This window comes from Pseudomonas sp. BS3782 TE3695 (assembly GCF_050435305.1).
GTDB lineage: Bacteria > Pseudomonadota > Gammaproteobacteria > Pseudomonadales > Pseudomonadaceae > Aquipseudomonas.
In genome coordinates, this window is the sequence record NZ_JBNDKB010000001.1 from 57084 (window position 1) to 114239 (window position 57156).

The 57156-nt window shown below is 59.7% G+C and carries 52 protein-coding genes and 1 pseudogene (2 of these 53 running past the window's edge); 31 read left to right on the forward strand and 22 right to left on the reverse strand.

What is annotated here, in order from left to right:
- The 3 genes in view from ABH909_RS00275 to ABH909_RS00285 are tightly spaced (at most 12 nt apart) and all read right to left on the reverse strand, a layout consistent with a single transcriptional unit that may run on beyond the window.
- Positions 1-167: the 5' portion of a DUF4136 domain-containing protein gene (locus ABH909_RS00275; protein ID WP_429429596.1), read on the reverse strand. 460 nt of this gene lie to the left of the window's left edge; only the first 167 of its 627 coding nucleotides appear in the window; it begins with the start codon at positions 165-167; the stop codon falls past the left edge of the window.
- 12 nt (positions 168-179) lie between these two features.
- A complete protein-coding gene (locus ABH909_RS00280) occupies positions 180-929 on the reverse strand; it encodes a methyltransferase domain-containing protein (RefSeq protein WP_429429598.1) in 750 nt (249 codons plus the stop codon).
- Entirely contained in the window at positions 929-1231 is a 303-nt protein-coding gene (locus ABH909_RS00285; RefSeq protein WP_429429600.1) for a MazG-like family protein, read from the reverse strand. The genes ABH909_RS00280 and ABH909_RS00285 overlap by 1 nt, the downstream gene beginning before the upstream one ends.
- Positions 1232-1413: 182 nt before the next feature.
- Here ABH909_RS00285 and ABH909_RS00290 point away from each other — a divergent pair, with 182 nt between their 5' ends.
- Entirely contained in the window at positions 1414-1707 is a 294-nt protein-coding gene (locus tag ABH909_RS00290) for a hypothetical protein (RefSeq protein ID WP_063341672.1), read from the forward strand.
- Between the two features lie 189 nt (positions 1708-1896).
- Positions 1897-3237 carry an MATE family efflux transporter gene (locus ABH909_RS00295; protein WP_429429602.1) on the forward strand — a complete coding sequence of 447 codons (1341 nt, stop codon included), beginning with the start codon at positions 1897-1899 and terminating at the stop codon, positions 3235-3237.
- A gap of 19 nt (positions 3238-3256) precedes the next feature.
- Here the strand turns inward: ABH909_RS00295 and ABH909_RS00300 are convergent, their stop codons facing one another.
- The 10 genes and pseudogenes from ABH909_RS00300 to ABH909_RS00345 form a co-directional block, all read right to left on the reverse strand.
- Positions 3257-4054 (reverse strand): DUF4123 domain-containing protein, encoded by a 798-nt coding sequence (locus ABH909_RS00300; protein WP_429429604.1) that lies wholly within the window; start codon positions 4052-4054, stop codon positions 3257-3259.
- Complete coding sequence (locus ABH909_RS00305) at positions 4051-5379, reverse strand: type VI secretion system Vgr family protein (protein WP_429429606.1); 1329 nt, start codon at positions 5377-5379, stop codon at positions 4051-4053. The genes ABH909_RS00300 and ABH909_RS00305 overlap by 4 nt, the downstream gene beginning before the upstream one ends.
- A 233-nt stretch (positions 5380-5612) precedes the next feature.
- Entirely contained in the window at positions 5613-7526 is a 1914-nt protein-coding gene (gene speA / locus ABH909_RS00310; RefSeq protein ID WP_008069058.1) for an arginine decarboxylase, read from the reverse strand.
- 223 nt (positions 7527-7749) lie between these two features.
- Complete coding sequence (locus tag ABH909_RS00315; RefSeq protein ID WP_145255445.1) at positions 7750-8121, reverse strand: translation initiation factor Sui1; 372 nt, start codon at positions 8119-8121, stop codon at positions 7750-7752.
- Between the two features lie 323 nt (positions 8122-8444).
- On the reverse strand, positions 8445-9014 hold the full coding sequence (locus ABH909_RS00320) for an NUDIX hydrolase (RefSeq protein ID WP_429429609.1): 570 nt from the start codon (positions 9012-9014) through the stop codon (positions 8445-8447).
- Between the two features lie 3 nt (positions 9015-9017).
- Positions 9018-10085, reverse strand: a complete 1068-nt coding sequence (locus tag ABH909_RS00325) for a DUF2333 family protein (RefSeq protein ID WP_429429611.1) — start codon at positions 10083-10085, stop codon at positions 9018-9020.
- 153 nt (positions 10086-10238) lie between these two features.
- Complete coding sequence (locus ABH909_RS00330; protein WP_429429613.1) at positions 10239-10715, reverse strand: hypothetical protein; 477 nt, start codon at positions 10713-10715, stop codon at positions 10239-10241.
- Complete coding sequence (locus ABH909_RS00335; RefSeq protein ID WP_429429615.1) at positions 10712-11218, reverse strand: Hcp family type VI secretion system effector; 507 nt, start codon at positions 11216-11218, stop codon at positions 10712-10714. The genes ABH909_RS00330 and ABH909_RS00335 overlap by 4 nt, the downstream gene beginning before the upstream one ends.
- Positions 11197-11915: pseudogene (locus ABH909_RS00340) on the reverse strand (hypothetical protein). The gene ABH909_RS00335 and the pseudogene ABH909_RS00340 overlap by 22 nt, the downstream one beginning before the upstream one ends.
- Positions 11912-13063: a DUF2515 family protein gene (locus ABH909_RS00345; RefSeq protein WP_429429616.1), complete on the reverse strand. Its 1152-nt coding sequence runs from the start codon at positions 13061-13063 to the stop codon at positions 11912-11914. Before ABH909_RS00345 ends, ABH909_RS00340 begins: the two are co-directional and overlap by 4 nt.
- A 326-nt stretch (positions 13064-13389) precedes the next feature.
- On the opposite strand from ABH909_RS00345, the gene gcbA reads away from it, so the two are divergent.
- The 13 genes from gcbA to ABH909_RS00410 all read left to right on the forward strand — a co-directional run bounded on the left by gcbA (position 13390) and on the right by ABH909_RS00410 (position 31333).
- Positions 13390-15060 carry a diguanylate cyclase GcbA gene (gcbA, locus tag ABH909_RS00350; protein WP_429429618.1) on the forward strand — a complete coding sequence of 557 codons (1671 nt, stop codon included), beginning with the start codon at positions 13390-13392 and terminating at the stop codon, positions 15058-15060.
- Between the two features lie 954 nt (positions 15061-16014).
- Positions 16015-17058, forward strand: coding sequence for a methyl-accepting chemotaxis protein (locus tag ABH909_RS00355; RefSeq protein WP_429439696.1), 1044 nt, complete (start codon positions 16015-16017; stop codon positions 17056-17058).
- A 148-nt stretch (positions 17059-17206) separates the two neighbouring features.
- Positions 17207-18946, forward strand: a complete 1740-nt coding sequence (locus ABH909_RS00360; protein ID WP_429429620.1) for a protein-disulfide reductase DsbD — start codon at positions 17207-17209, stop codon at positions 18944-18946.
- A 133-nt stretch (positions 18947-19079) separates the two neighbouring features.
- Entirely contained in the window at positions 19080-19532 is a 453-nt protein-coding gene (aroQ, locus tag ABH909_RS00365) for a type II 3-dehydroquinate dehydratase (RefSeq protein WP_123500889.1), read from the forward strand.
- A gap of 48 nt (positions 19533-19580) precedes the next feature.
- Positions 19581-20048 (forward strand): acetyl-CoA carboxylase biotin carboxyl carrier protein, encoded by a 468-nt coding sequence (gene accB, locus ABH909_RS00370; RefSeq protein WP_008069033.1) that lies wholly within the window; start codon positions 19581-19583, stop codon positions 20046-20048.
- A gap of 17 nt (positions 20049-20065) precedes the next feature.
- Positions 20066-21424 (forward strand): acetyl-CoA carboxylase biotin carboxylase subunit, encoded by a 1359-nt coding sequence (accC, locus tag ABH909_RS00375; protein ID WP_008069032.1) that lies wholly within the window; start codon positions 20066-20068, stop codon positions 21422-21424.
- A 238-nt stretch (positions 21425-21662) separates the two neighbouring features.
- Positions 21663-22541 carry a 50S ribosomal protein L11 methyltransferase gene (gene prmA / locus ABH909_RS00380; RefSeq protein ID WP_429429622.1) on the forward strand — a complete coding sequence of 293 codons (879 nt, stop codon included), beginning with the start codon at positions 21663-21665 and terminating at the stop codon, positions 22539-22541.
- 30 nt (positions 22542-22571) lie between these two features.
- Positions 22572-23789 (forward strand): DUF3426 domain-containing protein, encoded by a 1218-nt coding sequence (locus ABH909_RS00385; protein ID WP_429429624.1) that lies wholly within the window; start codon positions 22572-22574, stop codon positions 23787-23789.
- 184 nt (positions 23790-23973) lie between these two features.
- A complete protein-coding gene (gene dusB, locus ABH909_RS00390) occupies positions 23974-24984 on the forward strand; it encodes a tRNA dihydrouridine synthase DusB (RefSeq protein ID WP_007907421.1) in 1011 nt (336 codons plus the stop codon).
- Complete coding sequence (gene fis, locus ABH909_RS00395) at positions 24981-25301, forward strand: DNA-binding transcriptional regulator Fis (RefSeq protein WP_007907419.1); 321 nt, start codon at positions 24981-24983, stop codon at positions 25299-25301. The genes dusB and fis overlap by 4 nt, the downstream gene beginning before the upstream one ends.
- Positions 25302-25383: 82 nt before the next feature.
- The gene (gene purH, locus ABH909_RS00400; RefSeq protein WP_429429627.1) at positions 25384-26991 is read left to right on the forward strand and encodes a bifunctional phosphoribosylaminoimidazolecarboxamide formyltransferase/IMP cyclohydrolase; all 1608 of its coding nucleotides are present in this window, start codon (positions 25384-25386) and stop codon (positions 26989-26991) included.
- Between the two features lie 172 nt (positions 26992-27163).
- Entirely contained in the window at positions 27164-28459 is a 1296-nt protein-coding gene (gene purD, locus ABH909_RS00405) for a phosphoribosylamine--glycine ligase (protein WP_429429629.1), read from the forward strand.
- Positions 28460-28558: 99 nt separating this feature from the next.
- Positions 28559-31333, forward strand: a complete 2775-nt coding sequence (locus ABH909_RS00410; protein ID WP_429429631.1) for a response regulator — start codon at positions 28559-28561, stop codon at positions 31331-31333.
- Positions 31334-31364: 31 nt separating this feature from the next.
- Here the strand turns inward: ABH909_RS00410 and ABH909_RS00415 are convergent, their stop codons facing one another.
- From ABH909_RS00415 to ABH909_RS00425, 3 genes are all read right to left on the reverse strand, one after another.
- Positions 31365-32003, reverse strand: coding sequence for a hypothetical protein (locus ABH909_RS00415; protein ID WP_429429633.1), 639 nt, complete (start codon positions 32001-32003; stop codon positions 31365-31367).
- The gene (locus ABH909_RS00420) at positions 32000-32722 is read right to left on the reverse strand and encodes a hypothetical protein (protein ID WP_429429634.1); all 723 of its coding nucleotides are present in this window, start codon (positions 32720-32722) and stop codon (positions 32000-32002) included. Before ABH909_RS00420 ends, ABH909_RS00415 begins: the two co-directional genes overlap by 4 nt.
- A 66-nt stretch (positions 32723-32788) precedes the next feature.
- On the reverse strand, positions 32789-33580 hold the full coding sequence (locus tag ABH909_RS00425) for a hypothetical protein (RefSeq protein ID WP_429439699.1): 792 nt from the start codon (positions 33578-33580) through the stop codon (positions 32789-32791).
- A gap of 261 nt (positions 33581-33841) precedes the next feature.
- On the opposite strand from ABH909_RS00425, the gene ABH909_RS00430 reads away from it, so the two are divergent.
- The gene (locus tag ABH909_RS00430) at positions 33842-34438 is read left to right on the forward strand and encodes a MarC family protein (protein ID WP_429429636.1); all 597 of its coding nucleotides are present in this window, start codon (positions 33842-33844) and stop codon (positions 34436-34438) included.
- 85 nt (positions 34439-34523) lie between these two features.
- Here ABH909_RS00430 and ABH909_RS00435 read toward each other — a convergent pair whose 3' ends face one another.
- The 6 genes from ABH909_RS00435 to cobG all read right to left on the reverse strand — a co-directional run bounded on the left by ABH909_RS00435 (position 34524) and on the right by cobG (position 40184).
- A complete protein-coding gene (locus ABH909_RS00435; protein WP_429429638.1) occupies positions 34524-34685 on the reverse strand; it encodes a hypothetical protein in 162 nt (53 codons plus the stop codon).
- On the reverse strand, positions 34675-35319 hold the full coding sequence (locus ABH909_RS00440) for a TcdA/TcdB catalytic glycosyltransferase domain-containing protein (RefSeq protein ID WP_429429640.1): 645 nt from the start codon (positions 35317-35319) through the stop codon (positions 34675-34677). The genes ABH909_RS00435 and ABH909_RS00440 overlap by 11 nt, the downstream gene beginning before the upstream one ends.
- A 510-nt stretch (positions 35320-35829) precedes the next feature.
- The gene (gene cobJ, locus ABH909_RS00445) at positions 35830-37533 is read right to left on the reverse strand and encodes a precorrin-3B C(17)-methyltransferase (RefSeq protein WP_429429642.1); all 1704 of its coding nucleotides are present in this window, start codon (positions 37531-37533) and stop codon (positions 35830-35832) included.
- Positions 37533-38264, reverse strand: coding sequence for a precorrin-2 C(20)-methyltransferase (locus ABH909_RS00450; RefSeq protein ID WP_429439702.1), 732 nt, complete (start codon positions 38262-38264; stop codon positions 37533-37535). The genes cobJ and ABH909_RS00450 overlap by 1 nt, the downstream gene beginning before the upstream one ends.
- Positions 38264-38890: a precorrin-8X methylmutase gene (locus ABH909_RS00455; protein WP_217855697.1), complete on the reverse strand. Its 627-nt coding sequence runs from the start codon at positions 38888-38890 to the stop codon at positions 38264-38266. Before ABH909_RS00455 ends, ABH909_RS00450 begins: the two co-directional genes overlap by 1 nt.
- Positions 38883-40184, reverse strand: a complete 1302-nt coding sequence (gene cobG / locus ABH909_RS00460) for a precorrin-3B synthase (RefSeq protein ID WP_429429644.1) — start codon at positions 40182-40184, stop codon at positions 38883-38885. The genes ABH909_RS00455 and cobG overlap by 8 nt, the downstream gene beginning before the upstream one ends.
- 502 nt (positions 40185-40686) lie before the next feature.
- Here cobG and cbiE point away from each other — a divergent pair.
- From cbiE to urtC, 15 genes are all read left to right on the forward strand, one after another.
- Positions 40687-41898 carry a precorrin-6y C5,15-methyltransferase (decarboxylating) subunit CbiE gene (gene cbiE / locus ABH909_RS00465; RefSeq protein WP_429429646.1) on the forward strand — a complete coding sequence of 404 codons (1212 nt, stop codon included), beginning with the start codon at positions 40687-40689 and terminating at the stop codon, positions 41896-41898.
- Entirely contained in the window at positions 41891-42988 is a 1098-nt protein-coding gene (locus ABH909_RS00470; protein WP_429429648.1) for a cobalt-precorrin-5B (C(1))-methyltransferase, read from the forward strand. Before cbiE ends, ABH909_RS00470 begins: the two co-directional genes overlap by 8 nt.
- Positions 42985-43698 (forward strand): cobalt-precorrin-6A reductase, encoded by a 714-nt coding sequence (locus tag ABH909_RS00475; protein ID WP_429429650.1) that lies wholly within the window; start codon positions 42985-42987, stop codon positions 43696-43698. Before ABH909_RS00470 ends, ABH909_RS00475 begins: the two co-directional genes overlap by 4 nt.
- Before the next feature lie 292 nt (positions 43699-43990).
- A complete protein-coding gene (locus ABH909_RS00480) occupies positions 43991-44389 on the forward strand; it encodes a DUF2946 domain-containing protein (protein WP_429429651.1) in 399 nt (132 codons plus the stop codon).
- A 48-nt stretch (positions 44390-44437) separates the two neighbouring features.
- Positions 44438-44917, forward strand: a complete 480-nt coding sequence (locus ABH909_RS00485) for a copper chaperone PCu(A)C (protein WP_429429652.1) — start codon at positions 44438-44440, stop codon at positions 44915-44917.
- Positions 44918-44938: 21 nt separating this feature from the next.
- A complete protein-coding gene (locus ABH909_RS00490; protein WP_429429654.1) occupies positions 44939-45388 on the forward strand; it encodes a DUF2946 domain-containing protein in 450 nt (149 codons plus the stop codon).
- 225 nt (positions 45389-45613) lie between these two features.
- Entirely contained in the window at positions 45614-47731 is a 2118-nt protein-coding gene (locus ABH909_RS00495; protein ID WP_429429656.1) for a TonB-dependent copper receptor, read from the forward strand.
- Positions 47732-47927: 196 nt separating this feature from the next.
- A complete protein-coding gene (locus ABH909_RS00500; RefSeq protein WP_429429658.1) occupies positions 47928-49307 on the forward strand; it encodes a PepSY-associated TM helix domain-containing protein in 1380 nt (459 codons plus the stop codon).
- Between the two features lie 245 nt (positions 49308-49552).
- Positions 49553-50341, forward strand: a complete 789-nt coding sequence (locus ABH909_RS00505) for an ABC transporter ATP-binding protein (RefSeq protein ID WP_429429660.1) — start codon at positions 49553-49555, stop codon at positions 50339-50341.
- Positions 50338-51285 carry an ABC transporter substrate-binding protein gene (locus tag ABH909_RS00510; RefSeq protein WP_429429662.1) on the forward strand — a complete coding sequence of 316 codons (948 nt, stop codon included), beginning with the start codon at positions 50338-50340 and terminating at the stop codon, positions 51283-51285. Before ABH909_RS00505 ends, ABH909_RS00510 begins: the two co-directional genes overlap by 4 nt.
- Entirely contained in the window at positions 51282-52292 is a 1011-nt protein-coding gene (locus ABH909_RS00515) for a FecCD family ABC transporter permease (RefSeq protein WP_429429664.1), read from the forward strand. Before ABH909_RS00510 ends, ABH909_RS00515 begins: the two co-directional genes overlap by 4 nt.
- Before the next feature lie 492 nt (positions 52293-52784).
- On the forward strand, positions 52785-53156 hold the full coding sequence (locus ABH909_RS00520) for a DUF6124 family protein (RefSeq protein WP_429429666.1): 372 nt from the start codon (positions 52785-52787) through the stop codon (positions 53154-53156).
- A 314-nt stretch (positions 53157-53470) separates the two neighbouring features.
- Positions 53471-54736: an urea ABC transporter substrate-binding protein gene (gene urtA, locus ABH909_RS00525; RefSeq protein WP_305448013.1), complete on the forward strand. Its 1266-nt coding sequence runs from the start codon at positions 53471-53473 to the stop codon at positions 54734-54736.
- 198 nt (positions 54737-54934) lie between these two features.
- Positions 54935-56437: an urea ABC transporter permease subunit UrtB gene (gene urtB, locus ABH909_RS00530; RefSeq protein ID WP_429429668.1), complete on the forward strand. Its 1503-nt coding sequence runs from the start codon at positions 54935-54937 to the stop codon at positions 56435-56437.
- Positions 56437-57156: the 5' portion of an urea ABC transporter permease subunit UrtC gene (urtC, locus tag ABH909_RS00535; protein WP_429429670.1), read on the forward strand. It continues 360 nt past the right edge of the window; only the first 720 of its 1080 coding nucleotides appear in the window; the start codon lies at positions 56437-56439; its stop codon lies off the right edge, out of view. The genes urtB and urtC overlap by 1 nt, the downstream gene beginning before the upstream one ends.

Sequence of the window (57156 nt, forward strand, 5' to 3'; positions counted from 1 at the left end):
TAGCGTCCGTAATCGCGTGGCGGCGCCGGGTAGGCGCTGCGGTCGAAGGTGGTGGCGGCCTGGGGCGGTGCCGGTGGCAGGGGATTGGATGTCGCGACATAAGGGTTGCTGCCCTGACAGGCCGCCAACCCGAGACAGATCACCAGTAACCCTGAACGACTGTTCATTTCGCGCTCCGCTCAGATCGGCCGACAGATCCAGTGCAGGTAGCGCCCCAGCCCGGCGAAACCTGGATGACGGCGGTGGGCCAGCTCCATTTCCAGCAAGTCCGGCAGTTCGACGCGGGCCTGGAATTCCACTGGCATGTAGTCGTAAAAAACCCGCACCCCACTCTGGGTTTCGACCTGCCACATGCTCTCAAGTTGCGCCGCCAGTTCCCGTGGATCCAGTGGCTGCTGCGGCGTCAGGCTCTGCTTTTCGCCGGCCATGTCGTTCTTGCGCATCTTGCGGAAATGACCTTTGAGCAGGTTGCGGTAGATCAACGCATCGCGGTTGTAGAACGCCAGGGACAACCAGCCGTCCGGCTTCGTCAACTGATGCAGTACCGGTAAAATCGCATGGGGTTCGGCCAGCCATTCCAGCACGGCGTGGCACAGCACCAGGTCGTAGGGTTCGGTGAGCTGACCGAGCAGATCCTGCCACGGCGCCTGGATGAACGTCGCCGTCTGCCCGGCTTCGGCGAAGCGCTGGCGGGCGCCTTCAAGCATCGGTTCGGCGGGTTCGGCGAGGGTCACCTGATGGCCGCGCTCGGCCAGCCACAACGACATGTGGCCCAGGCCGGCGCCGATGTCCAGGACGCGCAACGGGCGGTCTGGCAGGGTTTCGGCCAGGTCGGCCTGCAGCACCGCGAGCCGGATCGCACCTTTGGCGCCACCGTAGATTTTTTCGGCGAAGCGAGTCGCCAGCTGATCGAAATGACGGTCGCTCATCAGCTGAACCGCCGTTCGCTGTCCGCGAGCTTGTTGCGCACCACTTCATTCATGTCCAACCCCAACTCGCTGCACAACAGCAATAGATACAACACGATGTCACCGACTTCCTGCCCGACATGGGCGAGCTTGTCCGCCGGCAACTGGCGTGACTGGTCTTCGGTCAGCCACTGGAAAATCTCCACCAGCTCGGACATTTCCACGCTTGCGGCCATGGCCAGGTTTTTCGGGCTGTGAAATTGCCGCCAGTCATTGCGGTCGCGAATGGCGTGCAGGCGTTCGGTCAGTTCAACAAGGTTCATCGGGTTCTCCTGAAGGCGTATAGCTTCAAGGGGATGGCGGGTGAAGGCAAGTGGCAGCGTTGTGCCTGCGTACTTGCGTCATACTCAAAAAGATCGCAGCCTTCGGCAGCTCCTACGCAGCACGATCAATAGCCCAACGCTCGGATCCGGCAACCACGCCACCACTCCATCAGGACGTACACATGCAGGTAGAAAGTTTTTTCGAATGGCTCGGCCAGATAATCGGTTCGGCCATCCGGTTCATCATCGACGCCCTCAGCGGTCTGTTCAACCTGTTGAGCAACGCCGGCAGCAATTTTGTCGAAGGGTTGGCCCAAGCGCTGGGCATGGACACTTCGATCATCAGCATCATCACGCTGATCATCGGGCTGATGCTGCTGTGGGCAGCGATCCGCGCCTTCATGAACGCGTCGATCATCATGGGGATTATCTGGTTGTTGCTGGGGTTGTGGTTGTTGAGCTGGATTGTTCATTAAGGCAACCCACCATCAATGTGGGAGCGGGCTTGCTCGCGAAAGCGGTGTGTCAGGCGGCTGATAGGTTGAATGTAAGAAAGCCTTCGCGAGCAAGCTCGCTCCCACATTGGATCTGTGATGTTTTGTAGATTGCGTTCATTTGGCTGAACATAATCTGCCCTACAATGCAGGCGCCCCCAAGGAGCCTGCATGTCCAATCTGATTGCCGACTGGCGCGACCGTCCGACCCATCGTCGAGTCTGGGCGCTCGCCGCGCCGATGATTCTCTCCAACATTTCCGTACCCTTGGTAGCGCTGGTCGACAGTGCCGTCGTCGGCCACCTGCCCCATGCTCATCAGCTCGGCGCTGTCGCAGTGGGCGCCAGCTTGTATACCTTTCTTGCCTGGGCCATGGGCTTTCTGCGCATGGGCTCCACCGGGTTCGCCGCCCAGGCTGCCGGACGCGGAGATGGCGCAGCGTTGCGGCAGATTTTGCTCCAGGGTCTGTTGTTGGCCATGGGCCTGGCGATCGTGTTGGGCACAGTGGGCGTGCCGTTGAGCGGGGTCGCGTTGCACTTCATGCAACCGTCGGCGGAGCTGGACCAGCTCACCCGCGAGTTTTTCCACACGCGACTGTTTGGCTTACCGGCAGCGCTGGCCAGCTACGCGCTGGTGGGCTGGTTTCTCGGTACTCAGAACGCTCGGGCTCCGCTGGCGATTCTGCTGAGCACCAACCTGGTCAACATCGCGCTGAATCTCTGGTTCGTCCTCGGCCTGGAGTGGGGCGTGGTCGGCGCGGCCCGGGCCTCGGTGATTGCCGAATGGACCGGCGCGCTGATCGGCCTCTTCATGACCCGCCAGGCGTTGCGCGCCTATCCCGGCCATATCGCTTGGGCCGCGCTGGCGCTGTGGCAGAGCTGGCGCCCATTGCTGGCGGTCAATCGCGACATTTTCATTCGCAGCCTGGCATTGCAGTCAGTGTTTTTCCTGATCACCGTGCAAGGCGCCCGGCTGGGCGATGCCACGGTTGCCGCCAATGCGTTGCTGCTCAATGGTCTGCTGCTGACCGCCCACGCACTGGACGGTCTGGCTCACGCCGTGGAAGCCCTGTGCGGACACGCCATCGGGGCTCGCGACCGAAAAGCCTTGCGTCGCTCATTGGTGGTAGCGTGCGGTTGGTCGCTGCTGGCGAGTGTGGGGTTTGCCTTGCTGTTTCTGTTCGCCGGGCACCTGTTCATCCAGATGCAGACGGACATCCAGAGCGTGCGCGAGACCGCCTTCCTTTACCTGCCTTACCTCGCGGTGCTGCCGCTGATTGCCGTCTGGAGCTACCTGCTCGACGGTCTGTTCATCGGCGCCACCCGCGCCCGGGAAATGCGCAACGGCATGCTGCTGACGGTGATCCTGCTGCTGCCCTTCGCCTGGGCGCTGCAAGGCCTGGGCAACCATGGGTTGTGGATAACCTTCCTGTTGTTCATGTTGCTGCGCAGCCTGACCCTTGGCGCATTCGCCTGGTACTTGCGCAAACACGATGGCTGGTTCAAAGGATGACGAGGGCCGGCCTTCACGTTCAGGGCTGATCGTTTTGCCACAGGTTGCGCAGGCTATCGAGACGCTCCTGCTGGCTGGCTCCCGACAATGGCTGCCCGGCCACTGCGTCGGGATGCTGCAAGCGCAGCCATAACCAGTCATCGAGCACCGCACGATCGCTGAAATCCAGCGCCAGCCCTTCCTGCAAGTAAGCCCATATGCTGTTGTAACCGGTGCCGGTTGATTCACTCCAGCGCCAGACGTGTTGTTCCAGCAGGCAGGTTTGCAAGGTGTCTCGCTGACGCAGGCTGAGGTTTTCCTCGACGGCCAGCGGCCGGACGGCCAGCCGCGGATTGAACAACTGCTGCCAGCCCTGACAGCCAATCGCCCGGTCGGCCCAAGTGCCACCGAACCAGCGCAATTGATCGATCGGACCGAGCCAGCGACTTAACTCCTGCGCATCGCAGGCATCGAAAAAATAACTCGCCGTGTGTGGGTTGTAGTAACTCAACAAGGCCCGGTGATGCAGACCCATCGTGACCGTGAGCATGCGTCGCAAATGCTCCAGCAACTGCGATGGCGTTGCTTCACTGGCTAGCAGCAATCCGCTCCATATGTGTGGCGCACTTTGGCATAACTCGGTCAGTGCCGGGCATTCGCGAAGGTCGACCAATACCGGGCCGTACTCACGCAACGGGTGAAACTCAGTGCCTTCGAACAGGCGAAACCATCGGGCATGGGCAAACTGTTGCCGCACATTCGCACCGGCCTGAGGCTCGCCCGGAACATCGAGCAACAACCATTGCGCAGTCGAGTCGGGCGCCAGAGCGGCGATCATGCCGCACCGCTCTGGCCGAACTGCGTCGCCGCCCGACAGGTGCAGAAGGACTGCGTGCAATGACTGAAACTGCCACCGCCAGGCAGCAGGCACAGGAGCACCAGGGGTTCGCTGGATTGCAACATACCCAACAAGCCGACAGGCGCCGGATTCGCATCGATCATCAAGGAAGGTGCCAGGTCGGGTATGACTGGCTCTGTGTTCGACGCTGCGCCAGGAAGAAATCCGCTGATCAACGGCTGATCCGGATCGCCTTCGATAAAGCTCACCAGCACCTGCGCCCCTTCACTCAACGGCCAATCGTTCGCGTCTCCCAACTCGGGAGCCAGCGGCAACCAGCAGTGGCTGGGCGCCGCGCCTTCCCCCTGATAAAGCCAGTCAAACTGCACGGCTACCGGTCTGGACAGATCCGGTTGAGACTCATCGACCTCGACCACCCACGCCCGCTGCAAGCTATGCATTCTGGGTTGTTTCATCACCGAATGATCTGTCACGAAAGGCACTTCCTGCACAACGGCGCGCAGCTGATTGCTATAGGGAAGCCCTGGCTCCTGTCCCCCTCGATGCTCGACATGGGTCAGTAGCCAGAGACGATTGCAGTCCATACACGGGTGGCCGGACAGTGGCATCCGTTGACCGCTGCGCAGCGTCGCCAGATTCGTCTGGCCTTCAGCGATCTGCCCGCAGCCGTGAAGCTTGAACTGGTGCACACCTGGCCGTTCTTTTTCATCCTCAAAGACGCTCTCTTCGCCACGGCTGAACTGCCCCAGGCCATCACCGAAAACCACACAGTGTCCTGCGCGTGCACAGTGTTCGAAATAGTAATGAAGCCGTTCCTGGGCACATAGACGCTGGAGAAACTGCAGGTCTGACTCCCGGTACTGCGTGCAGAAATCGCGGGGCGAGTAATCGCCGCTCAGGTCGAAGCGACACCCCTTACCGGCAATGCCGTGCTCCTTGAGTACTTGGGCGAGAATCTGCGGCACCGAGCGCTGGCTGAAAATCCGCTGATTGAAGCGCTGGCCCAGACACGCCAGCCTGGGACCAAGACGCACACGACATAGCCGGGGCTCAGCGCCATGGCCAAGCTGAACGAGGCCAAGCAACTGCCCGTGAATACCCTGCCCCTGAGGCCCGAAGTGCAAAAAGGCCGAGCGGTACAGCAGGCTCGCAAGGTCCAGCGTCGGGTCATCGTTCAGCAAATCCACGTCGAACACAAAGGGCTCGCTGATGGCTTCGCTACCGGTAAAGGCCAAGACCTCAAAGGAGTCGGGAAGACCCGCTATATCCAGACGAAATGACGGCTCGTTGACTGGATCGAACATCGGCGATTCTCTACAGGAGGGGCGGCCGGGGATTCTCGCTGAGAGACATGGCCGAGTAGAGTGCCGAAATACAACTTAGGAAATGACCTACGTGAAAAGAAGACCATATCCCTTGGATAGCCCGGTCTGTGGGTAACTTCGCTTGAAAAAAGAGAAGCTCCGCACCAGATCATCTGAAATTTCCCCAACGTATGGAGAATTTTCAGACAACCCGATGGGAACGGAGCCTTACCTCAAGAAGACAGGTAAGACGAACGGGTCAGGCCCAGACGCAAGGCGTCGAGGAACTGGGTGCGCTCGGCGGCGCTGATGCGGGCACTGGCGCATTTGTCGCGGTAGTGGGTCATCAATTCTTCCGGCGACAAGTGCACGTAACGCAGCATGTCTTCGATGGTGTCATGGGTTTCGATACCGGCGTGATACACGCTGCCGTCGGCGTTCTGGTAGATGTTCACCGAGTCGGTGTCACCGAACAGGTTATGCATGTCGCCGAGAATTTCCTGGTAGGCACCCACCAGGAAGATTCCCAGCAGATAGTCTTCGCCTTCGTTCAGACCGTGTACCGGCAAGCTGGTCTCGATGCTCTGCTCATCGACGTATTGCTTGATCTTGCCGTCGGAGTCGCAGGTCAGGTCTTGCAGCACCGCACGGCGCAGTGGCTCTTCATCGAGACGATGCAACGGCAAAATCGGCAGGACCTGGCCGATGGCCCAGGTATCCGGCAGGCTCTGGAATACCGAGAAGTTGCAGATGTACTTGTCGGCCAGCTTGTCGTTGAGTTCGTCGAGCACCTGACGATGGGAACGCTGGCGGGCCTTCAACGAGTTGTGCAGGCGGCGGCAAACGGCGAAGTAGCATTGCTCGGCCAGGGCTTTTTGCGCCAGGGTCAGCTTGCCATCGGCGTATTGCGTGGCGACGTCGCTCATGTAGTGCGTGGCGCGCCAGTAGGTCTCGGTGACCATTTCGATGTCGGTCGGGCCGAGCAGGTCAACCAGCCACTGCACGGTTTCCGGCAGCTCTTCCTTGTTATCGATCTTCGGCACGTCGTCGTTGTGTTTCTCGACGTCGGTCACCTGAACCACCAGCATGGCGTGGTGAGCGGTCAGGGAGCGGCCGCTTTCAGAGAAGATGTTCGGGTGCGGCAGGCTCTGCGCATCGCAGAACTCCTTGAGCATCCCGACCACGACACCGGCGTAATCGTCCATGTCGTAGTTGATCGAACTGGCGTTACGCGAGTGCGTACCGTCGTAGTCCACGCCCAAACCGCCGCCGACGTCGATGTGGTCCACCGGCAGGCCGAGGTTGCGCAGTTCGCCGTAGTAACGGATCGCTTCCTTGAAGCCGTGCTGGTAGTCCGCCAGGTTGGCGATCTGCGAACCCATGTGGAAGTGCAGCAGGCGAATGCCCTGGTCCAGGCCGGCGGCGCGGAAACGCTCGACCACCGACAGCAGTTGCGCCGCCGACAGGCCGAACTTGGATTTTTCACCACCGGTGTCTGCCCACTTGCTCGACGCCAGGGACGACAGACGCACGCGCAGGCCGACCTGCGGCTTGACCTTGAGCGATGCGGCTTCTTCGATCACCAGACCGACTTCGGATTCTTTCTCGATCACGATGAACACGTTGTGACCGAGCTTCTGGCCCATCAGCGCCAGACGGATGAACTCGCGGTCCTTGTAACCATTGCAGACGATGGTGCCGCCCTTCGGCGCCAACGCCAGAACGGCGAGCAACTCAGGCTTGGAGCCGGCTTCCAGACCGATGGAAACGTTCTGGGTGGCGATGATGTTTTCGATCACCGCTTCTTGCTGGTTGACCTTGATCGGGTACAGCGCGGTGTACTTGCTCTGGTATTCCAGACGCTCGATGTTGGCGTCGAACGCACCGGTCAGCTGACGCACGCGGTCTTGCAGGATGTCAGGGAAACGCACCAGCAACGGCAACGACAAACCGCTTTTGCGCAGCTGGTCGACTTGCTCGAAGAGGTCGATAGGCGAACTGGTCGGACCGTTCGGACGAACTTCGACGCGACCGGCGTCATTGATCGCGAAATACCCGGCCCCCCAATGGCGAATCCCGTAAACACTGCGGCTGTCCGCAACTGTCCATTGGCTGCCATCGTCTTTGCGTGTGCGTCGTACGGACATTGAAGTCCCCTATAAAGAAGTCATAGAGCGTCGCCTGGGTTCAGGCCGGCGCAGTCTAAAGAATGAAAATGGCGATTAGCCTGCATGCAAGGGGCATAGACCTCGCATTCAGCACTGAGTTTAGAAACCGGTCAGAACAGGCTCTGTGAAAACCATGTAGACGACGCCGGACCAGAATTGAATCGGGGCCGGATCAAGCCGAGGGTGGTTTTCACAGAGGCTGCTAGCCGCCGGATTTCTTCGCTTTGAAACCGTGTTTGATCAGCTCGGCCAGGAGCAGCTCGACATGATCGCCCTGGATTTCGATGATTCCGTCTTTCAACGCTCCACCGGTCCCGCAACGTTTTTTCAACGTCGTGGCCAGCTCCTTGAGCGCCTCTTCGGCCAACGGCACGCCGGTGATAGTGGTCACCGTCTTGCCGCCACGGCCCTTGCTTTCGCGACGCACGCGAGCAATGCCGTCGCCGGCCGGGATAACGGTCTGTTTGCAGATGCAGGCATCCACCGGTTTACTGCAATCCGGGCAATGACGACCTGCGTCGGTGGAAAATACCAGGCCACCAAGGGCGGCGAAGGATGCGGCTTTTTTGGCCACCGGCAATCCTCTTGGGAGGACAAAGACTGGTCGCGGCAATCCGGGAGGGAGCCATCGACCGCGAAGCCCCACTCAGGCAGGGGCAGCGCTACTGGACCGTAATACATCGGTGTATGAGCGTAGGAGCGTAGGAGCTGTCGAGTGTAACGAGGCTGCGATCTTTTGATCTTGATTCAAAAGAAAAATCAAAAGATCGCAGCCTCGTTGCACTCGACAGCTCCTACATTCCTACATTTCTACAACAAGCATTACCGGTTCAGCTTGAAAAGGTCGCGCAGTGTAACGGCAAAAAGCCGACTTGCTAAGAGCCAATCGGCGCCAATTTATACCTTCTTTGCGACGTCGGTTTGCCGGGCCTTCAGATAACGCTGCAAAGCTGCCAGAGAGTCCGGGCAATAAGGCTTCTGCGTGATTTCCAGCATGACCTGATCGATCGGGATGAAGCGCGCTTCCAGCACTTCTTCCGGTTGCAGGATCAAGGGGCCGTCCCACACCGCCGAAAACGCCGAGCACCAGAGTCGGTTGCCGGTGTCTTCGAAGAAAAAGTGATCATGAGCCGTCAGTTCCACCCCGCTCACGCCCAGCTCTTCTTCCAGCTCACGGGCCGCCGATTCGGCGTAAGTTTCGGTGGCCAATACCATGCCACCGGCCGCCACGTCCCAGTAACCGGGGTAGATCGCTTTACTCAATGTGCGCCGGTGTACGCACAACTCACCGGCGGAATTGAACAGCATGATGTAAGTGCCACGCCCGATCAGCTCGCGTTCGCGCAGCTCGGAGCGCACCAGGGCACCGAGCAGATTGTCGTGCTCGTCGACCCAGGCGATCTGTTCGGCATCGGAGGCCGCGCGATGGGCGGCCTCCCGCATGCCATCGATGGAGTTATCAACCATGACTCAGCCCTGATTGAGCAGTTGACGCAAATCGATCACCGCGGCGTTGGCCCGGGAGATGTAGTTGGCCATGACCAGCGAGTGGTTGGCCAATACACCGAAGCCGCTGCCGTTGAGGATCATCGGGCTCCAGACCGGTTCTTGCGAGGCTTCCAGCTCACGAATGATCTGGCGCACGCTGACCGTGGCGTTCTTCTTCGCCAGCACATCGGCAAAATCGACTTCAATGGCACGCAGCAGGTGGGACAACGCCCAGGCCTGACCGCGGGCTTCGTAGAACACGTTATCGATCTGTAGCCATGGGGTCTCGACGACTTCTTCGTCCACCTGCGGCACCTGACCGAGCGCCGGCACTTCGGTTTTCAGCGCGGTATTGAGCTTGACCCGGCCAACGCTGGCCGACAGCCGTTGCGACAGCGAACCCAGACGGGTTCCGACATCACCCAGCCAGTTGTTCAGGTTGTCGGCGCGGGCATAGAACAACGCACTTTTCTGGTCAGGCCCCGACAGACGTGCCTGATAACGGCTCAGGGAGTTAATGCCTTCCAGGTACTCCGATTCGCTGGACGGCAGCACCCAGCTCCTGTTGTCGAAGTTGAAACGCGGCTCGGCCTTGGCCAGGTCGGCATCTTCGGCGGACTGCGACTGGGAACGGGCGAAATCTTTACGCAGCGCACGGCTCAGGTCGCGGACCTGGACCAGCACGCCATATTCCCAGCTCGGCATGTTGTCCATCCACAGGCCCGGCGGGAAACGGTCGTTGGAAATATAGCCACCCGGCTTGGTCAGCAAAGTACCGGCAACGGTCTTGAGGGTTTCCACCGTGGTGTAGCCGACCACCATTTGCTTGCCTTCTTTCTCGGCCGCCACCTGGGCATTCTGCTGAACCGGGAACAGCGCCGGCTCCTGGCTCCAGTACCAGCCCAGCGCGATCGCCACCAACAGGTAAAGAACAATCAGAGTGGCCAGCGCCCGGCTGAACAACAGGCCGCCAAAATAACTGCGGGTGGCCGATTTCGGTTCAGCGGCACGCTCAGGCGCGCTGCCTGTGCGGTTCTTCCAGTCCAGCATGGCGGTATCCTTTCAATCACTTGAGTTCATCGGTTCGACCACAACCATACAACAACGTGCCTTTTACCGGCACCTGCCGTTACGTCTATCCGCAAAATTATTGCCCGAATCTGCGACAGCCCTTGCCAATAAGCTCAAGTATCCATGCCAGCGCTAAACGCCGATAACCTTCATTGAGATCTGCTGCACCCCGGCCGGCGCAAAAAGATGGGCGATACCTTCGCCATCGGTTCGGCGCTGCACGGACTGCCCATCCACCGTTGCGAGGTACGACAACTGCGCCAGCGGCTCGGCCGTTACGCTGTCGACGAGGCGAAAGATCCTTGGCGATCGCAAGGGTTGAACCGGTGGATTTTTCATCAATTCGATCATTGACTGATCGAATGCAGGCGTAGGCACTACCCAGTCACCCAAGTCTGCCTCCATGCGGATCAGCCACCACCCGCCACGCTCGATCTGCTCCAGCACCTCACTGTCGATATTGATCAGCAGAGCCGCACGCAATTCGTCGAGGCCGTCAATGGATTGCCGATCGAGCAACGCCTGGCGCACGTGGTCCAGTGCTTGCTCGCGGGGATACGCATGTTGGCGTTCCCACGCGGACAGATGAATTTCATTGACCAGCCTCATTCCTGCACCTCGGCACGCCATTCGTCGGAGCCCATGGTCCGGCTGACCTCATGCCGCCAATAGATCCGCCGATAGCTGAAGTGGACCTTTTCCAGTTGAGTCAGGTGAGCGGTGCCGGGGTCCTGACAATGCGGCATCAACACTTCGGCACCAACGATTACCGCGTCTTCAAGCTCCATGGTGTAGAAATGCTCCTGCGTTCCTTGAGCCGAGGTGCGATACCACTCGACGCGGCACTGGCTGAGCAACTCCCCGGAACACAGAGCGATGTTAATCAACGGCGAAGCTTTGTCGATTGCCTTGGTGATGATCAAGGGTTTATGCATCCGCCGCCCCGCTCCCGCCCCTTTTGGCACGAAAATGCCATGGCTCAGGGCTTGAATCATGATCTGGTCTTCGCGGCCCAACTGATAGACGTTGCCCACTGACGCCTCGGTGAAGGCGCCTGCGCTGATCAGGCCTTGTCTTTCACCCTTGAGGGTCATGAAGGCGGGAGTTGGCATGGTGGGGCTCCGTTTTGTTTGGGTTGCGGGGCGGGGAAGTGACTGGGTTCGTCATATCGGTCTTCGATTTCGGCGAAGGGGATCCAGGGTTTGGCGAGTGCGAGAGTGATGAGGTAGCGCTCTTCACTCGGATTTCGGTAATCCTCGAAGCGAGCCAGTACCAGCATGACCTGATACTTATCGTCAGCTTGCCAGTAGGTTATCCCTGCGAGAATTCCTTTGCGCAGGTAGGCCCGCCACTCAGGTGTATCGACGATCGTGGGATTGTTTCGCAGCCCCTTCGCCACCCAACCTTAGCGCGCCATTGGTCTTGCAGGTCGAGAACAACTTTAAGCGCGTCATCAATCAGGAGCGGTTCGATCTGGGGGGACATGCGGAGGCTGTAAATGACATTGTCGTTGAATCCGACGGCAAAATAGCGCGCCGCAGGTGTGCTGAACCCGAACTGCGGGTCGACGAATCGCAATCTTGCGTCGACCTTGGGTATGCCGAACCAGAAATGCCCGCGTATCCGTGGACTGAAAGGTGCTGAAGAGTTACTACGCAAATCTTCATACGCCCCACCTATTTCCAAGACGATTTCGGGTTCATCCCACAAAGGTTGCGTCAACTGATGTAGGGCGGCCCACGTCAAGCCCCCCAGAAGCAGTAGGTATGCACCGCAACGCCAGCCGAACAGCCTGGGTTGCAGATTCATAGCCTGCTACCACCCGATGCGATCTCGTTGATCGACTGCTCTAATGCGCTACGGTTGTGATCGTTGAGCATTTGATCAAAGCCTGTCGCTGCCTGGAGCACGAATGGCATTCGCTGCTTGATATCCGATAAGTCCGCCAGCGGGTTATTACCAAAACCGATGGTGCGACCGTCCTCGACTCGCTGGCATTGGCTGGTAAGGGTCAATTCAATGGCCTGGGCAACGCCTGAAGGAAACCCAGTGACATAGGAGGCATGGTTGCCACGCAGCAAATTCGCTAATTGCCGGTCTTGGTAAATTGTCGGCTGTAGGATATTTTCCTGTTCATGAGATGCCAAATGCACCACGCTCTCAGTTATGTTCCCAGCCTCTATAGCCTCAAAAGCTAGCAAAATTTCCGGGTAGGCCAGCCCGAACTGTAGTTTCTTATACCCCACCGGCCAAAGCACCGGAAATTGCGAACGCCCATAAATGCTCGCCCGCGCCTTCAGACACTGCTTCAACTCCCCCAACCCACGCTTCGCATAAAACTCATGCAGCGGATAAACATCCAGAAACAGCGTGGTATTGCCCAGCGCCATCATGTCGTGCACATGCCGGAATTGCTGTTGCACGAACGACAAGTCTTCCCCCTGTGGACGGAAATCCATAGAGGGAACCGGATTAAGCGAGTCAGCTTCTTTATAGTCACGCAATTCATCTGCCTGTCCGGACATCCTGTCCCGAGTCAACAACCCTGACTCACGACGGTTTTCCCGCAAACGTTGCCGCGCCTCACGCTCCTCGCGAATAAGTTCGATACTGTCCGCCGCATGCAACAATCCGCAACCGACCTGCTTGGAAGCAAACGCCGCCAACCCGGCCCACTGAAACCGCGAGTCGTGCAGCCACAGTCGAGCATATGCAGCATTGATAGCGCGGTTGCGCTCAACGGGGTCCGCAATCAATACGCCTTTAGGCGCGACGACTTCTTCCGCCTCGCGCTGGAAGGTACGCCAGAGGCAGGAGCACGTAAGAATCGGCACGTCCGTAACGAGGGTCTTGCTGCCATAAAGCCGCACTTCTTTGCATTCACAGTCAGCAACGGGCGTGCTGTTGTGGTTCAGGCGCTGATCATCAATGGGGTGTTCCTTGAAACACTGGGTCATGGTTTGCGGAGAAGCGACTAAGGGAATCCCTGAACCCTAACAGCTGCCATTCCCGAGCGGATCGTTTGGCCGAAAAATCAGAAATACCTGACAGACGAGGCTCGCCGAGACATGGGAAGTTGCCTTGAAATGACCAGGAGATGTCCTGAAACACCTGATTCATCAGGCTCTGTCAGCCAGTGACGCCCTGGCCGAGACTCATGGGTCAGTAACTGAATAAGGTCGCTTTGCAGTTAATTGACCTACGACACTCATGCAATCGAAAAGAGGTGCTAGCATAGAGCCACCAGTCGATCTCAGCATGCACCCTAACTAGTAGTCAGGATATGACCGAGCCAGAAGACCCCAGCCGTGAGCGCCTCAAGCACCATTTTGCCCAGCGGGTCATTCATCAGGCGCGCCAGATTCTTGAGATATGGCAACGCCTGCAGCGCAACGAATGGTCCACCACCGACTTGTCGGAGTTGAGTGAAGCCAATCTGCGCCTGCTGCGGTTTGCCGAACGTTTCGAACAACCGGAACATACCCAGCTGGCGCGCCACATCGGCCAGTCGCTGGAAGCGGTCGATGCCAATCGCGGACGCCTGAGCAGCGGACTGATCACTGACCTCAATCGTCTGATGCAGCGCCTGTCCCGCACCGGCCTGCGTCATGGCGATCAGTTCGAACAAACCTTTCTGCCGCCGCTGCGCAAGCCGATCTACGTGATGTTGCAAGATCACGACCGGGCCGAACGGCTGGCCAAACAACTTGAATTCTTCGGGCTGAGTGCTCAATCCCTCGACAGTGTCGCCGCGTTCCGCTCCTCGATGGTCGAACGCTTGCCGGCGGCGATTGTCATGGACGTCGATTTCAGTGGCGCCGGCATCGGCCTGAAACTGGCGGCCGAAGCCCAGGAAGGTCTCGATCAGCCCTTGCCACTGTTGTTTTTCAGCCTGCACGAAACCGATACCCCAACCCGTCTCGCCGCCGTGCGTGCCGGCGGCCAGGAATTTCTCACCGGCACCCTCGAAGCCTCTAGCCTGCTGGAAAAGATCGAAGTCCTGACCTGCGTCGCCCAGTACGAACCGTATAAAGTGCTGATCATCGACGACTCCCGCGCCCAGGCCTTGCACACCGAGCGCCTGCTCAACAGCGCCGGGATCGTTACGCGGACCTTGATCGAACCGATCCAGGCCATGGCCGAACTGGCGGATTTCCAGCCGGACCTGATCATCCTCGACATGTACATGCCGGCCTGCACCGGTACTGAACTGGCCAAGGTGATCCGGCATAACGACCGCTATGTCAGCGTGCCGATCATTTACCTGTCAGCCGAAGACGATCTGGACAAACAGCTCGACGCCATGAGCGAGGGCGGCGACGACTTCCTGACCAAACCGATCAAGCCACGGCACCTGATCACCACAGTGCGCAACCGCGCGGCGCGGGCGCGCAATCTGAAAGCGCGGATGGTGCGCGACAGCCTGACCGGTTTGTACAACCACACTCATATTCTGCAATTGCTCGAAGACTGCTCATTCCGCGCCCGCCGCGAAAGCAAGCCGCTGAGCTTTGCGATGCTCGACATCGACCACTTCAAACGGGTCAACGACAGCCACGGCCATCCCATGGGTGACCGGGTGATCAAGAGTCTGGCGCTGTTCCTCAAGCAGCGGTTGCGCAAGACCGACTTCATCGGCCGTTATGGCGGCGAAGAGTTCGCCATCGTCATGCCGGACACTGATATCGAATCGGCCTGTAAGGTGCTCGATGAGATCCGTCAGCGCTTTGCCGAAATTCACTACCCGGCTCAGCCCCAGGACCTCTGGTGCACGTTCAGCGCCGGCGTCGTCGAATTGCGCGAAGACTCTGACAGCCTGCTGATGGCCAGCCAGGCGGACGAGGCGCTGTACCGTGCGAAGCACGCCGGACGTAACCGCGTACAAGCCGCGAGAGAATCAAAGCAAAGTGCCACTTTTTCATCGGAATCGACCCATTCGGTCATAACTCTGTAATAGAAACGCAATAACTTCAGGCACTTACCATTCTGCCGTTGGTAGACCATGATGCGCCTGAAGCTGTTGACCAATCTCAATACCCTCCTTTTGGTCGCCGTGTGCGTGGCCCTTGGCGCCACGCTCTGGTGGTCGCAAAAAGCCCTGGGGCGCCCCTATCTGTTGATGGAGCGTTATCTGGGACTGTCTCAGCAGTTTCAAAATGAAGTGGCGCGCAATATCGAGGATTACCTGGCCAGCGGCGACGCCCTGCGCCTGAGCAGCGCCAGCCAGGCCATCGACGCCTTGCAAAAAGAACTCGGTGAGTTGCCACCGGCCTTGGCTGATACCTTGCGTCCGAGCCTGTCGAACCTGACTGAATTCAGCAAAACCGACCTGCTGGCTGCCGGCAAACTCGCAGGCGATCCGCAAGCATTGCTGCTGCAAGCCGAACGCGAACTCGGGGCCAGCCTCGATCAACTCAACCAATACGCCAACGGCAACGCGGCCTATCTGACACCTTTGCTCGTCGCTTCCCAGCACTTGGGCAAACTGTCACTGGCCCGGAACAAACTGGTTAGCAGTGGTCGTAGCGAACTGGCCGCCGATGTTGAACGCGAAGTCGCCAACATCCGCACTCAAGCCGAGCAACTGGACGCTTTACCGCTACTTGGCGTGACTGCCAGCACCGAATCGAACACCGATGATTTCGCCGCGATGATGGGGTTGGATAACACCGAGAAAACCGTCGCCGAAGATGTCGGCGTCGGCCTCAAGCGGGAGCTCAACAGCCTGCTCACCCGCTACCCTTCGGAACTGGCGCGCACTCGCGAACAAATCCAGAAACGCGCCGACCTCAGCGCTGCGACGCACGTGAAAATCACCGCCGTGCAGCAGTCCATCGCCGGGCTGGAACCGGTGGTGCGTGCCCAACACGGGCAGATCCAGAGCGAAGTGCGGTTGATGCAAGGGGTGATGATCGGACTGATTCTGCTGATCGCATTGCTCATCGACACCTTGCAGCGACGCCTCGCCCGAACCCTGACCAACCTCGCTCCGGCGCTGTCAACCTGGGCCGAAGGGGACTTCAGCCGCGACATTCAATTGGGCGCGACCAACCGCGAGCTGCATGACATTCAAGCCTCGCTCAATCGCTTGCGCGCCTATCTGGTCGACCTGGTCGGTACCATTCGCCTCAATGCCGAGCAAGTCGCCGGCAGCAGCCGAACGTTGGCCGAATTGAGCAATGACCTGCACAGTGGCGCCGAGCATCAGGCCGGCGACACCGCGTTGATCCGCGACTCCCTGGGTGAACTCGAGGCGACGATTCAACAAGTCGCCGGTGAGGCCAGCCAGGCCGCCGATGCCAGTCGTCATGCAGGACTTGCGGTGGAGCACGGGCAGAAAGTGATCGGCCTGAGCCTCACCGGCCTGCATGCGTTGGTGGGTGAAGTGCAAGGCAACGCGCAGATGATCGAACATCTGGCCGAGGAGTCAGCGACCATCGGCGGTGTGCTGACGGTGATTCGCTCGATTGCCGATCAGACCAACCTGCTGGCCCTGAACGCCGCCATCGAAGCGGCCCGCGCCGGAGAAATGGGCCGAGGGTTTGCGGTGGTGGCCGAGGAGGTTCGCTCACTGGCGCAACGCACCGCCGGGGCGACGGCCGAGATCCAGACGCTGATCGCCGGCCTGCAAACCGCCGCGCGGCAATCGGTCGAAGGCATGCGTGCCCAGGTCGAACACGCCGAAGCCACCGCCAATCAGGCTCAGGCGGCTGACGGGGCGCTGGATAAAATCGTCGGGGCGATCCAGACCATTGCCGACACCGCCGTGCGCATCGCCGATGTCACCGCCCAGCAGAGCGGCGCGGTCAGCGAAATCCGCGATCACAGTGAGCGGATTCACCAGTTGGGTGGGGATAACTTGCTGCGCATCGGCGAGGGGCGTGAGCAAGGGGAGAATTTGTTGGTGCTGGGTGGACGGTTGCATACAGCCGTTCAGGCCTTCCGGGTCTGACAAACCGCTATCACGAGCAGGGTATGCACTGTCCTTGTGGGAGCGGGCTTGCCCGCGATGACGTCAGAACAACAACCCAAGATGCCCCGCCCTGCACATCCCGCCACTGTCCGCTATCATGCCCACACTTTCGATACGCGAGATTGTCATGCGCCGTTTGCTTTGCCTGCTGTTTTTAGTCCTCGCCCTGCCGGTCTCCGCCGCCGGGTTGCTGGACAGTCGGCCCGGTTCCACCTTGGGTTCGGTCAACAACAGCGCCGACTTCCTGCCGGTGCGCGAAGCGTTCAAGTTGAGCCTGGTAGAAAGTACGCCGCAATCGATCAAGCTGCGTTTCGTCGCTACCGAGGGTTACTACCTCTACCGCCATCGCTTCCAGTTTCGCGCCGAACCGGCCGACATTGGCCTCGGCGCGGCGCAATTGCCCAAGGGCGAACAAAAGCGAGATGAGTTCTTCGGCGATGTCGAGGTTTACCACGGCATTCTCGATGTAGAACTGCCACGCACCGACTCACGCGCTTTTACGCTGGTCGTGACCTATCAGGGCTGCGCCGACAAAGGCCTGTGTTATCCGCCCGAGACCGAACGCCTGAATATTGATGGCACCGGCGCCGCGCCCCCCTCCTGGAGCTGGCGCGAATTGGCGCTGTTTTTTCTTGCAGGAGTGGGCCTGACCTTCACCCCCTGCGTGCTGCCGATGCTGCCGATCCTCTCCGGAGTGGTCCTGCGCGGACAGGTTGGCGGGTTACGCGGCTTCAACCTGTCGCTGGCTTACGTACTGCCGATGGCCCTCTGTTTCGCCCTGCTCGGGGCCTTGATGGGAATGTTCGGGGCACAGCTCAATCTTCAGGCGCGCTTGCAGTCGGCTTGGGTGCTGGTGCCATTCGCGATGTTTTTCGTTGTATTTGCCCTGGCCATGTTTGGCGTATTCGAATTGAAACTCCCCCATGCCATCAGCAGCCGCCTGGACCGAATCGCCGGGCGTACCGAAGGCGGCTCATTGTGGGGCGCAGCCGTGCTGGGCGTGGTGTCGAGCCTGCTGGTTTCGCCGTGTGTATCGGCACCACTGGCCGGCGCGCTGCTGTACATCAGCGCCAGTGGCGATGCGCTGGGCGGCGGCTTGAAACTGTTCATGCTCGGCCTGGGCATGGGCGCACCGCTGTTGCTGGTAGCGACCGGCGGCGCGGCCTGGCTGCCGAAAAGCGGCCCATGGCTGATCTACGTGAAAAACGCGATTGGGGTGCTGTTGCTCGGGCTGGCGATCGCTTTGCTCAGCCGGGTATTGCCGGGCCAGATCACCTTGCTGTTGATCGGCTTGCTCGCCGGTGGCGTCGGGTTGTTTATGGGCGCACTGGAATTCGTCTATAAACCGCCAAGAAAACGCCTGGGGCAATTGCTCGGGATGTTCTTGCTGTTTTATGCCCTGGCCTGTTGGTACGGCGCCTTCAGTGGCCAGACCGATCCGTTCAACCCCATTGGCCAACCGCGCAACGTCGCCAGCAACGGTCAACCGCCAATCGCCGGCAACTGGCAAACCATCACCACGCCAGCCGAACTGGACCGCGTCCTCGCCGAAGCCAAGTCCTCTGGCACACCGCTGCTGCTCGATTGGTACGCCGACTGGTGCATCAGTTGCAAAGTCATCGAACACGAAGTGCTCACCGATGCCAATGTCGTCGAACGCCTCAAAGGTTATCGATTGGTCCGTTTCGATATGACCGCCAGCAACGCCGAACAACGCGCCTTGCTCGACCGCTACAAGCTGTTCGGTCCTCCGGCGCTGATGTTTTTCGGCAAGGATGGCGTCGAACGTGTCGATGTGCGGGTGATCGGCGAGATCAGCGCAAAAAATTTCGCCGAACGTGTTGCGAAAGCAAATGACCGGATTTAATTGCCCGGTCATATATTTCGCGTAAACATCGGCCATCGTGCTGGCTATTGCATAGAACTGGACAGTCACAAAGGCTTTGCGGCATAGTCGCCGGGTTCTGACAATTTGCACACAGATGACAAAGGAGCAGCAGATGGCGACCCTATTGGTTTTACACGGCCCCAACCTGAACCTGCTCGGCACTCGGGAACCGGGCGTCTACGGTGCAACGACGCTGGCGCAGATCAATCAGGATCTGGAACAGCGGGCACGCAATGCCGGCCACCATTTGCTCTATCTGCAAAGCAACGCCGAGTACGAATTGATCGACCGCATCCACGCTGCTCGCGGTGAAGGTGTGGACTTCATTCTGATCAATCCAGCAGCTTTTACGCATACAAGTGTCGCATTACGTGACGCGCTGCTGGCAGTGAGCATCCCATTCATCGAAGTGCATTTGTCTAACGTGCACAAACGCGAACCTTTCCGCCATCACTCTTACTTCTCCGACGTTGCGGAGGGAGTGATCTGCGGCCTTGGCGCCAGCGGTTATCGACTGGCCCTGGAGGCCGCACTAGAGCAGCTTGAAAGACAGGCAACGGCTTGAACAACAAGCGTTAAACGCCCCTGACCGACCCTTGGGAGTTGATGATTCATGGATATCCGTAAAGTTAAGAAACTGATCGAATTGCTGGAAGAGTCCGGTATCGACGAGCTCGAGATCAAGGAAGGCGAAGAGTCCGTACGCATCAGCCGTCACAGCAAGACGCCGGCTCAGCAGTACTACGCTCCCGCTCCTATGCATGCTCCGGCGCCGGCGCCTGCGCCTGTCGCTGCTGCTCCGGTTGCCGCCGCTGCTCCTGCAGCCCCGGCTGCACCTGCGCTGAACGGCAACGTTGCCCGTTCGCCGATGGTCGGTACTTTCTATCGCAAATCCTCGCCGTCCTCGCCGTCCTTCGTTGAAGTCGGCCAGACCGTGAAGAAAGGCGACACCCTGTGCATCGTCGAAGCCATGAAGATGATGAACCACATCGAAGCTGAAGCCAGCGGTGTGATCGAATCCATCCTCGTCGAAGACGGCCAGCCGGTTGAGTACGACCAACCGCTGTTCACCATCGTTTGAACCGCGGAGAAACTTTGATGACTGCGAAGTTGGAAAAAGTTCTGATCGCCAACCGCGGTGAGATCGCCCTGCGGATTCTGCGTGCCTGCAAAGAGATGGGCATCAAGACTGTCGCCGTTTACTCCAAGGCCGACAAAGAGCTGATGCACCTGGGTCTGGCAGACGAATCCGTCTGCATCGGCCCGGCCTCGGCCGCGCACTCTTACCTGCACATTCCGGCCATCATCGCCGCCGCTGAAGTGACTGGCGCTACCGCCATCCACCCAGGCTACGGCTTCCTTGCGGAAAATGCCGACTTTGCCGAACAGGTCGAGAACTCCGGCTTCGCGTTCATTGGCCCGAAAGCCGAGACCATTCGCCTGATGGGCGACAAGGTATCGGCCAAGCACGCCATGATCGCCGCTGGCGTTCCAACCGTTCCGGGTTCCGACGGCCCGTTGCCGGAAGACGAAGAAACCGCCCTGGGCATCGGCCGCGAAGTTGGCTATCCAGTGATCATCAAAGCCGCTGGTGGCGGCGGTGGTCGTGGCATGCGCGTGGTACACAAAGAGGAAGACCTGATCTCCTCGGCGAAACTGACCCGCTCCGAAGCGGGCGCAGCGTTCGGCAACCCGATGGTCTACCTGGAAAAATTCCTGACCAACCCACGTCACGTGGAAGTTCAGGTACTTTCCGACGGCCAGGGCCACGCTATCCATCTGGGTGACCGCGATTGCTCGCTGCAACGTCGCCACCAGAAGGTTCTCGAAGAAGCGCCGGCACCGGGCATCGACGAGAAAGCGCGTGCTGAAGTCCTCGCTCGCTGCGTCAAGGCTTGCATCGACATCGGCTACCGTGGCGCCGGCACGTTCGAGTTCCTGTACGAGAACGGCCATTTCTACTTCATCGAGATGAACACTCGTGTCCAGGTAGAGCACCCGGTATCGGAAATGGTCACAGGCATCGATATCGTCAAGGAGATGCTCAGCATCGCCGCTGGCAACAAGCTGTCGTACACCCAGGATGACGTCGTTATCCGCGGTCACGCGCTGGAATGCCGGATCAACGCCGAAGACCCGAAAACCTTCATGCCTAGCCCAGGCACGGTCAAGCATTTCCACGCACCAGGCGGCAACGGCGTTCGCGTCGATTCGCACCTGTACAGTGGCTATGCCGTTCCGCCGAACTACGATTCGTTGATCGGCAAGCTGATCACCTACGGCGCCACCCGTGACGAAGCCATGGCGCGCATGCGCAATGCGCTGGACGAAATCGTGGTCGACGGGATCAAGACCAACATCCCGCTGCACCGCGACCTGGTACGCGATGCTGGCTTCTGCGAAGGGGGCGTGAACATTCACTACCTCGAGCACAAACTGGCTGGCGAGAAGCATTAAGCTGTGATCCGCACCAACAAAGCCGCTTTCGAGCGGCTTTGTTGTTTCTGAAGCAAAGTCAAAAGATCGCAGCCTTCGGCAGCTCCTACATTTGGAATGCGTTCCCCTTGTAGGAGCTGCCGAAGGCTGCGATCTTTTGATCTTCGACCATGGTCGTCTTCTTAGCCACGCTCGCGTAAACTTGCGCGCTTCTCGCAGCCCGCCAGGCTGCAATCCATATTTTTCAAAGGTGCCCGCCATGCCTTGGCTGCAAGTCCGTCTCGCCATCAGCCCAGAACAAGCCGAAACCTACGAAGACGCTTTCCTTGAAGTGGGCGCCGTGTCGGTGACCTTCATGGACGCCGAAGATCAGCCGATTTTCGAGCCGGAACTCAATACCACCCCGCTGTGGTCGCACACTCACTTGCTGGCCTTGTTCGAAGGTGGCACCGAGCCCGGTCCGGTGCTGGCCCATCTTGAGTTGCTGACCGGCAGCCCGCTGCCCGAGCATCACAGTGAAGTGATCGAAGACCAGGATTGGGAACGCAGCTGGATGGATGGTTTCCAGCCGATGCGCTTCGGTCAGCGCCTGTGGATCGTCCCGAGCTGGCACGCCGCGCCGGAACCCGACGCCGTGAACTTGCTGCTGGACCCGGGCCTGGCGTTCGGCACCGGCACTCACCCGACCACCGCGCTTTGCCTGGAATGGCTCGACGGTCAGGACCTGAAAGGTTGCAACGTGCTCGACTTCGGTTGCGGTTCGGGGATTCTGGCGATTGCAGCCTTGTTGCTGGGCGCCAAAGAAGCCGTCGGCACCGACATCGACGTGCAGGCGCTGGAAGCCTCACGCGACAATGCCGGTCGCAACAACATTGCTGACGAACTCTTCCCGCTGTATTTGCCACAAGACCTGCCGCAGGTTAAGGCCGACGTGCTGGTCGCCAACATTCTTGCCGGCCCGCTGGTTTCGCTGGCGCCGCAACTGTCCAGGCTGGTCAAGCCGGGCGGTCGTTTGGCACTGTCGGGCATTCTCGCCGAACAAGGTGAAGAAGTTGCCGCCGCCTACGCTCAGGACTTCGATCTGGATCCGATTGCCAATCGCGACGGCTGGGTACGCATTACTGGCCGTCGGCGCTAGAATGAGCGCCTGCATAAACCGGATTGCCGCATGACCGACAGCTTCGTCACCCAGTGCCCGCATTGCCAAACCAGCTTCCGCGTCAGCCATGCTCAGTTGAGCGTGGCCCGTGGAGTGGTTCGTTGCGGCTCGTGTTTGCAGGTGTTCAACGCCGCCAAGCAGTTACTCGAGCAGCGGGCTGGCAAGGAAACGGTCAAACCGGTTGCACCGGCGCCCGTCGAACCGCCCGTGCAGCGCGCCATCAGCCAAAAGCAATGGACCGCTGCAGAAATGGATCTGGACAGCCTGGATCTGGATGAAGAACTCGCCCGGCTCGAACAGCGGGAAATCCAGCCAACCACGGAATTCACTCGGCCCCGCGAGGACAGCCTCAGCGCTCGTCGCGATACCACCGAGCACGATCAGGAGCCCTGGTCCGACAGCCTCTTCAGTGAATCAGCCGCCGATCGTGCAAAAACCGCCGACGCGCCCACGCCAGAGCCGGCGGTCGAACCAAGCAAACATTCGCGCACCGAGCCTTCACTGTCGCTGGAGCCCACGTATCCGGACGATGAACCCGAGATCCAACAGCTGCGCCTGCACGACCCGCTCGACGCCCCGATCCCCTTTGCCAGCTTGTCGGCGACTGCCGATGTCGACAATGACCGGCCCTCGGCCGAACCGCTGCGCAAGCGACGTGAACGCAGCGAACCGGCACTGCGCGCGGAAATATTGGAGGATCTGACCGACGACCCGTTGCAGCTGGATTGGCAAAAACGTCGCTCCCCCTGGGGCCGGCGCTTTTTCTGGCTGGTGCTGATTCTGCTCGGCGCCGCCGGCCTCGCCGGTCAATACGTTGCCTACCACTTCGACGAACTGGCGCGCCAGGACCAGTACCGTCCGTGGTTCCAGCAACTGTGCCCGCACATCGGCTGCACCGTGCCGTCCAAGGTCGACATCGCGAAAGTCAAAAGCAGCAACCTGGTGGTCCGCAGCCACCCGGACTTCAATGGCGCATTGGTGGTCGACGCGATCATCTACAATCGCGCGCCCTTCTCCCAGCCCTTCCCGCTGCTGGAGCTGCGCTTTGCAGATCTCAACGGCCATCTGATCGCCAGCCGTCGCTTCAAGCCCGGCGAGTACCTCAACGGCGATCTCGAAGGGATGGCGGAAATGCCGCCGCAGACGCCAATCCACATTGCGCTGGACATTCTCGATCCTGGCCCCAAAGCGGTGAACTACAGCCTGAGCTTCCATTCCCCCGAGTGAAACGCTCAAGCGTTACAGCCTGACGGCATATTTCTGACTTTGATTGCTAGTACCAAACCGCTGGCGATAACAAAATCACTGTTCAGATTTTGTTCAATTCAGCCTTTATCCAGTCATCGAGAGCGGGTATCATGCCAACCCTTTTTCGAACTCTCATGATCCGGCCCCACAACAGGGAAGTCCTATGTCGGCGGTACGCATCGGTCCATATACATTGCACAACGGCTTGATTCTCGCCCCCATGGCGGGTGTCACCGATCAGCCCTTTCGTCAGCTGTGCAAACGACTGGGCGCGGGCCTTGTAGTGTCGGAAATGGTCACCAGCGACATGAGCTTGTGGAACACCCGCAAATCGCGGATGCGCATGATCCACGAAGGCGATCCCGAGCCCCGCTCGGTACAGATCGCCGGTGGCGATGCGCAGATGCTGGCGGATGCGGCCCGGGCCAACGTCGAACTGGGCGCGCAGATTATTGATATCAACATGGGCTGTCCGGCGAAGAAGGTCTGCAACAAGGCCGCCGGTTCCGCCCTGTTGAAAGATGAAGCATTGGTAACCGAGATCCTGCAGGCCGTAGTGGCCGCGGTCGATGTGCCGGTTACCCTGAAGATCCGCACCGGCTGGGACCGGGCGAACAAGAATGGCCTGACCGTGGCGAAGATCGCCGAACAGGCCGGCATTACGGCATTGGCGGTACATGGCCGCACCCGTGCCGATCTGTATACCGGGGAAGCCGAGTACGACACCATTGCCGCGATCAAGCAGGCGGTGTCGATTCCGGTCTTCGCCAATGGCGATATCGATTCGCCCGAGAAGGCCCGGTACGTGCTCGATGCGACCGGTGCCGATGGCCTGTTGGTAGGTCGGGCTGCCCAGGGGCAGCCATGGATTTTTCGTGAAATCGACCATTATCTGCGTACCGGCGAAAAACTCCCGGCACCGGAACTGATCGAGGTGGAACGTATTCTGCTTGAGCATCTGGCCGCGCTGCATGCCTTCTATGGCGACGTCATGGGCGTGCGCATAGCTCGCAAGCATGTGGGCTGGTATCTCGCAACCTTGCCGGGCGCCAGGGAGTTCCGCGCCCACTTCAATCGTTTGGAAGATACGGAAGCACAATGCGCCTACGTTCGGGCCTTCTTCGCCGAACGTTACAAGAGCCTGACAGGGGACGGAGAAGGGGTGGCCGCATGACGATGATGACCGAGACTTTAGTGAGTGGAACAACACCCGTGAGCGACAACGTGAATTTGAAACAGCACCTCAATACGCCGAGCGAAGAAGGTCAGACCCTTCGCGGGAGTGTCGAGAAGGCGCTGCACAATTATTTCGCCCACCTTGAGGGCGCTGCCGTCACGGATGTGTACAACCTGGTGCTTTCCGAAGTCGAGGCTCCCCTGCTCGAATGCGTGATGAACTACGTCAAGGGAAACCAGACCAAGGCCAGTGAGCTGCTCGGGCTGAACCGGGGCACCCTGCGCAAGAAACTCAAGCAGTACGATTTGCTGTAAGCATTCAATCAAACCAGAAAGGCGCCCGCATAAAACCGGTCGCCTTTTTTGCTGACTTCCCTTGCTTTTGATGGAAATTGAAATGACCGACCAGACTACCCGCCTGCCGATCCGCCGCGCCTTGATCAGCGTTTCCGACAAGACCGGGATCCTTGAATTCGCCAAGGAGCTCGAAGCCCTGGGCGTCGAGATCCTCTCCACCGGCGGAACGTTCAAGCTGCTGCGCGACAACGGTGTTGCCGCAGTGGAAGTCGCGGACTACACCGGTTTCGCAGAAATGATGGACGGTCGGGTTAAAACCCTGCACCCGAAAATCCACGGCGGGATCCTCGGTCGTCGCGGTATCGACGACGCCATCATGAATGAGCACGGCATCAAGCCGATCAACCTGGTTGCGGTCAACCTGTACCCGTTCGAAGCCACCATCAACAAGCCAGGCTGCGACCTGCCAACTGCCATCGAAAACATCGACATCGGCGGCCCGACCATGGTCCGTTCGGCAGCCAAGAACCACAAAGACGTGGCCATCGTGGTAAATGCCAGCGATTACGCCGGCGTCCTGGAAAGCCTCAAGGCCGGCGGCCTGACCTACGCTCAGCGTTTCGACCTGATGCTCAAGGCCTTCGAACACACCGCCGCCTACGACGGCATGATCGCCAACTACATGGGCACCGTGAACCAGGCGGCTGACACCCTCAGCACCGAAGGTCGCAGCGAGTTCCCGCGCACTTTCAACAGCCAGTTCATCAAGGCCCAGGAAATGCGCTACGGCGAGAACCCGCATCAGAGCGCGGCGTTCTACGTTGAAGCCAAGCCAGCCGAAGTGGGCATTGCTACCGCAACCCAATTGCAAGGCAAAGAGCTGTCCTTCAACAACGTGGCCGACACCGATGCCGCGCTGGAATGCGTGAAGAGCTTCGTCAAACCGGCTTGCGTGATCGTCAAGCACGCCAACCCGTGCGGCGTGGCCGTGAGCCCGGACGCTGAAGGCGGCATCCGTCAGGCCTACGAACTGGCCTACGCCACCGATACCGAATCGGCGTTCGGCGGCATCATCGCGTTCAACCGCGAACTGGATGCAGAAACGGCCAAAGCCATCGTCGAGCGTCAGTTCGTCGAAGTGATCATCGCCCCGTCCGTCAGTGACGAAGCTCGCGCCATCGTCGCGGCAAAAGCCAACGTACGCCTGCTGGCCTGCGGCGAGTGGTCGGCTGATCGCGCTCCGGCCTGGGACTACAAACGCGTCAACGGCGGTTTACTGGTGCAGAGCCGCGACATTGGCATGATCAGCAGCGAAGACCTGAAAGTGGTGACTAAACGCGCACCGACCGAACAGGAAATCAATGACCTGATCTTCGCCTGGAAAGTCGCCAAGTACGTTAAATCCAACGCCATCGTCTACGCCAAGAACCGTCAGACCATCGGTGTCGGCGCTGGCCAGATGAGCCGCGTGAACTCTGCTCGTATTGCGGCGATCAAGGCTGAGCACGCCGGATTGCAGGTAGCAGGCTCGGTGATGGCCTCCGACGCCTTTTTCCCGTTCCGCGATGGTCTGGACAATGCGGCCAAGGTCGGCATCACGGCGGTGATCCAGCCGGGCGGTTCGATGCGTGATAACGAAGTGATCGCTGCTGCCGACGAAGCCGGTATTGCCATGGTGTTCACCGGCATGCGCCACTTCCGTCATTGATACGACGCGAGCCCTGTAGGAACTTGTAGGAGCTGTCGAGCGAAGCGAGGCTGCGATCTTTTGATCTGGCTTTTAAAGCAAAATCAAAAGATCGCAGCCTCGCTTCGCTCGACAGCTCCTACAGTCCTACAAGGATTTGCAGCGTCTTCCCAGATTTTTGAGGTTTTTTGAAATGAACGTTTTGATCATTGGCAGCGGTGGCCGTGAACACGCCCTGGCCTGGAAAGTAGCTCAGGATCCGCGCGTGCAGAAAGTTTTCGTTGCCCCGGGCAACGCTGGCACCGCCATTGAAGCCAAGTGCGAGAACGTCGCCATCGACGTGCTGGCCCTTGAGCAACTGGCTGACTTTGCCCAGAAGAATGTTTCCCTGACCATCGTCGGCCCGGAAGTGCCGCTGGTCGCCGGTGTCGTCGATCTGTTCCGCTCCCGTGGCCTGGATTGCTTCGGCCCGACCGCGGGCGCTGCTCAGTTGGAAGGTTCGAAAGCCTTTACCAAAGACTTCCTGGCGCGCCACAAGATCCCGACCGCCGACTACCAGAACTTCACCGAGATCGAGCCTGCCCTGGCTTACCTGCGTGAAAAAGGCGCACCGATCGTGATCAAGGCCGATGGCCTGGCTGCCGGTAAAGGCGTGATCGTGGCCATGACCCTGGGCGAAGCCGAAGACGCGGTGCGCGACATGCTCGCCGGCAACGCGTTTGGCGACGCCGGTTCACGCGTTGTGATCGAAGAGTTCCTGGACGGCGAAGAAGCCAGCTTCATCGTCATGGTCGACGGCAAGAATGTATTGCCTATGGCCACCAGCCAGGACCACAAACGCGTCGGCGACGGCGATACCGGCCCGAACACCGGCGGCATGGGTGCTTACTCTCCAGCACCGGTCGTCACGGCCGAAGTCCATCAGCGGGTCATGGACCTGGTGATCTGGCCGACTGTGCGTGGCATGGCCGAAGAAGGGAACGTCTACACTGGCTTCCTCTATGCCGGCCTGATGATCGACAAGGCTGGTAACCCAAAAGTTATCGAGTTCAACTGCCGTTTCGGCGATCCTGAGACCCAACCGGTGATGCTGCGTTTGCAGTCGAGCCTGGTGTTGCTGGTCGAAGCGGCCCTGGCGCAAGCGCTGGACAAGGTCGAAGCACAATGGGATCCACGTCCGAGCGTCGGTGTTGTATTGGCCGCTGGCGGGTACCCGGGTGACTACGCCAAAGGCGTTGCCATCAACGGCCTGGATGCAGCCGCGACACTGGAAGGCAAAGTCTTCCATGCCGGTACTGTGCTCAAGGACGGTCAAGTGGTGACCGCCGGTGGTCGGGTGCTATGCGCAACCGCCATGGGCACCAGCGTCGATGCAGCCCAGCAGCAGGCTTACAAACTGGCGGCTAAAATCGACTGGGAAGGCTGCTTCTACCGTAAGGACATTGGCTATCGCGCCATTGCCCGCGAGCGTGGCGAGAATCAGGAATAAGCGATCCATACGGCCGGGCAAGGGCTTGCGGCCCTTGCCTGACTATTCCGGCGCCGCGCATAGTTATACTTTGGCATTAATCTACGAAGGGATTTCGCCGTGCGCTGGCTCAGGATTGCCATAGGCTTCACCGTCACTCTGCTGACCTTGCTCTGCATGCTCCCGGCCCAGGCCACGCAAGGCAGTGGATGGGCGGTATTGCTCGATGAACAGGGCGATCTGCAGCTGAGCGACATCCGCTCCAGCCGCTACACCAATCAATTCAGCCCTACCGAACTCGATCGCCTCACCGCGGCCGCGCCCGATGGCGCCCTATGGCTGCGTTTCAAACTCGCACCCGGCAAGCATGAACAGTTGCTGCGAGTATTCGCACCGGACCTGGCGCACCTCAATTTGTATGTGCTCGACGGCGACCAGTTGATCGATCAATTGAATACCGGTACTGCGCAGCTCCAGGCTAAGCCGCCCCTTCCCAGCAGCGACTTCATGTTGCCGCTGCCACAAAGTGACAAAACCCTCGACGTCTACCTGCGGCTGGTCTCCGAACACCAGTTCCGGCCTTACATCACCCTGCAATCGGCGGTCATGACCGCAGCCACTCAGTACCAGACGCTGATCTACGGCTTGCTCTTTGGCTGCCTGGGGATGCTGATCCTGCACAATCTGACCCGTTACCTCTACACCCGCTCGCGCAGCAGCCTCTGGCTGGCAGCGTGCGAAGGGCTGCTGATGCTCAGCCTGGTGTTGCTGCTAAACCTGGCCCGGCCATGGTTACCGAACTGGTCCGTCGTACAAACACCCGGCGCTTACCTTGCCTTGCTGATGACCGCGCCTTGCGGCCTGATGTTTGCCTACCGCTTCTTCGCCCCGCTCGACCCTCACCCATTGAACAAGCTGCTGCTGGGGAACATTCTGTTCATCATGGCCTGCGGCCTGCTGTTGCTGTTCGTCAACACACTGCCGCTGAATCTGATTACGTATGGGCTGGTTGCTCTGGCCGGTCTGAGCATGTTGTTCGTCAGCGCCCATCACTGGCAAAAAGGTTATCGCCCGGCGCGTCTGTTCGTGGCAGCCATGGTGGTGTTCAACCTCGGCACATTGATTATTCTGCCGGCATTGCAGGGGCTGACCCTGGTCGCGCCACAAAACCTGATCATTATTCTGCTGGTGTTTATCTGTATCAGTGGCCTGTTGATGAGCATTGCCTTGGGCGAGCGACAGCGCAGCATCACCGAAGACCGTTTCAGCGTCAGTCGCGACCTGGCCGCCAGCAACGCCGAAATCAATGCCAAGGCCGAATTTCTGGCGAAGATCAGCCACGAAATCCGCACCCCGATGAATGGTGTGTTGGGCATGACCGAATTGCTGCTGGGCACGCCGCTGTCGGTCAAGCAACGTGACTATGTGCAGACCATCCATAGCGCCGGCAACGAGCTGCTGACACTGATCAACGAAATTCTCGACATCTCCAAACTCGAGTCCGGGCAGATCGAACTGGACGACGTGCAGTTCGACCTCAACGCACTGATCGAAGACTGCCTGAGCATCTTCCGCGCCAAGGCCGAACAGCAGAACGTCGAGCTGATCAGCTTTATCCAGCCGCAGGTACCACGTGTCATCAGCGGAGATCCGACGCGCCTGCGCCAGACCCTGCTGAGTCTGCTGGAAAACGCCCTGAAGAAAACCGATGAAGGCGAGATCCTGATCGTCGTCGCCCTGGATGAACGTAGCGCCAAACCGCGGCTGCGTATCGCTGTGCAAGACAGCGGCCAGCCCATGGAAGCGGAAGAACGCGACGCGTTGATGCATGCCGAACTGCATAGCAAACACTTCCTCTCGGCCACCAGCCTGGGGGGCAATCTTGGGCTGGTCATCGCCCGTCAGCTGATCCGTTTGATGCAAGGCGAGTTCGGCATCAAGAGCGGCGCCAATCAGGGCAGCACTTTGTGGCTGACCCTGCCGCTGGACCCGGACCGTCTCGAACATCCGACCTCGGACCTGGACGGTCCGCTACAAGGCGCACGCGTATTGATCGTGGACGACAACGACACCTGTCGCAAGGTGCTGGTGCAGCAGTGCAGCGCCTGGGGCCTGAATGTCAGTGCCGTGCCGTCCGGCAAAGAGGCCTTGGCGCTGCTGCGCACCAAGGCTCATCTGCGCGATTACTTCGACGTGGTCCTGCTGGATCAGAACATGCCCGGCATGACCGGCATGCAGCTCGCGGCCAAGATCAAGGAAGACCCGAGCCTGAACCATGACATTCTGCTGATCATGCTCACCGGCATCAGCAACGCCCCGAGCAAAATCATCGCGCGCAACTGCGGAATAAAGCGAATTCTCGCCAAACCGGTGGCCGGCTATACCCTCAAGACCACGCTGGCGGACGAGCTGAACCAACGCAACAAAGGTGTCTCCGTCTCGCAGCAGTTGCCCACCGGTCCGACCCCTCCGGTCAAAGTGCCCAGCGATTTCCGCATTCTGGTGGCCGAAGACAACAGCATCTCGACCAAGGTCATACGCGGCATGCTGGGCAAGCTCAACCTGCAACCGGACACCGCCAGCAATGGCGAAGAAGCCCTGGTGGCGATGAAAGCCCAGCGCTACGACCTGGTGCTGATGGACTGTGAAATGCCGATCCTCGACGGTTTCTCCGCCACCCAGCAACTGCGTGCCTGGGAGGTCGGCAACCAGCGGATTCGCACCCCCGTGGTGGCATTGACCGCACACATCCTCGCTGAACACAAAGAACGCGCGCGCCAGGCAGGCATGGACGGGCATATGGCCAAACCGGTCGAACTGTCGCAACTGCGCGACCTGATCGAGCATTGGGTTGCCCAGCGTGATCAGCAGAATCGTACAGCTTCGACGTTCTGAGTCGTTTTTTTAACCCCCTGGATCACAGCCTTCAGATTTCCAACGAACTCAGATACTTGAACGTCTGGGACAACACCGATTTTTTCACCTTTTCCCGGAATTGCGCGTAGTAGAGCGTATTGAATGTAATGACAGATAGTTGCTCTGTACTGTTCTGCACCAAGTCATCCTGATCGATGAAAAAAAATCGTGACGTCTCTCGGCGAAACTGGAACTGACGGTGGTAAATCCCCATTTCAACCCGGTGGGCGTCCTTCTGTACGCAAGGAATCATCTGAAAGAAACCCGCATTCTGAGAAAGACTCGTCGATTCGAACAGATCCAGTGCTAATGCATTCCTTTCCAGCGCCACCAGCGCCCGATTGGTCGGCTCGGAAAAACCCTCGCCGAGGCGTATTGCAATATGCTGCGATGCCGCCGCCCCCATTGATCCACCCTGGATAGGCGACAGCCCTTCCGGATGCGGCACGTCCCAGCCGATGAACCTGAGCTGATTGCAATAGTAGTCGAACCAGCTGCCCGACAATCCGTCGTTGCAGGCTGCCCGGGTAGCCCTTTGTGCGAACATCGTGCTCAAGTAAATGTCTTCCCGGTGCGACTCGGGCAGACCGGCGGCAAACGCGACGACACTGCCGCCTACTACCGCAGCCTGCGGAAAAATAAACGTCATGATCCGCCCTCCTCAATGGGCAGAACGGCTGAAGTGCTGATTGCCTCGGTGATATCCGCAATGGTGTCGCTCAGTTTCCCCTCAACCTTGCCGGCAATGGCTGCGCGGACGGGCGCATACAATGTCTCGGACAAATGCGCATGGAAAAAATGCGCCGAAACGTAGCCTTCCATATCCTCGGCATGGAAGCGCTGCCCCCAGGGATTGATTTCAAGCATTTGCCGTGTTTTGAATTGAAGGCAGACGCTGCTCATCGAACCGTTATCTTGCTCCACGATCACCAACAAGCGGACAGGCCTGGGTTGCGAGGGAATATCTGCCAGCTCACTATCGGATTCTTTTAGCACATGCTTGCGCAACAAACTCATGCCGGGCAAAGAGTCCGGTAGTCGGGCGACGACCTCCAACAACCTCATGACTTGCTGCGCCTCGATGTCACTTGCCAGTACGGCGACGACCCACTCAAGTGGCGAAGCGATATCGTTTTTTTTCAGATGGATATCCTGTCTGCTTCTGACACTCGTCAACCAGAAATCACCCAGCACTCCCACATAGGTATCATACCAATCGATGGTGCGGGTGGCCTCGGTACGTTTATTAGCGACGAGTTGGGCAAGCAGGACCGAGTTCATCAGGTCATTAGTTGTCGAGTCCACCGGTTTACCCGGCAATAAAACGACAGCAGCGGCATTAACAAATACCGAATAATCCTTGGCCATATACAACTCCTGCAACAATAGAAAGAAGGGCAGCCGACACACGACCGCCCTATTAAAAACAGGAGATTAGATCTCGTAGCTTTCGATTTTATTAACTGCATTCAAGCCAAGCTTTGTCCGAATAATATCGCGAACCTGGTCGGCAATATAGGGAATCTTCCTGAAAACAGATTCGCCTTTATACAGTTTTACCTCACGACTATCCCAATCCAGAAACAGGACTTGGGTCGATGTGTTTTTCCGAATGAAACGGACTGTTCCAAGCACCATCGTTACCTCACCATCAACTTCGGTGCAGGTACCGGCAGCCATACCGCCTACGCCATGCTCCAGCATATTTCGTTCAAACAGCGTCAGCGCTGTTTGTTTCTTTTTCAAGGCGGTGATGGCGTCGCCGGCGACCTTCAGCATCAATGCAGAAGTACTGCCTGGTATCGCGAGACCTGCGACTACCGAGCCGAGGATTTCCAGCACCAACTGATCCATCCGGACAGTATTGCCGCCAATGTTCAGATCATTATAATATTTTTGCGTTGTTAGCCAGCCGGCAGAGGTCATGACTTCGACAAACGTGTAATACCACTCCTTGCCCTGATATTCGTGAGGATATTGCTTATTCGCCACAAGACTGGCGAAAAGAAAAGCGTGCAGGGCATCTTCCTGATTTTGCGCGGACAGGTTACCTGTGAAGGACAAAATGCCCTCGCCAACAACAGCCCCCCTGGAAGGCTCTTCAATAACAATTTCATTCGACATAAAAGCACGAGAACGCACAACAGGCATCTCATCAATCTCGCAACTTTCCAGACGTTTCATACAAGCAGCCACAGTAGCACTGTCGATCATATTTACACCCATCATCATCTCCATTATCAATAAAGCAAGCATTCCATAACTTGCGAAAACAACATTAACCAAACAAGCCAGGCATCACAATATCTGACTTGTAACTCCAAATATTTACATCAGCAACAGCAACCCATACCCGAAAAAACAACTAACCCATTTCAAATCGAAAAGTCACGCACACAAAAAACGGCACTGACCAATCAAATGCCGACAGGTAATAGGAGGGCTGATAGACTCCGGTTCGACCTTCTCCTGCGGTGAGCCGAAATCATGCTCCACGTATTATTCAGCGTTTATTTGAAGATGCTGGTGCTCTACAGCCCGTTCTTCGTGTTGTCCTGCTTCATCAGCCTGACCCGCGGCTACTCGCGCAAGGAACAGCGACGCCTGGCGTGGAAAGTGGCGATTGCCACTCTCGTCTCCAGCGTGTTGTTGTACCTGTTCGGACGAGTGATTTTCGATGTATTCGGGATCACGGTGGATGCGTTTCGCATCGGTGCCGGCAGTGTGTTATTCATCTCGGCGCTGGGCATGGCCCAGGGTAAATCTGTGGTGCAGACCGACAATGTGCAGCAGGATGTGACCATCGTCCCGCTGACCATTCCGTTGACGGTCGGCCCCGGTACCATCGGTGCTCTGCTGGTGATGGGTGTGAGCCAGCCGCACTGGGATGACAAGCTCAGCGCCATCATGAGTATCGCCTTGGCCAGTTTCACAGTTGGCGTGGTGCTTTATCTGTCCAGCCGGATAGAACGGATTCTTGGTGATCAGGGCTTGCAGATTGTCAGCCGGTTGATGGGGTTGTTTGTCTGCGCATTGGCGGCGCAGATCATATTTACAGGGGTGAAGGGCTATCTTGCTCCTTGAGCTGACATACAAAAGGGCTGCCGGGGGTATTCAACCGGCAGCTCTTTTGTTGGCCTGGACGTAAAGGCAGGCAACCTGCCCGTGATTAATCCTCCAAGCTGGCCTCCAACTCAACAGTCGAAGCGCTCAGCAATTCTTTCAGCGTTGCGCTGTTCTGGCTTTTTTGCCGGCCAACCAACTGCCGCACCAGTGTCGAAACCGCATAAGGTCGATGCCCTTCGAATCCGAGCAAGGCTTCACCGCGCAAGTTGACATCCGTTGCGTACACGCTCTTCATAGCGGTCGCCCAGTTCAATCGCATTCGCACTGGTTTGCCTGCCATTTAGCATGGCATCGGCCTTGGCAGCTTCAACAATGATCCGGTTGGTTTCATAGGCCAGCAGCGCGTCGCTGTCATACCAGAGATAAAGGTGATACCCCTCTGCAGCCATCACCCGCTTCCAAATGTTGATGTAGTCGCGCTGAATCGCCCCGACGCCGCCCCCAAGCCAGACGAAATGCAGATTCTTCGGCACTTCGGTGGCAGGTGTCTTCAGTTGCTCAAGGCTGTTGTGCAGACGCGTTTCAAACCCCTCTACTTTGTTGTAGATTTGCGCCAAATCAGCAGCCTCGGCACCGCCATTCAAAGGTGGCTCCGACTCTGCCGCACGGCGCCGGCGGCTACCTCCCTCCAAAGACCCCAATGCTTGCTTCAGCAGCCCCAACGGCTCCACCAGTTGTGGAGAATCCAGCAAGTCAAGGCAACCCAAGTAATAGCGAAACACCGCATCATATTGATCGGTGCCCTTGTGCGACATTAATGCCTGTTCAAGATCCATCCGCTTGAACAAATCCATAAAATTGACGTAGTTACCCGCAAACGAGAACTTAGACACACTCATAAACAACACTTCCATTTATCGTATATAAATAGCCGAAATCGACTCCAGACAATCAGGAGACCTTTTGCTTACCCAGACGCTCGGGCATCTAATCTGACTCAAACAAACAGACAAAACTCTCCCCAGAAGCAACTAACACCAAAAAATCACAATTAAAATTAACCCGCCGCTCTATGCGACTCAACTCACAAGGAATTCAATTAATTACAAAACAAGCACTACATACAACGTTACAGACTCATGCACTTTCATACGTTAATTAATGACACATGAGCCAGAGCACCGAAAACTCCAAACTTTATAACAGCCACTTGAAACAATGATTCGTTGCCACCATAAAACATGGGAATAAAAGTGGAACATCCTACAACACAGGATCAAAATTCTTCCCTGAGAGACAACAAGATCCCACGTAAACAACCGAACAGGCTTACACGCACAAATGCCGAAACAATCGAGAGAAGTCACCGGACAGAGGTGATGAAGGCGGCCCGAACGGGCCGCCAGATTTCAGCAGAGGGGTTTGTTGCCATACCAGCGCGGCGTGTACACCCAGTCGCCACCTTCGGCGCGGGGGAACACGCAAGTGGTGGACGAGCCGATCAGCACCATGGTGCGCATGTCCACTTGCTCCGGCGTGAGTGCGCCGAGTGTGGTGGTCCGCAGCGTCTGGCCGGGGCGACCGATATCACGTCCAAGCACTACCGGCGTTTCCGGGGTACGGTGCTGCGCGACGATCTCCAGCGCACGGCCCAATTGCCATGGCCGCGAGCGGGAGATCGGGTTGTAGAAGGCCAGCGCCAGATCGGCTTCGGCGGCCAGGTCCAAGCGCTTTTCGATGATCGACCACGGTTTGAGGTTGTCCGACAGTGACATCACGCAGAAGTCATGCCCCAATGGCGCACCGGCCTGAGCGGCCGTCGCCAGCGAAGCGGAAACCCCCGGCAGAATCTCCAGATCGACGCTGTGCCAGGCCGGGTCAGTCGACTCGTGCAAGGCTTCCAGCACCGCGGCGGCCATGGCGAACACGCCAGGGTCACCCGACGAGACCACGATCACCGACCGCCCCTGGGCCGCCAGTTCGAAGGCGTGACGGGCACGCTGCATCTCTTCGCGGTTATCGGTGCAGTGCAGCACTTGATCCGGGCGAAACGGGCCGGCCATGCGCACATAGGTTTCGTAACCGAGCACGTCAGTGGCCCTGGCCAATTCAGCCTTCACCGCAGGCACCATCAGTTCGGCAGCGCCCGGGCCCAGGCCGATCACCGCCAGTCGACCGCGTGGCTGGCCGATCTGTGCAACGTTCAGCGGCTGTTCGGCGATTGCCAATGCCAGGTTTTCGTCGATCGGGATAATCGTCGCGCCGGGAATAGCCTCGCGAGCCAACTCGCTGGCATCGCTGGCAGCCGAGGCAAAACGCAGCGGCACACCCAGCTCTAGCGCCGCCTCGCGCAACGCCGGGCGGGCCATCTCGGTGGCTGGCGCCAGCAAGCACGCCAGCGATTGCCCGGCGACTTGCGCCTGACGCAGCGCCGCGCGAATCGCCTGGGGCAAGTCCGCCACACTGGCGCTGACCGCCAACAACACACTGCGCGGGTAGATCAACAGCTCATTGGCGGCCGGCGTCCGTTCGGCGCTGCCGACATGGATCGACAAATGCGCCTCGGGATCTTGCGGTAACTGTGCTTGGGCCAACCACGGCGCAGCGCCTTCGATGCGCACGTGTTCGCCGGCCAGCAAGTCCGAGACGAAGCGCTTGCCCAGCTCCAGATCGCCCAAGGCATAACCGTCGGGTGGATTGAGCAGGCAGGTGCCGAAGCGCAGCTCACCGCTGGTGGTGATCGCTGCAGCGACATCAAGTCCGGCGGCAATCTCGCGCGCCATGACGTTCACCCCGCCGAGGCCACCGAGCAGCGGCACCACGGCGCTGCCGTCTTCGGCCACTGCCAGCACTGGCGGCTCGGCCCCCTTCTCCAGCAGCAACGGCGCCAGGGTGCGGATCACAATCCCGGCGGCGCACAGCGCAATGATCGGCGTGTCCTGTTGATACAGTTCGCGCAGGGTCGCGCCGAACTCGTGATAAACACGATCAGCGCCTTCGACCCGTTCGGCCAATCCGTGGATCAATGCGCCGGGGTATAGCTGCGCAATTTTGCGTGCAGTCGCGAGGCTGCCATTGCCGAGAATGACAATCGCCGGAGCGGAATGGGCCATCAGCCTTGCCACCTTTCACCGGGAACGATGATCAGCGAGAAATACGGCGAGGACATCGGCTCGACCTGATCCAGCGGCACGATCTTCTGATTGGCCATGGTCGCGCGCTCGACGTACAGCGCACGCTGCGCCAGACCGAGCTCTTCGAGCACCTGCCGGACCTTGGGAAAGTTACGCCCCAGTTTCATGATCACCGCCGCATCGGCATCGGCCAGACGACGCTTGAGATCTTCGTGGGGCAACACCCCCGACAATACCGACAGGCTCTGATTGCGATACACCAGCGGCGCACCGAGTACCGACGCACCGCCGAGCATCGAGCAGACGCCCGGCACGACTTCCGCTTCATAGCGTTCGGCCAGGCGATCGTGCAGGTACATGTAGGAGCCGTAGAAGAACGGATCGCCTTCGCAAATCACCGCCACGTCACGGCCGGCGTCCAGATGCGCCGCGAGTTGTTCGCCAGCCGCATCGTAGAAATCGCTGATCACTTGTTCGTACGACAGCGGCGCCGGCAACGCTTCGGTGGTCACCGGGTAAACCAACGGCAGCAGGGTTTGCGCGTCCTGCAGATGCGTTTCGATGATGCCGAAGGCGTTGCCCTTTTTGCCCTTGGCGACGAAATACGCCACCACTGGCGATTCGCGCAGCAGGCGCAAGGCTTTGACGGTAATCAGTTCCGGATCACCGGGGCCGACACCCAGGCCGATCAAACGTCCAGGTTGCTGCATCATTCGATCTCCGTGGCGAGGGCGTTGACGGCGGCGGCGGCCATGGCACTACCGCCCAGCCGGCCTTGCATGATGACAAAGGGCACGCCACGACTGTCCGCCGCGAGCATCGCCTTGGATTCGGCGGCACCGACGAAACCCACCGGGAAGCCGAGGATCAGCGCCGGTTTCGGGGCACCGGCGTCGAGCATTTCCAGCAGATAAAACAGCGCGGTCGGCGCATTGCCGATCACCACCACGCTGCCTTCCAGGTGCGGGCGCCACAGTTCCAGCGCGGCGGCGGAACGGGTGTTGCCCAACTCACGGGCAAGCTCCGGAACGCTGTCATCGCGCAGGGTGCAAATCACCGGATTGTTGGCGGGCAAACGCGCACGGGTCACGCCTTCGCTGACCATCCGCGCATCGCACAAAATCGGCGCGCCGGCCGCCAGTGCATCGCGCCCGGCCTTGCCTGCGCCTTCAGAAAATTGCAGCCCGTCGATGGACTCGACCATGCCGCAGGCGTGGATCACCCGCACCGCGAGTTTTTCCAGATCGGCCGGGATTCGCGCAAGGTTGGCCTCGGCGCGAATGATCGCGAAGGAGTTGCGATAGATCTCCTGACCGTCGCGGATGTAATCAAGCATCAAGGGAACTCCGTGGGCGGGCGTCGAGCAAGGCGCCGACCGCTTCAATAGTAAGATTGCGTGCGTGCAGGGCGCCGAAACCCGACTGTCCCGCATCGCGAAAATAGAGATCGTAGCGACCGGGTGCGACGGCCAGTAACGTGACCGGCACCCCATGGGCAGCAGCGCAGGAACGCTGGCAACCGGACACATGCACCGTTTGATCGTGGCGTTGCAACAGCGCAGCCAATTGCAAGGCGTCGCTCTTGGTCTCGGCCAGGCCTTTGCCGCAGCCAGCGGAACCGGTGCAGGCGATCAACCGTGACAAGGGCTGATCGGGCTCACACAGCAGGCCCAGTTGCTCCAGGCACCGAATGACTTCGGGTGCCCGTTCTTTTCGAACAGTGGGCAGCAACAGACTTTGCCATGGGGTGAAACGCAGGCTCCCGTCGCCGAACTCTTGCGCCAGTTGCGCCGCGCCTCTGAGCATGACGGGATCGAGCCGCCCCAAAGGAGGTACGGCACCGATATAGACATATTCGGTTCCAGCCTGCGGATGAACGCCGATGTGCAGAGCGTCCGGGCTCGATGAACGCCGCCAATCGGTGATCGGGTTCAAGGGCACACGCTCGGCCAGGCGAGCGAGAAAATCCGCGGCCGGGATTTCGGCCAACACATGACGCATCCGTGTTTGATCGGGCCGCGCCAAATCGAGAAACAACTCCAGCACTGCAACGACCAACGCGTGTCCGTGTTCAAGTGACACTGACCCTGCGGGCGTGTCCGTGGGGCAACCCGCCAGACCGAATGCCAGCAACCGTTCGCCGTTTCGCTCAGCGGCAGACAACCACAGATCATGCGGATGTTCGAGCATCGCCAACGCCTCGCCGCCGTCGAGTTGCACGGCAAACTTGGCGCTGAGCTCGTGAAAGCGTTCGTGGCTTTGCAGGGTGGCGAGAATCTGTTCAGCCAGCGGGCGCGTGTCGAACAACATTTGCCGATCAATCCCGGCAGCCGGGCTGAGCATCAGGTTGCGCACATCGTCGCCAGCGGCGGTACGCGGGCCCAATCCGGCGGCGAGCAGGCTGTCGATCAGTGCCAGGTGCTCGCCGCCGATCCCGCGAATCTGCAGATTGGCCCGATTGGTCGCCTCGATCGCGCCCCCGGCAAACCGTTCGGTCGCGCTGGCCACCGCTTCAGCCTGGGTAGCGCTGATCGAGCCGCCGTTCAATTTGATCCGACAGATGCCGCCATCCAGTGCCTGGACGATACGCAGCAACCCCGGGCAGGCCGAGGGGCGTAAAGCGGTGGACATCGGGCGTTCGTTCAAAGGAGGTGACCGGCTGGCAGTGCTGTGGTGGGCGAAAGGTCGCCATTATGCCTGCTTTGCCCGAGCGCATGAAAATGCCTGCCGGTCGGAATCCGCCATGGCTACACATCACGCAGCCTGGCGCTGTTCAGAGTTCGTACTCTTCGAGCTTGAAAGGGATCTCGCGAAGGGCCTGCTCAACGCTCGCTCGATGGGCCTCCATCGCCCGGCGCTTGATCACCAGTTTCTGGCGCGAATATCCAGTTGCGACATCGGCTGATGGATCTGCCAGAACAGATAGGTGGTATTGAGGACCATCTTGATAAACCGGAATTAAATCGACTTAAGTCGGAGCAAAACTAGCAAAAACACGCATCAAGCAACCGCTTTTGCACAACATTAAGTTTGCGCCATCGGCTAAACATTCTCCGACAACCGACCCGCGTCAGATACCGGCAGCCGCGTTATCATGCCGCCCTTGAAGATCAACCCTGGATTAAGGAATGGCATGACACCCTGGCTAACGGTTGTGGGAATCGGTGAAGACGGCTTCAAGGGCCTGGGCAAAAACGCCCGGCGCGCCCTGTTGGGCGCCTCGCGAATCTTCGGCGGCCAGCGCCAACTGGACTTGCTACCGGTGTGCATTCGCGGCGAACGCCAGTTGTGGCCCAGTCCGTTTACCCTTGAGCCGTTACTGGCGCTGCGTGGCGAGCCGGTTTGTGTACTGGCCAGCGGCGACCCGATGTTCTTTGGCGTCGGCGCCAGCCTGGCGCGACAACTGCCCGGCGCAGAAATGACGATCCTGCCCGCCCCGTCTTCCGTGTCACTGGCGGCCGCTCGCCTGGGCTGGCCGTTGCAGGATGTGGTGACGCTTTCAGTGGTCGCACGCCCCGTCGCCGCACTCAACGCCCATATGTCCAGTGGTGTGCGCTTGCTGGTGTTGAGCAACGACGGCCAGACTCCGGCGGCCATTGCGGCATTGTTGCGTGAGCGCGGTTTCGGGGCGAGTCGCCTCACCATTCTGGAACATCTGGGCGGCGACGCCGAACGACGCATCGAGGGCGTTGCCAACAACTGGAGTGAGCCGCAGGTCGCCGATCTGAACCTGATCGCCATCGAATGCATCGCCGAACCGAACACGCCGCGCCTGTCCCGACTCGCCGGGTTGCCAGACTCTGCCTTCAAGCATGACGGCCAACTGACCAAACGCGATGTACGCGCCATGACCCTCGCGCGCCTGGCCCCGGTTCCCGGCGAACTGCTGTGGGACGTCGGCGCCGGCAGCGGTTCGATCGGCATTGAGTGGATGCGTGCTCATCCGAGTTGCCGGGCACTGGCCATCGAAGCGGATGAGGGACGACAGTCGTTGATCGAACACAACCGCGATGCCTTGGGCGTCCCCGGCCTGCAATTGATTCGCGGCAGCGCGCCCCAAGCCCTGGATGGGCTGGAACGCCCGGACGCGATTTTCATCGGTGGCGGCGTCACCCGCGAAGGCGTACTCGATACTTGCTGGGCGCAACTCAAACCCGGCGGTCGACTGGTGGCCAACGCCGTCACCCTGCAAAGTGAACTGACCTTGATGGCTTGGCGTGAACGGCATGGCGGTGAGTTGACCCGCATTCATGTCGCCCAGGCGCAACCGCTGGGCGAGTTCGATACCTGGCGTCAGGCGCTGCCGATTACCTTGCTGGACGTGACGAAGCCCCTCGATGCGTGACGAAACCGCCGAACAACCCGCCCCGCTGCGCAGCGGCCTGACCACCGGCAGCTGTGCCACCGCCACCAGCCTCGCGGCGGCACGCCTGCTGCTCAGTGGCGTGGAAGCGGACGCCGTCGAGATCATTCTGCCCAAGGGCAAACAGGTGCAAATGCGTCTGGAATTCTGTCGGCTGACAGACGACGGCGCCGAAGCCGGAACGATCAAGGACGCCGGCGACGATCCGGACGTGACCCACGGCGCCCTGCTCTTTTCCCAAGTGCGCTTGCACAGTGAGCCGGGCATTCGCTTCAGCGCCGGTCGAGGGGTGGGCACCGTCACACGGCCCGGGCTGGTGCTGAACGTCGGCGAACCGGCGATCAACCCGGTGCCGCGCAAGATGATCAGCGAGCACCTGACGCTGCTGGCCGAAGAACTGGATTATCAGGGCGGCTTCGAGGTCACGGTGAACGTCGAGGACGGCGAAGCCCTGGCATTGAAAACCATGAACCCGCGCCTGGGGATTCTCGGCGGCCTGTCGATCCTCGGCACCAGCGGCATCGTCCGGCCATTCTCTTGCGCGGCCTACATCGCCTCGATCCACCAAGGCATCGACGTCGCCAAAACCAATGGTTTCCTGCACATCGCCGCATGCACCGGCAACGCCAGCGAAGACACCATGCGCCGAGTCTATGACTTGCCGGAAATCGCCCTGATCGAAATGGGCGACTTCGTTGGCGCGGTGCTCAAGCACTTGCGCAAAGTGCCTGTGGATAAACTCAGCCTGTGCGGCGGGTTCGGCAAGATCAGCAAACTGGCGGCCGGGCACATGGATTTGCACAGTCGGCATTCAAGCATTGACCTGCCGCAACTGGCCGATTGGGCGGCTGCGGTTGGCGCCGATGAGACGTTGCAACAGGCGATCCGCCAAGCCAATACCAGTCAGCAGGCGTTGGCCATGGCCAGCGCTGCCGGGATCGCCCTCGGCGACGCGGTGTGTCAGCACGCGCTGGACTTTGCCCGCAGCGTGGTGCCGGCGCAGGTTCAGGTCGAAGTGTTCGCCATCGATCGCCAGGGAGGGATTGTCGGCCATGCAGGAGTTTTTCAATGAAGCGCGTGTTGTTGCTCGGCGGCGTCACTGAGGCCCTGGCCATCGCCCGAACGATGGGCCCGGAACACATCTATAGCCTGGCCGGTGTCGGTCGCGTGCCGACGGATCTGAACTGTCAGGTTCGGGTTGGCGGCTATGGCGGCGCTGAAGGTCTGGCGCAGTTCATTCGGGACGAAAGCATAGACTTGCTACTGGATGCGACCCATCCCTACGCAGCGCAAATCAGCCAGAACGCTGCCACCGCCGCGAAGTTGAGCGGCATTGCGTGCTGGGCTTTGCGGCGTCCGGCCTGGCAACCACAAGCCGGAGATGACTGGCGCGAAGTCAGCGACTGGGCCGAACTGATCGAAGCACTCAAACCCTTCCGCCGACCGCTGTTCACCCTCGGCCGCGAACCGCTGCAACACCTGCACGAAATCCCGCCGGAGCAATTCTGGACATTGCGTGCGTTGGACGCCTGTCCCGGGAATGAGCGCTGCGAAGTGATCGGCGCGCGTGGGCCGTTTCTGATCGAGGATGAACGCGAGCTGTTCGACCGTCGGCAGATCGACGTGCTGATCAGCAAGAACAGCGGCAGCACCGCCACCGAGCCGAAGCTGGAAGTGGCGCGGGAACGCGCAGTGCCAGTGCTGGTGTTGAAGCGGCCGGTATTGCCGGGGGTTGAGCGGGAGTTTTGTTCGGTCGTACAGGTATTGGAAGCGCTGAAGTAATTAACCTTTACTGGCCCCAAAAGATCGCAGCCTTCGGCAGCTCCTACAGGAGTACGCATTCCAACTGTAGGAGCTGCCGAAGGCTGCGATCTTGGCGGTTGCGGCCTCACTGAACGTGATCCCGGCAAGAATGCTGTCACTGCGCAGCACTGGTAATCTGGAATTCGCGACTATCATGAAAGCCGTGAACGTCTTTCACTGCGACACCACACCGCACACGGCCTTTTTACTTATCGCCCCTGATCAGGCTAAATAGCCGCGCCTGATTGCTCACTCAACCGGATCTGTCCTCATGTCCCGACAACGGCTCGCATTTGCCTGGATCGCCTGCTTAGCAGTGCTGTTCAACATGCTCGCCATGCCGATGTCCGGAGCGATGGCGCAGACGGCGAAATCACCTGCAGAGCAATTGTTGTGGGGCAGTTTCTGCTCTTCCAACGGCACTAAACTGGTAGCGATTTCCCTGGGCGATATCGAGCAGAAAGCTCCGCAGAGCGACGATCATTCCAATATGCAGCATTGCTGGTGCTGCTCGGGCTCTGCGCCATTGGTGGCGTTGCCGGGGCATGCTCCGCAATTGTATTACGTGCGTTTCGAGGCCAATCGAAGCCTGCCACCTGCCACGCTCGACACCCCTACACCGCGTCAGCAATGGCCAAGTCTCAACCCCCGCGCGTCCCCTCTGGGGTGATTCCTTCTCGCAATTGACCTGCGTTTTGAATCGTTCTGGAGAACTGCCATGTTGAACAAACTCATCGTTCTGGCTGTATTGCTGCTGCCTGCCTGTTTTGCCAATGCCCACGAATACAAGGCTGGCGAGCTTGAGATCGCCCATCCGTGGTCGCAAGAGTTGCCGCCCAACGCGCCCACTGTCGCGGCGTATTTCGTGATTCACAACAACGGCAAAACCGCCGACCGACTGCTGAGCGTTGACTCACCAGTTTCGGGAAAGGCCGAATTGCACGAGCACGTGAAGCAAAACGACCTCATGAAAATGCAGCAAGTGCCGAGCGTCGAGATTCCGGCTGGCGGCGAAGTCACCTTCGCACCGATGGCCTATCACGTCATGCTGCTGGAGCTGAAAGACCGCAGCTTGTTGAGCGATGGCAAGCGCTTCCCGCTGACGATGCACTTCGAAAAATCCGGCGATGTGACGGTCGAGGTCGCGGTGCAGAAAAAGGCGCCTGACGGCATGCAAGAGCATATGCACGCTCAGTAATCGCCCACGTTGAAAACGCCCATGCGTCCGCTTGGAACCCGGTCATCCGTGCACCGCCGTCAGCCAATGAGCCTGACTCGCGGCAGCTGGATCAGCCTGTTCGCCATGCTGATGATCTTTATCGGCCCGCTGATTTCTCAGTCGATGCCGATGGATCAACGCGCCTCGGCTTTGATGAAAGTATCCATGAGCATGTCGATGGACATGCCCATGGACATGTCGGCCATGGAGCATGGCGCGCAACCCGCCACCGAGCACTGCCCACCCAAAGCCGACCATCACGCGCTCTGGGAAAAATGCGGCTATTGCAGCCTGCTGTTCAATTGCCCGGCGCTCACTGGCGGTCAGTCCTTCGTCGCCTTCGACAGTCCACAGACAACCACTTTCAGCACTCCCGCCACCCGCCTGGGCCACGCCCGGCAAACCTTCTTCCCCGGCGCCCGCACCCGTGCGCCGCCCATCGTCGCGTAAACACCCACTTCCGACTTCACACGGCCCGAAGACACCCAAGCAACCTGTGGGAGCGAGCTTTTTGTGGCGAGGGAGCTTGCTCCCGCTTGAGTGCGCAGCACTCACAAAAGGGGCCGCTGCGCAGCCCAGCGGGAGCAAGCTCCCTCGCCACAAAAAAAACTGGTTCCCACAAGGATTGTGTCGGCTGCCGGCCGTGTCGTTTACGACTGTTCGATGGAAATTGTCATGTCCAGGTTTTCTGCTGACACACGTTTGGGCGCTGCCCAGGCTTCTTTTGCCCTGAACGAATCTCGCGTTCACTTCAGGCACGCCACCGCCGTTCTTTGCGGCTTGCTGCTGACACCGACGGTGCTGGCCGATGAACACACCGGCCACACCGAAGAACTGAGCCCGACGGTGATCACCGCCATCGCACCGAGTTCGCCGCTGACCATCGTCACCAACCCCAAGGACCCGCGCCAACCGGTGCCGGCCAGCGACGGTGGCGATTACCTGAAAACCATCCCCGGCTTCGCGCTGGTGCGCAACGGTGGCACCAACGGCGATCCGGTGCTGCGCGGCATGTTCGGCTCGCGACTGAATATCCTCACCAACGGCAGCATGATGCTCGGCGCCTGCCCCGGCCGGATGGACGCGCCAACCTCGTACATTTCGCCGGAAACCTACGACAAACTCACCGTCATCAAAGGCCCGCAAACCGTGCTCTGGGGCCCCGGCGCATCGGCCGGCACCGTCCTCTTCGACCGTGAGCCGGAGAGCTTCGGCGAACTCGGCACCCGGGTGAACGCCAGCGTGCTGGCCGGTTCCAACGGTCGTTTCGACAAAGTGGTGGACGCCGCTGCCGGTGGGCCGCTGGGCTACGTGCGCGTGATCGGCAACACCGCGCATTCCGACGACTACAAGGACGGCAACAACGACACCGTGCCTTCGCGCTATGACAAGTGGAACGGCGACGTCGCTGTCGGCTGGACCCCGAGCGCCGACACGCTGCTGGAACTGACCGCCGGCAAGGGCGATGGTGAAGCTCGTTACGCCGGGCGCAGCATGGACGGTTCGCAGTTTTTGCGCGAAAGCCTCGGCCTGCGCTTCGAGCAGTCGAATATCGGTGAAGTGCTGGATAAGGTCGAGGCGCAGGTCTACTACAACTACGCCGACCATGTGATGGACAACTACACCCTGCGCACGCCGTCCGGCACCGGGATGATGGCCGGCCCCATGGCTTCCAATGTCGACCGTCGAACCCTCGGTGCGCGGATCAAAGCCACCTGGCGCTGGGCCGATGTGCAGTTGATCAGTGGCCTGGACGCGCAGACCAACGAACATCGCCAACGCAGCGCGATGGGCGTCGACGCCTACAAGGATGTGCCGCGCAACAAGGACGCCGACTTCCACAACTACGGCGTGTTCAGCGAACTGACCTGGTACGCCGCCGACCGTAATCGGTTGATCACCGGTGCACGACTGGATCGCGCGTCGGCCAAGGATTATCGGCAAACCATCGGCTCCGGGATGATGGCCCGCCCCAACCCGACGGCCGACGACACCCGCGCCGACACGCTGCCCAGCGGTTTCATCCGTTACGAGCATGACCTGGCCGACAGCCCGACCACGCTGTATGCGGGCCTCGGTCACGCCCAGCGTTTCCCGGATTACTGGGAGCTGTTTTCGCCCAAGTCCGGCCCCGCCGGTTCGGTGAATGCCTTCGACTCGATCAAGCCGGAGAAAACCACCCAGCTCGACTTTGGCCTGCAATACAAGACCGAAGACCTCGAAGCCTGGGCCTCGGGTTACGTCGGGCAAGTGCGCGATTACATCCTGTTCAACTACACGCCGGGAATGATGGGCATGACCTCGCAAGCGGAGAACATCGACGCGCGCATCATGGGCGGCGAACTCGGCGCGGCCTACAAGCTGACGGCCAACTGGAAAGCCGACGCGACCCTGGCCTACGCCTGGGGCAAGAACAGCAGCGACGGCAGCGCCCTGCCGCAGATGCCACCACTGGATGCACGTTTCGGCCTGACCTACAGCGAAGACAACTGGAGCGCCGGCGCCTTGTGGCGGGTGGTGGCAGCGCAGAACCGCATCGACCAGAACAAGGGCAACGTGGTTGGCAAAGACTTCGACACGAGCTCCGGGTTCGGCGTGTTCTCGCTCAACGGTGCGTACCGGATCAACAAGAACTGGAAGGTTAGCAGTGGCGTCGACAACCTCTTTAACAAGGCTTACGCCGAACACTTGAATCTGGCGGGCAACGCCGGTTTCGGCTTTCCGGCCAATGATCCGCAAGCCATCAACGAACCGGGGCGCACGCTCTGGACCAAGGTTGATATGAGCTTTTAAGAGCTTCGCGGGCAGGTTCAACACCGGCCATGTGGGAGCGGGCTTGCTCGCGAAGGCAGACTGACATTCAACAATGATGTCGACTGACCCACCGCTTTCGCGAGCAAGCCCGCTCCCACAGGGGGTCCGGTGTTCAACCCTTGTCTGCGATCAATTACCAAACAACTAAAAGACCCAAGCCAAGCGGAGCACACAAATGAAACAGCCCAAACCGAATTTCTACAACCTGGCCTGGCGGTGGCATTTCTATGCCGGTCTGTTCGTCGCGCCATTCATGGTGATGCTGGCCTTGACCGGCATCATTTACCTGTTCAAACCGCAACTCGATCCGTTGATGTACGGCAGCCTGCTGAATGTCCCTGCGGCTCATCACACAGTCGCCGCAGATGACCTGCTCAAACGGGTGAAAGAGGCGTATCCACAGGGCCAGATCAAACAGTACCTGCCGCCGCTCAACGCCGAACGCAGTGCGCAATTTGTGGTGATCAATGAAGGTCACGAACTGAACGTGTTCATCGATCCGTACCACGGCGACATCCTTGGCGAGCAAGACGCGAAGAAGAATCTGCAAGCGATTGCGCGCTCGATTCATGGCGAATTGATGATCGGCACCGTCGGTGATCGGCTGGTAGAACTGGCCGCCGGTTGGGGCGTGGTGCTGGTAGTCTCCGGGGTATTTCTGTGGTGGCCGCGTGGCCAGTCCGCCGGGATTCTCTGGCCTCGCTTGAACAGTCGCGGCCGAGTGCTCTGGCGTGACCTGCACGCGGTGACCGGGTTCTGGGGCGCATCATTGTTGCTGGTGATGCTGCTCAGCGGCATGACCTGGACCGGGTTCTGGGGCAAGCAATACGCCGACCTCTGGAACCGCTTCCCGGTAGCCATGTGGAATGACGTGCCCAAATCCGACGTCGAGGCCCGCAGCCTCAACAGCGTCACGCGTCAGACCGTGCCGTGGGCCATGGAAAACACGCCGATGCCGATGTCCGGCGATCACGCCGAACACATGGCTCACACCGGCACGCAAGCCGGCCCGGCAGCGCCGACCATCAGCCTGCAAGACGTGCAAGACATCGCCGCGCAACGCAAGGTCGAGCCCGGCTACAGCATCACCTTCCCCACCACGGCCACCGGCGTGTTCACCATCGCCGTGTTCGCCGATGACCCGCGCAACGACGCCACCCTGCATGTCGACCAGTACACCGGCGACGTCCTCGCCGACGTGCGCTGGCAGCATTACAGCAACGTCGCCCGAGCCACCGAAGTCGGCGTGATGCTGCACGAAGGCAAGATGTTCGGCCCGTTCAATCAGATCATCGTGCTGCTGATCTGCCTGATGATTTTGCTCAGCGCCGTCAGCGGTGTGGTGATCTGGTGGAAACGCCGGCCACAGGGCAAGTTCGGTGTACCGCCGTTGCGTCACGACCTGCCGAACTGGAAAACCGCGATGGTCATCATGTTCGGGCTGGCGGTGATGTTTCCGTTGGTGGGCGCTTCGTTGATTGTGGTGTGGGTGTTGGATCGTGTGCTGCTGTCGCGCTTGAGCCGGCAAACTGAATCCACTTCAGCTTCATCATGAAGCAGGCAAGATGCGCGTACGCGTAAAGCCAATACAATGCAGGCCAGCAGTGGATCCTCGGCGAACCACCAAGCTCTTGTGGCGAGGGAGCTTGCTCCCGCTGGGTTGCGCAGCGCCCCCAAAACCAGGCGGCCCGGTGTTCTCTGACACTGCGCATTGTCTGGTTTTGCGACTGCTGCGCAGCCGAACGGGAGCAAGCTCCCTCGCCACAGGATGTGCTGACTTGAACGATCATCAGGATTGAAATGACCTCGCTGAACCTCACCAACCTCGCCTGGACACCCCTGGGCCACGGCCATTGCCATCACCAGTTCCAGCTGCGTGATGCATCGTTGCACGTGACTGCTGGCGAGTTCGTCGGGTTGATCGGCCCCAATGGCAGCGGCAAAACCAGCCTGTTGCGTTGCGCCTATCGTTTCAGCAAACCGGAAAGCGGCGAGGTAAAGCTCGACCATCACAACGTCTGGAAGCAATCCTCACGCTGGTGCGCGCAACGCATCGCGGTGGTGTTACAAGAGTTCCCCGACGCCTTCGGCCTGACCGTGGATGAAGTGGTCGCCATGGGCCGTACGCCGCACAAAGGGTTGTTTGATGGCGACACCCTTGAAGACCGACATTTCGCGAGCCAGGCCCTGGAATCGGTTGGCCTCAAGGGCTTCGAAGACCACGCCTTCGCCACCCTTTCCGGTGGTGAAAAACAGCGGGTTATCCTCGCCCGCGCCCTGGCCCAGCAACCGCAATTGCTGATCCTCGACGAGCCGACCAATCACCTCGACCCACGCTATCAGCTGGAGCTGTTGCAACTGGTCAAGCGTCTGCGGATCGGCACGCTGGCGAGCATCCATGACCTCAATCTGGCGGCAGCTTTTTGCGACCGCCTGTACGTGATCAATCACGGGCGCATCGTCGCCAGCGGCCCACCCAAAGAAGTCCTGACCGCACAACTTTTGCACAACGTGTTCGGCGTCGACGCCCTGATCGACGACCATCCCTTGCACGGCTACCCACGAATCACCTGGATAACCCAACCATGACTTTGCGTTCCCTGCTTTGCGTCGCTCTGTTGCTGGGCAGTGCCCCAACCTTCGCCGAAGCCACGAAATACCCGCTGACCGTCCAGAGCTGCAACCGCGAAGTGACGTTCAAGCAAGCGCCGACACACGCGGTCAGCCATGACATCAACATGACCCAGATGATGCTCGCCCTCGGCCTCAAACCGCAGATGGCCGGCTACAGCGGCGTGACCGGCTGGAAGTCGGTGACGCCCCAGATGCAGACCATCCTCGATGGCCTGCCGGAACTGGCGGCCAAGTACCCGTCGGTGGAAACCCTGCTCAACGCCAACGTCGATTTCTTCTTCGCCGGTTGGGATTACGGCATGCGCGTCGGCGGTGATCTCACGCCGCAAACCCTGCAACCGCTGGGTATCAACGTCTACGAACTTACCGAGTCTTGCGCCTTCGTCATGAAGCGCCCACCAGCCAGCCTGGAAGACACCTACAACGACCTGCGCAACCTCGGCGAAATATTCGACGTGCAGGATCGCGCCAATACCGTGATTGCCCGGATGCAGACGCAGGTCGCCAAGGTGCGCAAGGATCTGCCGACCGACAAGCCTCGGGTATTTCTGTACGACAGTGGTGAGGACCGGGCCATGACGTCCGGGCGACTCGGCATGCCTCAGGCGCTGATCGATGCGGCGGGCGGGCGCAATATTCTCGATGATGTCGAGGCGAGTTGGACGCGGGTCAATTGGGAGAACGTGGTCGAGCGCAATCCGCAGGTGATCGTGATCGTTGATTACGGCGAAGTTACCGCGGAGCAGAAAGAGCAATTCCTGCTCAATAACCAGGCGCTGCAATCGGTGGACGCGATCAAGAACCAGCGTTTCATCGTCATCCCTTACGTACAGGCCACGTCGGGGATCGATAACGTGCTAGCGGTCGAAACCCTGGCAAAGGGTTTCCACGGCGAATGATCGATCGTCGCTATGCCTTGTTGCTGACTGTCCTCGGCGCGCTGTTGCTGGTGTCGTGTGTAGTGTCGCTGGGCGCAGGCCCCGCGCGGGTGCCGGTGGAGGTGGTTTGGCGAATATTGCTGCACAAGATTTTTGGTTTCGGTGGTCCGGACTGGACGGCCGGCCAGGAACACATCGTTTGGCTGATCCGCGTGCCGCGCATGTTGCTCGGCGCGTTGGTGGGTGCTGGTCTGGCGTTGATCGGTGCGGTGCTGCAAGCGGTGACGCGCAATCCGCTGGCGGATCCGCATCTGCTCGGGGTGACCTCCGGCGCCACCCTCGGTGCGGTGATCGTGGTGCTGCATGTCGGTGAAATCGTCGGGCTGCTGACCTTGCCAATTGCAGCGTTTATCGGTGCGTTGCTGAGCATGTTGATCGTGCTGATGATTGCCAACCGTCATGGGCGGCTGGACAGTGATCGGCTGCTGTTGTGCGGCGTGGCGGTGTCGTTCGTGATGATGGCGATCGCCAATCTGCTGTTGTTTCTGGGCGACCATCGCGCCAGTTCGGCGGTGATGTTCTGGATGCTTGGCGGGCTCGGGCTGGCGCGTTGGGAATTGCTCGCGGTGCCAGCCGCCTGTGTGTTGCTTGGGTTGGTGTTGTTGCTGGGGATGGCTCGGCCGTTGAATGCGCTGATGGCGGGTGAGCAGACTGCTGTGACTCTCGGTTTGAATGCGCGCACCGTGCGGTTGCGGGTGTTTCTGATTGCGTCGTTGATGACTGGGGTGTTGGTGTCGATCAGTGGGTCTATCGGGTTTGTCGGGCTGATGGTGCCGCACATTGCCCGGCGTTTGGTCGGGGCCGAGCATCGGCGGTTGCTGCCGGTGTGCGTGTTGCTGGGCAGCCTGTTCCTCGTCTGGGTGGACGTCGCCGCCCGCACCGTGATCGCCCCGGAAGACTTGCCCATCGGCGTCGCCACCGCCGCCATTGGTGGCCTATTCTTCATCGGCCTGATGCGCCGCCGCTAACCCCTTCTGTAGGAGCTGCCGAGTGAAACGAGGCTGCGATCTTTTGACTTTGATTTTTTTTAAGATCAAAAGATCGCAGCCTCGTTTCACTCGACAGCTCCTACGGTAGTCCGTGTCAGACGAGCATTCGGTGTCAGACGTGGGATTGGGGGCTGAATGCTGTTTTTGAATGTTTAATAGATGTGTCGAAATCGGGAAGTTTCCCACGGGTTTTTCAGGTTGTTCGTCGGACGCGGGCCCTCTAGTCTTGGGCTGTCGCTGAACACTCAGCGCTCGGGTGTGAGAACCCGGTAGCCCTGTTAATCCAACATCAGTACCACCATAATTGCCGCCAGCTTATCCGCTGTCTGCAATGCTCTATGGCGGCTGTGTGCGGGCGGACTTCGGTCCGGCCGGGTTTGGGTGGTGACCGGTTTCTCACTCCGCACATAGCTGCCACCCCTTCGTCGCGTGAGAAACGACAAAGGATGGCTCATTAAGAGACAACACCCGATGAGCAAGAAGATAGTTCCCGATCCACCCATCGATATCACCACTCCCGAAGCCGAAAAATCGCGCGACGACGACCTCCTCAAAGACCGCGAAGCCATAAAACGCGCCCTCGACTACTACCTCGATCCCCCGGCGCAATACACCGAAAAACCCCGTCGCCCCAGCACCCTGTTCCTGGTTGCCCCGGATGCCGGCACCGAAAGCCTGCTGGCCCACGCCTGTGAATCGTTAGCCTCAGCGAGTGTCCTGGCCAGCGATTTCGCCAACAACCTGATCGGCCCGCAGCGCCATACGGCGATGGCGATTCAGCAGGTCATCATGCTCGCGGAACTGGCGGTGAACCGGGCGCTGGACAACGTCGACCCGGCGTAATCCCTGTGGGAGCGGGCTTGCTCGCGAAGGCGGCGGTACAGCCAACATCACAGTGACTGGCACACCGCTTTCGCGAGCAAGCCCGCTCCCACATTTGATCTGCGGTGTCTGCACTGTCTGCGCCCCAATGTGGCGCACCTCTTCGCACCAGTGCGCCAAACGCGGTCCTTCATGGTGCGCCGCCAAACCCGCGCAACCGCTCTAATACGACATTTCCTTGCCCTTCCCCGACCGGGCACAGCCCTTGCTAAAGACCCTTCAGTCGTCCGCATCTGCCAACCATAAAAAACTTTAACGTTCATGGAGATCGCACAATGAAGCGTCGCAGTTTGATCAAGGCTTTCACACTATCGGCAAGCATTGCCGCGATGGGCATGGCCTGGACGGTCCAGGCCGCCGAGACAATCAAGGTCGGTATTCTGCATTCGTTGTCCGGGACCATGGCGATCTCCGAAACTTCGCTCAAAGACATGGCGTTGATGACCATCGACGAAATCAACGCCAAGGGCGGTGTGAACGGCAAGATGCTTGAGCCGGTGGTGGTTGACCCAGCATCGAACTGGCCGCTGTTCGCCGAAAAGGGCCGGCAGTTGCTGACTCAGGACAAGGTGGCAGTAGTGTTCGGTTGCTGGACCTCGGTGTCGCGTAAGTCGGTATTGCCGGTGTTCGAAGAACTCAATGGCTTGCTGTTCTACCCAGTGCAGTACGAAGGCGAAGAGATGTCGCCGAACGTGTTCTACACCGGCGCGGCGCCGAACCAGCAGGCGATTCCGGCGGTGGAATACCTGATGAGCGAAGAAGGTGGCGGCGCCAAGCGCTACTTCCTGCTCGGCACCGACTACGTTTACCCGCGCACCACCAACAAGATTCTGCGCTCGTTCCTGCACTCCAAAGGTGTGGCGGACAAGGACATCGAAGAGGTCTACACCCCGTTCGGTCATAGCGACTATCAAACCATCGTCGCCAACATCAAAAAATTCTCCGCCGGTGGCAAGACCGCCGTCATCTCCACGGTCAATGGCGACTCCAACGTGCCGTTCTATAAAGAGCTGGCCAACCAGGGCCTGAAAGCCACCGACGTTCCGGTCGTGGCGTTCTCCGTGGGTGAAGAAGAACTGCGCGGCATCGACACCAAGCCGCTGGTGGGCAACCTCGCGGCGTGGAACTACTTCGAGTCGGTCGAGAACCCGCAGAACAAGAAGTTCGTCGCCGACTGGAAAGCCTACGCCAAGAAACACAATCTGCCGGGTGCCGACAAAGCAGTGACCAACGACCCGATGGAAGCCACCTACGTCGGCATCCACATGTGGGCGCAAGCAGCGGAGAAAGCCAAGTCCACCGACGTCGACAAAGTCCGCGAAGCCCTGGCCGGCCAGACCTTTGCCGCGCCGTCCGGTTACACCCTGACGATGGACAAGACCAACCACCACCTGCACAAGCCAGTGATGATCGGCGAGATTCAGGCCGACGGTCAGTTCAACGTGGTGTGGCAGACCGAAGGGCCGATCCGCGCCCAGCCGTGGAGCCCGTTCATTCAGGGTAACGACAAGAAGCCGGACTATGCGGTGAAGAGCAACTAAGCCACTGGGTGTCGGGCCGAGCACGGAGCTCGGGCCCGACACAAATCCCTGTGGGAGCTGGCTTTTGTGGCGAGGGAGCTTGCTCCCGCTGGGCTGCGAAGCGGCCCAAAAAAACGGGACTACTGCGTAGTCCAGCGGGAGCAAGCTCCCTCGCCACATAAGTCTGCTCCCACATTAAGTCCGCGCAAGGACACCGACATGCCCACTGCCCTTTACCGCTTGATCCTCGCCCTCGCACTGTTATTGCCGATGGCCACCCACGCCGGCGACGCCGAAGACTTCGTCGCGGCCAATCCCGTGCAACAAGCAAAACTTCTCGAGACCTGGGCCGCGCAGCCCGATCCGGTTCGTATCGAACTGATCAACGCCCTGCAACAAGGCGAATTGACGGTCGATGGCCAAGCAAAAACCCTGCGCCTGAACAATCGCCTGCGCGGCTTGATCGACACCGCTTTGGCCAGCCACCAATTGCTCGCCGCCGACGCCAAAATCCGCTTGGCCGCCGCGCAGCAATTGCAGAAAAGCGCAAAACCGGCGCAGTTGAAATTTCTCGACCAGCAACTGGCTGGCGAAAAAGACGAAAGCGTTCACGCCGCCCTGAGCCTGGCGTTGGCCAACCTGCAGCTGGTCGACACCGATCCCGCCGTGCGTCTCGCCGCTGTGCGCTTGCTCGGCGAAACCGGCGATCCGCTGGCCCGCACACGCCTGGAAGGGTTGCTCGCCCCCGGCGTCGAAGCCGATGCCAATGTGCGCACCGCCGCCGAAACCAGCCTGGCCCAGGTCAAACGCAAACTGCTGATCGGCGAGATGCTCGGGCAGGCGTTCAGTGGTATGTCCCTCGGTTCGATCCTGTTACTCGCGGCGTTGGGGCTGGCGATTACCTTCGGCCTGCTCGGCGTGATCAACATGGCCCACGGCGAGATGCTGATGCTCGGCGCCTACTCGACTTACGTGGTGCAGCTGATGTTCCAGCGCTTCGCCCCGCAAGCCATTGAGTTCTACCCGCTGATTGCCTTGCCGGTGGCGTTTTTCGTCACCGCCGGGATCGGCATGGCGCTGGAGCGCACGGTGATTCGTCACCTCTACGGCCGCCCATTGGAAACCCTGCTGGCGACGTGGGGCATCAGCCTGATGCTGATTCAGTTGGTGCGCCTGGTGTTCGGCGCGCAGAACGTTGAAGTGGCCAACCCGGCCTGGCTCTCGGGCGGGATTCAGGTGCTGCCGAATCTGGTGCTGCCGTACAACCGCATCGTGATCATCGCGTTCGCCTTGTTTGTGGTGGTGCTGACCTGGCTGCTGTTAAACAAAACCCGTCTCGGTTTGAACGTGCGCGCCGTCACCCAGAACCGCAACATGGCCGCCTGCTGCGGCGTACCGACCGGGCGCGTGGACATGCTCGCTTTCGGCCTCGGCTCGGGCATCGCCGGCCTCGGCGGTGTGGCGCTGAGCCAGATCGGCAACGTCGGCCCGGACCTCGGTCAGAGCTACATCATCGACTCATTCCTGGTGGTGGTGCTCGGCGGGGTCGGTCAATTGGCCGGTAGCGTGCTGGCCGCCTTCGGTCTGGGCATCGCCAACAAAATTCTCGAACCGCAGATCGGTGCGGTGCTGGGCAAAATCCTGATCCTCGCGCTGATCATTCTGTTCATCCAGAAACGTCCGCAAGGCCTCTTCGCACTGAAAGGACGGGTGATCGACTGATGAATCAGCCTCTGCTGCTCACGGCCACACAAAAGGCCGGCCCCAAGGTCACGATTGCTGTCGGTGCGGCAACCCTCGCTCTGCTGCTGGCGTTGCCATTGCTGTCGTTGTTACCGGAGGACAGCACCTTTCATGTCTCGGCTTATACGCTAACTCTGGTGGGCAAAATCCTGTGCTACGCCATCGTCGCCCTGGCCCTTGATCTGGTCTGGGGTTACGCCGGCCTGTTGTCGCTGGGTCACGGTCTGTTCTTCGCCCTCGGCGGTTACGCGATGGGCATGTACCTGATGCGCCAGGCCTCGGGCGATGGCTTGCCGGCGTTCATGACGTTCCTGTCGTGGACCGAATTGCCGTGGTACTGGACCGGCACCAGCAGCTTCCTCTGGGCCATGTGTCTGGTGGTGTTGGCGCCGGGCCTGCTGGCGCTGGTGTTCGGTTTCTTCGCCTTCCGTTCGCGGATCAAGGGCGTGTATTTCTCGATCATGACCCAGGCCCTGACCTTCGCCGGGATGCTGCTGTTTTTCCGCAACGAAACCGGGTTTGGTGGCAACAACGGCTTCACCAATTTCCGCACCATTCTCGGGTTTGGCATCACCGACCCGGGGACGCGTGCGGTGCTGTTTTTCGCCACGGTGTTGCTGCTGGTGGCGAGCCTGTTCATCGGTTGGCGGCTGGCGCAGAGCAAGTTTGGCCGCGTCTTGACCGCGTTGCGCGATGCG

What these genes read in the sequence shown, in the direction of transcription:
- cobG (WP_429429644.1), bottom strand. Translation starts at nt 40,184, where the DNA reads ATGTCCACCGCTTTACGCCCCTCGGCCTGCCCGGGGTTGCTGCGTATC.
- ABH909_RS00505 (WP_429429660.1), top strand. Translation starts at nt 49,553, where the DNA reads ATGACCTCGCTGAACCTCACCAACCTCGCCTGGACACCCCTGGGCCAC.
- ABH909_RS00490 (WP_429429654.1), top strand. Translation starts at nt 44,939, where the DNA reads ATGCGTCCGCTTGGAACCCGGTCATCCGTGCACCGCCGTCAGCCAATG.
- ABH909_RS00305 (WP_429429606.1), bottom strand. Translation starts at nt 5,379, where the DNA reads ATGTTCGATCCAGTCAACGAGCCGTCATTTCGTCTGGATATAGCGGGT.
- ABH909_RS00330 (WP_429429613.1), bottom strand. Translation starts at nt 10,715, where the DNA reads ATGAGGCTGGTCAATGAAATTCATCTGTCCGCGTGGGAACGCCAACAT.
- prmA (WP_429429622.1), top strand. Translation starts at nt 21,663, where the DNA reads ATGCCTTGGCTGCAAGTCCGTCTCGCCATCAGCCCAGAACAAGCCGAA.
- aroQ (WP_123500889.1), top strand. Translation starts at nt 19,080, where the DNA reads ATGGCGACCCTATTGGTTTTACACGGCCCCAACCTGAACCTGCTCGGC.
- purD (WP_429429629.1), top strand. Translation starts at nt 27,164, where the DNA reads ATGAACGTTTTGATCATTGGCAGCGGTGGCCGTGAACACGCCCTGGCC.
- ABH909_RS00430 (WP_429429636.1), top strand. Translation starts at nt 33,842, where the DNA reads ATGCTCCACGTATTATTCAGCGTTTATTTGAAGATGCTGGTGCTCTAC.
- purH (WP_429429627.1), top strand. Translation starts at nt 25,384, where the DNA reads ATGACCGACCAGACTACCCGCCTGCCGATCCGCCGCGCCTTGATCAGC.
- fis (WP_007907419.1), top strand. Translation starts at nt 24,981, where the DNA reads ATGACGATGATGACCGAGACTTTAGTGAGTGGAACAACACCCGTGAGC.
- ABH909_RS00455 (WP_217855697.1), bottom strand. Translation starts at nt 38,890, where the DNA reads ATGCTTGATTACATCCGCGACGGTCAGGAGATCTATCGCAACTCCTTC.
- ABH909_RS00420 (WP_429429634.1), bottom strand. Translation starts at nt 32,722, where the DNA reads ATGGCCAAGGATTATTCGGTATTTGTTAATGCCGCTGCTGTCGTTTTA.
- ABH909_RS00355 (WP_429439696.1), top strand. Translation starts at nt 16,015, where the DNA reads ATGATCGGACTGATTCTGCTGATCGCATTGCTCATCGACACCTTGCAG.
- ABH909_RS00480 (WP_429429651.1), top strand. Translation starts at nt 43,991, where the DNA reads ATGTCCCGACAACGGCTCGCATTTGCCTGGATCGCCTGCTTAGCAGTG.
- gcbA (WP_429429618.1), top strand. Translation starts at nt 13,390, where the DNA reads ATGACCGAGCCAGAAGACCCCAGCCGTGAGCGCCTCAAGCACCATTTT.
- ABH909_RS00500 (WP_429429658.1), top strand. Translation starts at nt 47,928, where the DNA reads ATGAAACAGCCCAAACCGAATTTCTACAACCTGGCCTGGCGGTGGCAT.
- cbiE (WP_429429646.1), top strand. Translation starts at nt 40,687, where the DNA reads ATGACACCCTGGCTAACGGTTGTGGGAATCGGTGAAGACGGCTTCAAG.
- dusB (WP_007907421.1), top strand. Translation starts at nt 23,974, where the DNA reads ATGTCGGCGGTACGCATCGGTCCATATACATTGCACAACGGCTTGATT.
- ABH909_RS00360 (WP_429429620.1), top strand. Translation starts at nt 17,207, where the DNA reads ATGCGCCGTTTGCTTTGCCTGCTGTTTTTAGTCCTCGCCCTGCCGGTC.
- ABH909_RS00520 (WP_429429666.1), top strand. Translation starts at nt 52,785, where the DNA reads ATGAGCAAGAAGATAGTTCCCGATCCACCCATCGATATCACCACTCCC.
- accC (WP_008069032.1), top strand. Translation starts at nt 20,066, where the DNA reads ATGACTGCGAAGTTGGAAAAAGTTCTGATCGCCAACCGCGGTGAGATC.
- ABH909_RS00300 (WP_429429604.1), bottom strand. Translation starts at nt 4,054, where the DNA reads ATGATCGCCGCTCTGGCGCCCGACTCGACTGCGCAATGGTTGTTGCTC.
- ABH909_RS00285 (WP_429429600.1), bottom strand. Translation starts at nt 1,231, where the DNA reads ATGAACCTTGTTGAACTGACCGAACGCCTGCACGCCATTCGCGACCGC.
- ABH909_RS00325 (WP_429429611.1), bottom strand. Translation starts at nt 10,085, where the DNA reads ATGCTGGACTGGAAGAACCGCACAGGCAGCGCGCCTGAGCGTGCCGCT.
- speA (WP_008069058.1), bottom strand. Translation starts at nt 7,526, where the DNA reads ATGTCCGTACGACGCACACGCAAAGACGATGGCAGCCAATGGACAGTT.
- ABH909_RS00510 (WP_429429662.1), top strand. Translation starts at nt 50,338, where the DNA reads ATGACTTTGCGTTCCCTGCTTTGCGTCGCTCTGTTGCTGGGCAGTGCC.
- ABH909_RS00515 (WP_429429664.1), top strand. Translation starts at nt 51,282, where the DNA reads ATGATCGATCGTCGCTATGCCTTGTTGCTGACTGTCCTCGGCGCGCTG.
- accB (WP_008069033.1), top strand. Translation starts at nt 19,581, where the DNA reads ATGGATATCCGTAAAGTTAAGAAACTGATCGAATTGCTGGAAGAGTCC.
- ABH909_RS00485 (WP_429429652.1), top strand. Translation starts at nt 44,438, where the DNA reads ATGTTGAACAAACTCATCGTTCTGGCTGTATTGCTGCTGCCTGCCTGT.
- urtA (WP_305448013.1), top strand. Translation starts at nt 53,471, where the DNA reads ATGAAGCGTCGCAGTTTGATCAAGGCTTTCACACTATCGGCAAGCATT.
- ABH909_RS00475 (WP_429429650.1), top strand. Translation starts at nt 42,985, where the DNA reads ATGAAGCGCGTGTTGTTGCTCGGCGGCGTCACTGAGGCCCTGGCCATC.
- ABH909_RS00495 (WP_429429656.1), top strand. Translation starts at nt 45,614, where the DNA reads ATGTCCAGGTTTTCTGCTGACACACGTTTGGGCGCTGCCCAGGCTTCT.
- ABH909_RS00415 (WP_429429633.1), bottom strand. Translation starts at nt 32,003, where the DNA reads ATGACGTTTATTTTTCCGCAGGCTGCGGTAGTAGGCGGCAGTGTCGTC.
- ABH909_RS00440 (WP_429429640.1), bottom strand. Translation starts at nt 35,319, where the DNA reads ATGAGTGTGTCTAAGTTCTCGTTTGCGGGTAACTACGTCAATTTTATG.
- ABH909_RS00295 (WP_429429602.1), top strand. Translation starts at nt 1,897, where the DNA reads ATGTCCAATCTGATTGCCGACTGGCGCGACCGTCCGACCCATCGTCGA.
- ABH909_RS00425 (WP_429439699.1), bottom strand. Translation starts at nt 33,580, where the DNA reads ATGGGTGTAAATATGATCGACAGTGCTACTGTGGCTGCTTGTATGAAA.
- cobJ (WP_429429642.1), bottom strand. Translation starts at nt 37,533, where the DNA reads ATGGCCCATTCCGCTCCGGCGATTGTCATTCTCGGCAATGGCAGCCTC.
- ABH909_RS00470 (WP_429429648.1), top strand. Translation starts at nt 41,891, where the DNA reads ATGCGTGACGAAACCGCCGAACAACCCGCCCCGCTGCGCAGCGGCCTG.
- ABH909_RS00280 (WP_429429598.1), bottom strand. Translation starts at nt 929, where the DNA reads ATGAGCGACCGTCATTTCGATCAGCTGGCGACTCGCTTCGCCGAAAAA.
- ABH909_RS00385 (WP_429429624.1), top strand. Translation starts at nt 22,572, where the DNA reads ATGACCGACAGCTTCGTCACCCAGTGCCCGCATTGCCAAACCAGCTTC.
- ABH909_RS00335 (WP_429429615.1), bottom strand. Translation starts at nt 11,218, where the DNA reads ATGCCAACTCCCGCCTTCATGACCCTCAAGGGTGAAAGACAAGGCCTG.
- ABH909_RS00450 (WP_429439702.1), bottom strand. Translation starts at nt 38,264, where the DNA reads ATGCAGCAACCTGGACGTTTGATCGGCCTGGGTGTCGGCCCCGGTGAT.
- ABH909_RS00320 (WP_429429609.1), bottom strand. Translation starts at nt 9,014, where the DNA reads ATGGTTGATAACTCCATCGATGGCATGCGGGAGGCCGCCCATCGCGCG.
- ABH909_RS00290 (WP_063341672.1), top strand. Translation starts at nt 1,414, where the DNA reads ATGCAGGTAGAAAGTTTTTTCGAATGGCTCGGCCAGATAATCGGTTCG.
- urtB (WP_429429668.1), top strand. Translation starts at nt 54,935, where the DNA reads ATGCCCACTGCCCTTTACCGCTTGATCCTCGCCCTCGCACTGTTATTG.
- ABH909_RS00345 (WP_429429616.1), bottom strand. Translation starts at nt 13,063, where the DNA reads ATGACCCAGTGTTTCAAGGAACACCCCATTGATGATCAGCGCCTGAAC.